Annotated in this window: 42 protein-coding genes, 2 tRNA genes, 1 other RNA gene and 4 pseudogenes; 14 read left to right on the plus strand and 35 right to left on the minus strand. The window is 64.0% G+C overall.

Annotation, left to right across the window (positions count from 1 at the left end):
- From JC607_RS21040 to JC607_RS21085, 10 genes and pseudogenes are all read right to left on the minus strand, one after another.
- Positions 1 to 932: pseudogene (locus JC607_RS21040) on the minus strand (tyrosine-type recombinase/integrase); the annotation flags it as partial.
- A gap of 319 nt (positions 933 to 1,251) precedes the next feature.
- Positions 1,252 to 2,808: a glutamine-hydrolyzing GMP synthase gene (guaA, locus tag JC607_RS21045; protein WP_198838788.1), complete on the minus strand. Its 1,557-nt coding sequence runs from the start codon at positions 2,806 to 2,808 to the stop codon at positions 1,252 to 1,254.
- 62 nt (positions 2,809 to 2,870) lie between these two features.
- Positions 2,871 to 3,947, minus strand: a complete 1,077-nt coding sequence (locus tag JC607_RS21050; protein WP_198838789.1) for a 2'-deoxycytidine 5'-triphosphate deaminase — start codon at positions 3,945 to 3,947, stop codon at positions 2,871 to 2,873.
- A gap of 115 nt (positions 3,948 to 4,062) precedes the next feature.
- Positions 4,063 to 4,141 (minus strand) — tRNA-Pro (locus JC607_RS21055).
- Between the two features lie 113 nt (positions 4,142 to 4,254).
- A complete protein-coding gene (locus JC607_RS21060) occupies positions 4,255 to 5,367 on the minus strand; it encodes a MerR family transcriptional regulator (protein WP_198838790.1) in 1,113 nt (370 codons plus the stop codon).
- A gap of 136 nt (positions 5,368 to 5,503) precedes the next feature.
- Positions 5,504 to 5,806, minus strand: coding sequence for an integration host factor subunit alpha (ihfA, locus tag JC607_RS21065; RefSeq protein ID WP_092896980.1), 303 nt, complete (start codon positions 5,804 to 5,806; stop codon positions 5,504 to 5,506).
- A 119-nt stretch (positions 5,807 to 5,925) separates the two neighbouring features.
- Entirely contained in the window at positions 5,926 to 6,897 is a 972-nt protein-coding gene (locus JC607_RS21070) for a beta-ketoacyl-ACP synthase III (protein WP_198838791.1), read from the minus strand.
- Complete coding sequence (gene plsX / locus JC607_RS21075; RefSeq protein ID WP_198838792.1) at positions 6,894 to 8,060, minus strand: phosphate acyltransferase PlsX; 1,167 nt, start codon at positions 8,058 to 8,060, stop codon at positions 6,894 to 6,896. Before plsX ends, JC607_RS21070 begins: the two co-directional genes overlap by 4 nt.
- 27 nt (positions 8,061 to 8,087) lie before the next feature.
- On the minus strand, positions 8,088 to 8,294 hold the full coding sequence (rpmF, locus tag JC607_RS21080) for a 50S ribosomal protein L32 (protein ID WP_092896987.1): 207 nt from the start codon (positions 8,292 to 8,294) through the stop codon (positions 8,088 to 8,090).
- 286 nt (positions 8,295 to 8,580) lie between these two features.
- Positions 8,581 to 9,183 carry a DUF177 domain-containing protein gene (locus tag JC607_RS21085; RefSeq protein ID WP_198838793.1) on the minus strand — a complete coding sequence of 201 codons (603 nt, stop codon included), beginning with the start codon at positions 9,181 to 9,183 and terminating at the stop codon, positions 8,581 to 8,583.
- 271 nt (positions 9,184 to 9,454) lie between these two features.
- Here JC607_RS21085 and JC607_RS21090 point away from each other — a divergent pair, with 271 nt between their 5' ends.
- A complete protein-coding gene (locus tag JC607_RS21090) occupies positions 9,455 to 9,913 on the plus strand; it encodes an outer membrane protein assembly factor BamE (RefSeq protein WP_233093067.1) in 459 nt (152 codons plus the stop codon).
- Between the two features lie 82 nt (positions 9,914 to 9,995).
- Here the strand turns inward: JC607_RS21090 and msrB are convergent, their stop codons facing one another.
- A complete protein-coding gene (gene msrB / locus JC607_RS21095; RefSeq protein ID WP_198838794.1) occupies positions 9,996 to 10,394 on the minus strand; it encodes a peptide-methionine (R)-S-oxide reductase MsrB in 399 nt (132 codons plus the stop codon).
- A gap of 56 nt (positions 10,395 to 10,450) precedes the next feature.
- Between msrB and JC607_RS21100 the strand changes: the two genes are divergently transcribed.
- On the plus strand, positions 10,451 to 11,203 hold the full coding sequence (locus tag JC607_RS21100; protein ID WP_198838795.1) for an ornithine-acyl-ACP acyltransferase: 753 nt from the start codon (positions 10,451 to 10,453) through the stop codon (positions 11,201 to 11,203).
- A gap of 15 nt (positions 11,204 to 11,218) precedes the next feature.
- Here the strand turns inward: JC607_RS21100 and JC607_RS21105 are convergent, their stop codons facing one another.
- Genes JC607_RS21105 through JC607_RS21115 form a run of 3 tightly spaced genes read right to left on the minus strand, consistent with a single transcriptional unit; the run spans position 11,219 to position 13,491 of the window.
- The gene (locus JC607_RS21105) at positions 11,219 to 12,202 is read right to left on the minus strand and encodes a methyltetrahydrofolate cobalamin methyltransferase (RefSeq protein WP_092896998.1); all 984 of its coding nucleotides are present in this window, start codon (positions 12,200 to 12,202) and stop codon (positions 11,219 to 11,221) included.
- A 25-nt stretch (positions 12,203 to 12,227) separates the two neighbouring features.
- Positions 12,228 to 13,142 carry a methylenetetrahydrofolate reductase gene (locus JC607_RS21110; protein ID WP_198838796.1) on the minus strand — a complete coding sequence of 305 codons (915 nt, stop codon included), beginning with the start codon at positions 13,140 to 13,142 and terminating at the stop codon, positions 12,228 to 12,230.
- A gap of 34 nt (positions 13,143 to 13,176) precedes the next feature.
- Positions 13,177 to 13,491 carry a virulence factor gene (locus JC607_RS21115; protein ID WP_092897005.1) on the minus strand — a complete coding sequence of 105 codons (315 nt, stop codon included), beginning with the start codon at positions 13,489 to 13,491 and terminating at the stop codon, positions 13,177 to 13,179.
- Positions 13,492 to 13,741: 250 nt separating this feature from the next.
- Between JC607_RS21115 and JC607_RS21120 the strand changes: the two genes are divergently transcribed.
- From JC607_RS21120 to JC607_RS21140, 5 genes and pseudogenes are all read left to right on the plus strand, one after another.
- Complete coding sequence (locus tag JC607_RS21120; protein WP_198838797.1) at positions 13,742 to 14,875, plus strand: Ppx/GppA phosphatase family protein; 1,134 nt, start codon at positions 13,742 to 13,744, stop codon at positions 14,873 to 14,875.
- 26 nt (positions 14,876 to 14,901) lie between these two features.
- Positions 14,902 to 15,648, plus strand: a complete 747-nt coding sequence (locus JC607_RS21125; protein ID WP_198838798.1) for an RlmE family RNA methyltransferase — start codon at positions 14,902 to 14,904, stop codon at positions 15,646 to 15,648.
- Positions 15,649 to 16,057: 409 nt separating this feature from the next.
- Positions 16,058 to 16,141: transfer RNA gene (locus JC607_RS21130), tRNA-Leu, on the plus strand.
- 558 nt (positions 16,142 to 16,699) lie between these two features.
- A pseudogene (locus JC607_RS26190) lies at positions 16,700 to 16,993 on the plus strand (tyrosine-type recombinase/integrase); the annotation flags it as partial.
- Between the two features lie 189 nt (positions 16,994 to 17,182).
- Positions 17,183 to 18,165, plus strand: a pseudogene (locus JC607_RS21140) (IS5 family transposase).
- A 431-nt stretch (positions 18,166 to 18,596) separates the two neighbouring features.
- Here the strand turns inward: JC607_RS21140 and lexA are convergent.
- The 19 genes from lexA to JC607_RS21235 all read right to left on the minus strand — a co-directional run bounded on the left by lexA (position 18,597) and on the right by JC607_RS21235 (position 38,394).
- Positions 18,597 to 19,328 (minus strand): transcriptional repressor LexA, encoded by a 732-nt coding sequence (gene lexA, locus JC607_RS21145; RefSeq protein WP_198838799.1) that lies wholly within the window; start codon positions 19,326 to 19,328, stop codon positions 18,597 to 18,599.
- A 171-nt stretch (positions 19,329 to 19,499) separates the two neighbouring features.
- Positions 19,500 to 20,663: a molybdopterin molybdotransferase MoeA gene (locus JC607_RS21150; protein ID WP_198838823.1), complete on the minus strand. Its 1,164-nt coding sequence runs from the start codon at positions 20,661 to 20,663 to the stop codon at positions 19,500 to 19,502.
- 74 nt (positions 20,664 to 20,737) lie between these two features.
- On the minus strand, positions 20,738 to 21,256 hold the full coding sequence (gene moaC / locus JC607_RS21155; RefSeq protein WP_198838800.1) for a cyclic pyranopterin monophosphate synthase MoaC: 519 nt from the start codon (positions 21,254 to 21,256) through the stop codon (positions 20,738 to 20,740).
- A gap of 8 nt (positions 21,257 to 21,264) precedes the next feature.
- Positions 21,265 to 22,086 carry an indole-3-glycerol phosphate synthase TrpC gene (trpC, locus tag JC607_RS21160; protein ID WP_198838801.1) on the minus strand — a complete coding sequence of 274 codons (822 nt, stop codon included), beginning with the start codon at positions 22,084 to 22,086 and terminating at the stop codon, positions 21,265 to 21,267.
- 147 nt (positions 22,087 to 22,233) lie between these two features.
- Positions 22,234 to 22,917, minus strand: coding sequence for a uracil-DNA glycosylase (locus JC607_RS21165; protein WP_198838802.1), 684 nt, complete (start codon positions 22,915 to 22,917; stop codon positions 22,234 to 22,236).
- Between the two features lie 822 nt (positions 22,918 to 23,739).
- Positions 23,740 to 24,753: an anthranilate phosphoribosyltransferase gene (gene trpD / locus JC607_RS21170; RefSeq protein ID WP_198838803.1), complete on the minus strand. Its 1,014-nt coding sequence runs from the start codon at positions 24,751 to 24,753 to the stop codon at positions 23,740 to 23,742.
- Entirely contained in the window at positions 24,750 to 25,337 is a 588-nt protein-coding gene (locus tag JC607_RS21175) for an aminodeoxychorismate/anthranilate synthase component II (protein ID WP_198838804.1), read from the minus strand. The genes trpD and JC607_RS21175 overlap by 4 nt, the downstream gene beginning before the upstream one ends.
- 192 nt (positions 25,338 to 25,529) lie before the next feature.
- Positions 25,530 to 25,901, minus strand: a complete 372-nt coding sequence (locus JC607_RS21180; RefSeq protein ID WP_198838805.1) for a hypothetical protein — start codon at positions 25,899 to 25,901, stop codon at positions 25,530 to 25,532.
- Positions 25,902 to 26,073: 172 nt separating this feature from the next.
- Positions 26,074 to 27,363, minus strand: coding sequence for a calcium-binding protein (locus tag JC607_RS21185; protein ID WP_198838806.1), 1,290 nt, complete (start codon positions 27,361 to 27,363; stop codon positions 26,074 to 26,076).
- 251 nt (positions 27,364 to 27,614) lie between these two features.
- A complete protein-coding gene (dtd, locus tag JC607_RS21190) occupies positions 27,615 to 28,058 on the minus strand; it encodes a D-aminoacyl-tRNA deacylase (protein ID WP_198838807.1) in 444 nt (147 codons plus the stop codon).
- On the minus strand, positions 28,055 to 28,990 hold the full coding sequence (locus JC607_RS21195) for a carbohydrate kinase (RefSeq protein WP_198838808.1): 936 nt from the start codon (positions 28,988 to 28,990) through the stop codon (positions 28,055 to 28,057). Before JC607_RS21195 ends, dtd begins: the two co-directional genes overlap by 4 nt.
- A 65-nt stretch (positions 28,991 to 29,055) precedes the next feature.
- The gene (locus JC607_RS21200) at positions 29,056 to 30,036 is read right to left on the minus strand and encodes a phosphoribosylaminoimidazolesuccinocarboxamide synthase (protein ID WP_198838809.1); all 981 of its coding nucleotides are present in this window, start codon (positions 30,034 to 30,036) and stop codon (positions 29,056 to 29,058) included.
- 188 nt (positions 30,037 to 30,224) lie between these two features.
- A complete protein-coding gene (locus JC607_RS21205) occupies positions 30,225 to 31,358 on the minus strand; it encodes a primosomal protein N' (replication factor Y) - superfamily II helicase (protein ID WP_198838810.1) in 1,134 nt (377 codons plus the stop codon).
- Between the two features lie 3 nt (positions 31,359 to 31,361).
- Positions 31,362 to 32,459: an SPFH domain-containing protein gene (locus JC607_RS21210; protein ID WP_198838811.1), complete on the minus strand. Its 1,098-nt coding sequence runs from the start codon at positions 32,457 to 32,459 to the stop codon at positions 31,362 to 31,364.
- A 156-nt stretch (positions 32,460 to 32,615) separates the two neighbouring features.
- Entirely contained in the window at positions 32,616 to 33,341 is a 726-nt protein-coding gene (locus tag JC607_RS21215) for a DUF4241 domain-containing protein (protein ID WP_198838812.1), read from the minus strand.
- Positions 33,338 to 34,297, minus strand: a complete 960-nt coding sequence (locus JC607_RS21220; protein ID WP_198838813.1) for a DUF2927 domain-containing protein — start codon at positions 34,295 to 34,297, stop codon at positions 33,338 to 33,340. Before JC607_RS21220 ends, JC607_RS21215 begins: the two co-directional genes overlap by 4 nt.
- Positions 34,294 to 35,475 (minus strand): toxic anion resistance protein, encoded by a 1,182-nt coding sequence (locus tag JC607_RS21225; protein WP_198838814.1) that lies wholly within the window; start codon positions 35,473 to 35,475, stop codon positions 34,294 to 34,296. The genes JC607_RS21220 and JC607_RS21225 overlap by 4 nt, the downstream gene beginning before the upstream one ends.
- Before the next feature lie 15 nt (positions 35,476 to 35,490).
- On the minus strand, positions 35,491 to 36,405 hold the full coding sequence (locus JC607_RS21230; RefSeq protein ID WP_198838815.1) for a 5-bromo-4-chloroindolyl phosphate hydrolysis family protein: 915 nt from the start codon (positions 36,403 to 36,405) through the stop codon (positions 35,491 to 35,493).
- Between the two features lie 543 nt (positions 36,406 to 36,948).
- The gene (locus tag JC607_RS21235; RefSeq protein WP_198838816.1) at positions 36,949 to 38,394 is read right to left on the minus strand and encodes a pseudouridine synthase; all 1,446 of its coding nucleotides are present in this window, start codon (positions 38,392 to 38,394) and stop codon (positions 36,949 to 36,951) included.
- 106 nt (positions 38,395 to 38,500) lie between these two features.
- Here JC607_RS21235 and JC607_RS21240 point away from each other — a divergent pair, with 106 nt between their 5' ends.
- Positions 38,501 to 38,962 carry a nucleoside deaminase gene (locus tag JC607_RS21240; RefSeq protein ID WP_198838824.1) on the plus strand — a complete coding sequence of 154 codons (462 nt, stop codon included), beginning with the start codon at positions 38,501 to 38,503 and terminating at the stop codon, positions 38,960 to 38,962.
- Positions 38,963 to 39,022: 60 nt separating this feature from the next.
- On the opposite strand, the gene JC607_RS21245 is transcribed toward JC607_RS21240, so the two are convergent.
- Positions 39,023 to 39,439 (minus strand): CBS domain-containing protein, encoded by a 417-nt coding sequence (locus tag JC607_RS21245; RefSeq protein ID WP_198838817.1) that lies wholly within the window; start codon positions 39,437 to 39,439, stop codon positions 39,023 to 39,025.
- A 25-nt stretch (positions 39,440 to 39,464) separates the two neighbouring features.
- Positions 39,465 to 40,160, minus strand: a complete 696-nt coding sequence (locus tag JC607_RS21250) for a metal-dependent hydrolase (RefSeq protein ID WP_198838818.1) — start codon at positions 40,158 to 40,160, stop codon at positions 39,465 to 39,467.
- A gap of 263 nt (positions 40,161 to 40,423) precedes the next feature.
- Here JC607_RS21250 and gatC point away from each other — a divergent pair, with 263 nt between their 5' ends.
- The 6 genes and pseudogenes from gatC to JC607_RS25570 all read left to right on the plus strand — a co-directional run.
- Positions 40,424 to 40,711: an Asp-tRNA(Asn)/Glu-tRNA(Gln) amidotransferase subunit GatC gene (gene gatC / locus JC607_RS21255; protein ID WP_198838819.1), complete on the plus strand. Its 288-nt coding sequence runs from the start codon at positions 40,424 to 40,426 to the stop codon at positions 40,709 to 40,711.
- A 2-nt stretch (positions 40,712 to 40,713) separates the two neighbouring features.
- A complete protein-coding gene (gene gatA / locus JC607_RS21260) occupies positions 40,714 to 42,198 on the plus strand; it encodes an Asp-tRNA(Asn)/Glu-tRNA(Gln) amidotransferase subunit GatA (protein ID WP_198838825.1) in 1,485 nt (494 codons plus the stop codon).
- A gap of 90 nt (positions 42,199 to 42,288) precedes the next feature.
- Positions 42,289 to 43,077: a hypothetical protein gene (locus tag JC607_RS21265; protein WP_198838820.1), complete on the plus strand. Its 789-nt coding sequence runs from the start codon at positions 42,289 to 42,291 to the stop codon at positions 43,075 to 43,077.
- Positions 43,074 to 43,736, plus strand: coding sequence for an N-acetylmuramoyl-L-alanine amidase (locus JC607_RS21270; RefSeq protein ID WP_370584912.1), 663 nt, complete (start codon positions 43,074 to 43,076; stop codon positions 43,734 to 43,736). Before JC607_RS21265 ends, JC607_RS21270 begins: the two co-directional genes overlap by 4 nt.
- A 34-nt stretch (positions 43,737 to 43,770) precedes the next feature.
- Positions 43,771 to 44,191, plus strand: an RNA gene (gene rnpB / locus JC607_RS21275) — RNase P RNA component class A.
- A 586-nt stretch (positions 44,192 to 44,777) separates the two neighbouring features.
- Positions 44,778 to 45,398: pseudogene (locus JC607_RS25570) on the plus strand (transposase); the annotation flags it as partial.

Genomic DNA, 45,398 nt, shown 5'->3' on the forward strand with positions numbered 1-45,398 from the left:
AGAGGGCCGCCTAACATGAGCACCTGACCGGAACAGAACCGGGACAGGTCCAATCTGGAGTTGCCGGCACAGGTCTTGAGCGCGACGAGGATGTCGATCGCCTGCTCAGGCAAATAAACGTTGTGCGCCTTGGATCGCTTCATCCGCTCTTTCGGAATCGACCACACCGCATTCTCGAAATCGACTTCATCCCAGGTCGCATCCTGCAATTCGCTCTTGCGGACCATGGTGAGCAGGAACAGCCTCATTCCGAGCCGGATGGTCGGCAACGTGGCCACATGCTCAAGCTGGCCCAGCATGACCCTGATTTCAGCAGGCGATAGCGAACGGTCCTTGGGAACGAAGGTTGCGATCGAGGCAGGCCCGACCTCATCGGCCGGGTTCGCCACCTTCTCCCCGTGCAGGATCGCGAAGGAATAAACGAGCTTCACGATGTCCCGAACGTGGACCGCCGTGGCCGGGGCTCCACGCCCCTTCACCTTCGCGCACATCGCCCGGAGATCCTCGGGGCTGATTTCAGTCAGCAGCCGATTCCGAAATGTTGGAAGAATGTTCCGCTCGTAGATCGTGCGACGCATCGCGCGAGTGCTGTCGGCCATCCGGTGCTCTTGCAACCAGCGCTCGCCAAACTCGCCGAAGCTCTTTGCTTCTTTAATGCGGCGCTTTTCGCGCTGCTTCTCCTGGGCGGGCGACCGCCCTTCCAGAATGGCGCGCTGCGCGTCGATCAACTGCTCCCGCGCACGCGCCAGAGACAGGTGGGCAGCTCCATATCGGCCGAGGGTCAAGGTCTCGCGCCGGCCATTCATGCGGTAGTCGTACCGGAACACGATCGCTCCCGATGGCTGCACTACGACGTACATACCGTCACGGTCAGCGACCTTTTACAATTTATCTTTTGGTTTCAGGGCCTTGATACCCGCGTCAGTCAGCATTGGACCCTCCGAAATCGTTCAAAAAACGCGAGAGAGCCATCAAATATACCGTCAACCCAAAACGGGCCTATCTGAGCGGGAAATTTCCTTTTATTCCCAATGGAATAAGGTCAAAAAAAATACCGTCACAAGCTCTCTAGGCCGTGACGGTATATTCGTTTTGCCGATGCGACAAGAGTCGCCATACCGTCAGCTATACCGTCGATCCCGAGGCTTACCCCGCGATAGACGGCGATAGACGATGACAGATTTATTGTGTTATTTCAGAGAGTTATGGAGGGTTCTGGCGTGTTATCGACGGCGTTCCGATGGGTCAAAATCATTCCAGCTCGATGGTGCCCGGCGGTTTCGAGGTCAGGTCGTAGAACACCCGATTGACGCCTTTCACCTCATTGATGATCCGCGTCATGGTTTCGCCGAGGAATTCATGGGTGAAGGGGTAAGTGTCGGCGGTCATGCCGTCTACGCTCGTCACCGCGCGGATCGAGACCGCGAAATCATAGGTGCGCCCGTCGCCCATCACGCCGACGGTTTTCATCGGCAGGATCGCCGCGAAAGCCTGCCAGATTTCGTCATAGAGCCCGTGTTTGCGGATCTGGTCGATATAGACCGCATCGGCCTCGCGCAGGATGGCGAGTTTCTCACGGGTGATCTCGCCGGGGCAGCGGATTGCGAGGCCCGGGCCGGGGAAGGGGTGACGCCCGATGAAGGATGCTGGCAGGCCAAGTTCACGGCCAAGGGCACGGACCTCGTCCTTGAACAGCTCGCGCAGCGGCTCCACCAGTTTCAGGCCCATCTTTTCCGGCAGGCCGCCGACATTATGGTGCGATTTGATCGTGACCGAAGGTCCGCCGCTGAAGGAGACGGATTCGATCACATCGGGATAAAGCGTTCCCTGGGCGAGGAATTCGGCGCCTTCGATCTGGTTCGCGTATTTCTGGAAGACATCGATGAACAGCCTGCCGATGGTCTTGCGTTTGACTTCCGGGTCCGAGACGCCTTCGAGGGCACCGAGGAAGAGATCCGATTCATCGGCCGCGATCAGTTTGATCTTGTAATTGTCGCGGAACATTTTGACGACTTCCGCCGCCTCGTTCTTCCGGAGAAGCCCGTGATCGACAAAGACGCAGGTCAGCTGGTCGCCAATGGCCTCATGGATCAGGATGGCGGCGACAGAGCTGTCAACGCCGCCCGACAACCCGCAGATCACCTGTTTGTCGCCGACCTGTTCGCGGATTTTCGCGATGGCTTCCTCGCGGTAGCCGGCCATGGTCCAGTCGCCGCTAAAGCCCGCCAGCCGCACGAAATTCTCGTAAAGCTTGGCGCCCTTCGGGGTGTGATGCACTTCGGGATGGAACTGCACGGCAAAGAAGCGGCGCGAGGGGTCGGCGGTGATCGCAAAAGGCGCATTTGGCGAGGTGCCATAGACCTCAAAGCCCGGAGCGATCTGTGAAACATGGTCGCCATGGCTCATCCAGACCTGCTCGTCACCGGCCTGGAACCAGCCGTCGAGGATCTCGAGATCGGCGCCTTTGCGGGTCACAAAGGCACGGCCGAATTCGGCGGTGCCATGACCCGATTCCACCAGCCCGCCCAGCTGCTGCATCATGGTTTGCTGGCCGTAGCAGATGCCAAGAACCGGCACGCCGGCGGTCCACAGGCTTTCCGGCGCGCGGGGGCTGCCCTCACGGGTGACCGAATCCGGCCCGCCCGACAGGATCACGGCCTGGGGCGCGAATTCTGCCAGAAAAGCGTCTGAGACGCGCTGATAGGGGTGGATTTCGCAATAGACATTCAGCTCGCGCAGGCGCCGCGCGATCAGCTGGGTGACTTGCGAACCGAAATCGATGATGAGGAGGCGTTGGGGCTGGGTCATGGTTTTGCCATAGGTCCGGGGCTGGAGAATCGCAAGCGGGGAATGGGGGCAGGGTGGTCTTGCTACCGGAACTGTTTCGCCAGTTTCAGGCCCTGGCCCTGGTAGTTCGATTTCAGATCGGCACCGTAGATCCGACCGGGCGGCGACGACATCCGTTCATAGACCAGCCGCCCCACCACCTGGCCATGTTCCAGAACAAAGGGGGCCTCGTGGCAACGTACCTCCAGCACCCCCCGCGAGCCATGGCCCCCGGCGGCGTCATGGCCGAAGCCGGGGTCGAAAAAGCCCGCATAATGCACGCGGAATTCGCCCACCATCGCCAGGTAGGGCGCCATTTCGGCGGCATGATCGGGCGGGATCGTCACGGCCTCGCGCGAGACGAGGATATAAAACGCGCCAGGGTCAAGGATGATACTGCCGTCTTCGCTATGGACCTCTTCCCAGAAATCGCGTGCCGGGTAATGGGCGATGCGGTCAAGGTCGATCACCCCGGTATGGGGCTTGGCGCGGTAACCGGCCAGGGTGCCCTCGGTCGGGCGCAGATCGACGGAAAAGCCGAGGCCTTCGGAAATAACCGGGGTGCCATCGACCAGCGGCACCTCCCGGTGCAGCTTTGCAAGATCGGCATCCGAGAGCCGCGCTTCGCCCGCACGAAAGCGGATCTGGTTCAGGCGCTGGCCCTCGCGCACAAGGACCGAGAAAGAGCGCGGGCAGACCTCGGCATAAAGCGGGCCGCTGTAAGCTTCGGGGATCCGGTCAAATTCGGAGCCGCCATCGGTGATGGTGCGGGTCAGCAGATCCAGCCGCCCGGTCGAGCTTTTGGCATTGGCGACCGCGGTGATTCCTTTGGGCAAAGCGAGGCTTTCGGCCAGTTCGATCAGATAGACGCAGCCTTTCTCCAGCACGGCGCCTTCGCTCAGATCGATGCGATGCATCGCAAATTCTTCAAGCCGCGCGCTGACGCGGCGGTCGCGGCCGGCGAGGAACGAGGCCCGCACCCGCCAGGCATACCGCCCGAGCCGCAGGTCAAGGCTCGCGGGTTGCACCTGGGCATCAAGGATCGGGCTGGTGGCCAGGATGGCGCGCGATTCTATCAGGCTGCGAATTGCGTGATCGGGCAGGACGCCGCTCTTTGCCATGCTGTGCTTCCTTTCGTCCGATCCGTTGCCGTCCGGTTTTTGTCCGAAACTCTCGCTCCGGGATGCCGCAAATGAAAACCGCCCGCGCTGCGAAAGCAGGCGGGCGGTTTTTCGATGGTCGGGCCGGTGAGATTCGAACTCACGACCTCCCGCCCCCCAGACGGACGCGCTAAACCAGGCTGCGCTACGGCCCGACACTGGCGCCTGAATAACGATTTCCCACGCAGGTTCAAGCACAAAGCAGCGCCGTCCTCGTCGATTTTCATCCCGGCTCTTTCGCGGGCTTTGATCCCGTGCAGGGCAGGGCTCAGCCGCTGTGCTTTTGCGCTTCGGAAAGCCTCTGGCGGAGCGCGGCGATCCGCCGTGAAAGGGCGCGAAGGGAATCATTGCGCGCAGACAGGCTGCCCGGCGGCAGCGCCCGAAGCCTTGCGGCGAGTGTCTGCGGACGGAAGGCGGGTGTTTCGTTGGCTGCCGCGGGCTCTGGCTCGGCTGCGCCGGGGCTATCCGTGTCATCGGCTGCATCCGCGCTCTGTTCTGCCACATGATCCGGCTCCGCAACGGTCACGCGGTCCGTTTCGGGAAGCGGGAAGGCAGTGATGCTTGCCGTTTCTGCGGCGAGGTCATCTTCGGGGCCGATATCAAAGGCGAAAGGCGCCTCTTCATGATCGGCCAGATCCGCATCCGCCGCGGCCACGGCAGGGAAATGATCGCCGGGCTGCGCAGACAGACTATCGGAATTGTGATCCTGCGCCTCGTCCTCTTCTGCCTCTTCCACAACGGTCATCACCAGGGTTTCGCCCGGATCATGGGCCGGTTCAAAGCCCGGGAACATCGACTGACGCGGATCGAAGGCAGACAAGGGAGGCTCTTTCTCGGGCGGTTCTGTGGCTTGCGGTATGGTTTCCGGGGCGGATTCCCGGGACGGCTCGCCGGGGAAGGCGATGACGGTTCCGGTGGTCTCGCCTGCGGAGAAATCACCTGCGTCAGAATCAGGCCTGTCATTGCGCGCCTGTGCGTCATGCACTTCGCTCTCGAGCGCTTCGATACTGGCCTCATTGGCCTCGCGCGGCGTCAGCCTGGTCACCTCGGCGCCGCGCCGGGTCGTTTTGACCGACATCGCCGAGATCAGCGCCTCTTCCTCGGCGCTGGTGTCATCGGTCAGACCGGCGACATGGCGTACCCCCTGTTCGCGCAGGATCTTCTGCACGCCGCGGATCGTCATTCCCTCTTCATGCAAAAGCCGCCGGATCCCGGCCAGAAGCGCCAGATCCGAAGGGCGGTAATAGCGCCGCCCGCCCGCCCGTTTCACCGGGCGAATCTGCGGGAACCGCGTTTCCCAGAAGCGCAGCACATGGGCCGGGGTCTCCAGCACCTCGGCGACTTCCGAGATGGTCCGGAAGGCGTCGGGAGATTTGTCCATCGGACGCTCCTGCCTCATCATGGCCGCAGCGTCTGAACCGCTCCGGCCGCTTTGCATATTCTCTGACTTTGCCGGCCGGGACTGCGGCGGGCGTCAGCCGGTCTGCGGGTCACATTGCAGCACCGGCCATCGGGCTTCAGCTGCCGGAGCCAGCCGCCACGCGGTCCTTCATCAGATGCGAGGGACGGAAGGTCAGCACCCGGCGGGGCGAGATCGGAACCTCGTCGCCGGTCTTCGGGTTGCGGCCGACCCGCGCCGTTTTCGCCCGCACCGAGAAGGTGCCGAAAGACGAAATCTTGACGGTCTCGCCGGCAACCAGCGCGTCAGAGACATGCTGCAGCACGGTTTCAACCAGGTCGGCAGATTCGTTGCGGCTCAGCCCGACTTCGCGGAACACCGCTTCGGTCAGATCCATCCGCGTAAGCGTTTTCTCACTCATGTCTCAAGGTCCCCCCCGGGATTGACCTCGCAAGGATGGCGAGTCCGGAATTGCTTTGTCAATATCAAAGACTTGTGCCGCAGGCTTCAGGCCGCGTTTCCGGCGAAAACCGGCTGGAATTACCAGCGCAGAACGACCGAACCCCAGGCGAGACCGCCACCGATTGCCTCGGCGACCAGCAGGTCGCCCTGTTTGATCTGGCCACGCGCATGGCCGACCGACATGGCGAGGGGAATCGATGCGGCCGAGGTATTGCCGTGATCCTGCACGGTGACGACCACCCGCTCCATCGGAACCTTCATCCGTTTCGCGGTCGATTCGATGATGCGGATATTGGCCTGATGCGGCACGATCCAGTCGACATCGTCGCCCGTCAGCCCCAGCTTGTCGAGCGAGGCATGCGCGGTCTCGGCCAGTTTCTCGACAGCATGGCGGAAGACTTCCTTGCCTTCCATCCGCAGATGCCCGGTGGTGCCGGTCGAGGTGCCGCCATCGACGTAGAGCAGATCGCGGAAGCGCCCGTCGGAATTCAGATCGGTGGCGAGGATGCCGCGATCTGCGTTGTCACCCTGGCCCTCGACCGCCTCAAGAACCAGCGCGCCGGCGCCGTCGCCGAACAGCACACAGGTGCCGCGATCGGTCCAGTCCATCAGCCGCGAGAAGGTCTCGGCCCCGATCACCAGCGCGCGTTTCGCCTGGCCCGACACGATCAGCGCATTGGCATTTGAGAGCGCGAAGACGAAACCAGCGCAGACCGCCTGCACGTCAAAGGCGAATCCCTTTGTCATGCCAAGCCGGCCTTGCACCATGGTCGCAACCGACGGGAAGGTCAGGTCAGGGGTCGAGGTGGCGACGATAATCGCGTCAATATCATCGGCGGTCAGTCCGGCCTGGGCCAAAGCGGCCTCGGCCGCCTTGCAGGCCAGATCCGAGGTCATCTGACCTTCGGCTGCGAAATGGCGGCGCTCGATCCCCGAGCGCGAGCGAATCCATTCGTCAGAGGTCTCGACCAGTTTTTCGAATTCGGAATTCGGAACAACCCGCTCGGGCAGGTAATGCCCTACGCCCCTGACGACTGCACGCAAAGTCATACGGATGAACCGCCCTCTTTCGCGGGACCGGTTCCGGGTGTACCGGCAGGTCCCTCCATGGACCCCTCTGGCCCCGTTTCCTCAGACGCGCCATCCTGACGCGCCGTTTCGATAGATGCAAGCCGGGCCGCGATCCGTTCGGTCAGCCCGCTGAGCGCGAGACGCCGCGCCAGCCCGATGGCCGCCGAAATGCCGGTCGCATCGGATCCGCCATGCGATTTGACCACGGTGCCTTTCAGCCCGAGGAAGACCCCGCCATTTACGCGGCGCGGGTCGATATTCTTCTGGAACCGCTTCAGCGAGCGCATCGCCAGCAGTGCCGCGATTTTGGCGAAGAACCCGGCGGTAAAGGCTTCGCGCAGGCGCTCGACCACCAGTTTCGCGGTGCCTTCGCCGGTTTTCAGCGCGACATTGCCGGTAAACCCATCGGTCACGATCACGTCAGCGCGTGCGCCGGGGATCTCATTGCCTTCGACAAAGCCGACATGGGTAAAGCCGCCCGAAGCCGCATGGGCGGCAAGGATCTCATTGGCTTCTTTCAGCTCGGCCCGGCCCTTGTGGTCCTCGGTGCCGACATTCAGCAAACCGACACGCGGGCGCTGGATCGAGAGACCAAGCGAGGCATAGGCCGACCCCATCACCGCATATTGCAAAAGATCCGAGGGCTCTGCCTTCACATCGGCGCCGACATCCAGCATCACGTTAAAGCCGCCGGGATTGCGCGAGGGCCAGAGGCAGGCAATCGCGGGGCGGTTGATCCCCGGCAGCTTGCGCAGCCGGATCATCGACACCGCCATCAGTGCGCCGGTATTGCCGCAAGAGACCGCAGCGCCCGCCTCGCCATTTCTGACACAGTCAATCGCCGCCCACATCGAGGTGTTCTGGCCATGGCGCATCACCTGGGCGGGCTTGTCCTCCATCGTAACCACGTCGGTCGCGTGACGCAGTTCGACCCGGCCTGCGAGGACCGGGGTCTTTGCAACCAGGGCAGAGAGCTGCGCCTCGTCGCCATGAAGGATGACGAAGAGATCAGGATGCCGGGCGATGGAATCAGCAAGGCCGGCGACAAAAACCGCCGGGCCCTGGTCACCACCCATAGCATCCGCAGATATGATGACGCGGGCAGCAGTGCCGGCAGGCGAGGTGTCTTTCACGCTCTTCATGCTGGAGTGCCGCTGCCCTGGGCAGGCTTATGCTGCGTCTTCGTCGATATCGACTTCGCGCGCCACAGCCACGACTTCTTTCGAATCGTAATGGCCGCAGGACGGGCAGACATGGTGCGGGCGCTTCAGTTCGCCGCAGTTGTTGCATTCGTTCGGATTCGCGGCAACCAGCGCGTCATGAGCGCGGCGCATGTTGCGGCGGGATTTGGTAACTCGGTTCTGAGGGACGGCCATGTCACAACCTCGGGGCTTGGCTAGCGGGGACAAGCCCCTGATTTCTATAGGGCCTTCTGTTGCCAGCGGGCCTGCTTTTCCTTGTGATACAACGCTGGCCGGACCATGCCCTCAGGGTCACAAGGACCATTTGGACAATAGAAAACCATTGCTGTTTCACAGCTTGAATGAGGCGCGGAAAATACTCGCTTTCGGCGGAGGTTCAACCCCTATTCCGCTGCGATCCTGACCTTAGCCCGATATGTGCGCCCTGGAGCCGGTCACGATGGTCTGTATCGACCTGCGATCACGATTCCGGTGCACCATCGGGCTTGTCGCCTTTTTTCAGGAGACCCGCAAGCCCGGCAAAAGGTTTCAGGGCCTCCTGCGTCAGCGGCGTCTCTCCGGGGGGCGCAATGACCGTCTCGCCGAGCTCTGCGCCTTCGGCGCGCGGCCAGGGCGGCAGCGCCAGCGCCAGCGCCTCGCGGGCGACATCGGCAATGTCGAGCATTTCGGGAAGCGGCTCTTCGCTGTCGCCTTCGGGGATCTCGAATTCCTCGGCCTCAGGCGGCGTCCAGTCCGACAGGAAGCTGCGCCTGACCTCTTCGTCGATCCGGGCGGGGACGGGGGCAAGGGTGACGACACAGGACTGGGTCACATCGGCTTCCATTCTGGCGACCAGACGGAAATCAGCGCGGCCTTCCGGCAGAATCTCGCCGACAAAGGTAAAGCGGTCGATTCGCGGCAGATCGAGGCTCCGGGCGAGTTCGGCCCGCCCCGCCGCATCCGGGCGCCAGCGAAAGCGCGTGGGCTTGCGATGCGAAAGCGTGGCCGCGCGCAGAATCGGCGCGGCGCTGTCGCGGCCTTCGGCGGCTGCGGGGGCGGGCGGATTGGGGGTCTTGGCTGCCATGAGTGTCACTTTGCCTGAATTTGCTGCGGTCTTATGCCCTTCCTCAGGGCGCGGTCTTCGGATCAGATCTTCCCGGGCCTTGTCGCGGCACGGATCGCGGGCCGGTACCCCGAACCGGCATGCCCGGGCCCGGTCCTGCTGAGGTCGGAGAGTGCTGCCTTGAACAAAGGGCGATCCTTCTGCTATCTCAGGGCGCAAGAGGGTATTGCCGGCCGGGACGGGCGGTTATCGACCTTATCGCAGAGAATTCGGGCAGAGCAACGGGGCAGGAATGGCAGGCAGGACTGGAATGGCGCTGCGTATGGCGGCCCTGGGGCTTCTGCTCATGGTCGCGGCCTGTGCGAAAGTCTATCGCAATCACGGCTATGTTCCCGATGATACCGAACTGGCAAAGGTCGAGGTCGGCGTCGATACCCGCGACACGGTGGCGACAAAAATCGGCCGGCCCTCGGCCCAGGGTCTGCTGAACGACCTGGGCTGGTTCTATGTGCAGAGCCGGTTCGAACATTACGGCCCGAAAGAGCCGACAGAGATCGAACGCCAGGTCGTCGCGATCAATTTCTCGGAAAACGGCACGGTGCAGAATATCGGTCGCTACGGGCTTGAAGATGGCCGCGTGATCGAACTGTCGCGCCGTGTGACGGAAACGAATATCAAGGGCGTGAGCCTGATCGGCCAGCTTCTGGGCAATGTGGGCCGTATTCAGGCCGGCGACCTCGTCCGGAACTGATCTGATGCATTAAAGAAAAACGGCGCCGGTCTGCCCGGCGCCGTTTTTTATTTGCCTGTCAGTCGTCCTGGCCGTTGTCCTGTCAGTCGTCCTGGCGGTCGAATTCAAGCGCCACACCGTTGATGCAATAGCGCAATCCGCCCCGCTCCGGCGGACCATCGGGGAAGACATGCCCCAGATGCGCATCGCAGCGTGCGCAATGGACCTCGGTACGGACCATGCCATGTGTGGTGTCGCGCGAGCCCCCGATGCTTTCATCGGCAACCGGTGCGGTAAAGGCGGGCCAGCCGCAGCCCGAATCGTAGCGCTCCTCTGAGGTGAACAGCGGCGCGCCGCAACAGATGCAGGTATAGACGCCGTCGCCTTCCGGTGTCTCGTCATGGGTAAAGGCGCGCTCTGTTGCATGGCGGCGGGTGACCTCATATGCGAGATCCGAGAGCTGCGCGCGCCAGTCCTGATCTGATTTGACGATCTTGCTCATATCGCTCTCCCTGAGATGATGGGTGTCTGAGCACGAATCTAGGGCGCGGGATGGGAATGTCGAGGGGTGAGGCTACGATCATTGCGCCACAAATGGCCCGCATCACGCGCGGCGGGATGCGGGCGCGGCTGGCAGACGGTGCCGGTGATACCGACGCGGTGATGGCGCTGAGGCACCAGGCCTGGCCTTCGGATGGTGCCGATCCTCTGGATGCGGTCGCGGGGCAGCTGATGATCGAGGGCAGGGACGGGCGGCTTCTTGCGACATTGCGGGTGGGGCTGGTGCCGGCTGTGGCGCTGGCGGGCAGCTATTCGGCGCGGTACTATGATCTTGCACCCCTGGCGGCGGGGAGCGGCCTCTGGCTGGAGCCGGGCCGCTTTGCCGCAGCCCCTGGCGCGGGCTGGGAGGCGCTGCGGATGTGCTGGGCGGCGCTGGCGCGGATCGCGCTGGAGGCGGGGGTGCGGGGTCTCTTTGGCTGCGCCTCGTTTCCGGGCGCTGACTGGCAGCCTCATCGCGAGGCGCTGGCGCTGCTGGCCGCGCAGCCTGTGCCGCCCGGCGCCCTGCGCCCGGGGCCGCGCGCGCCAGAGCGGGTGACCTATCCGGCCCTGGCCGGTGTGGTCAGCGACCACAAAGCGGCGCTGGCGGGGATGCCGCCCTTGCTGCGCTTTTATCTCTCGCTTGGCGGCCAGGTGTCGGATCATGCGGTGGTGGACCGCCAGCTCGACACGCTGCATGTCTTCACCTGCGTCGAGACCGACAGAATACCAAAGGCGCGCAGAGAGTCCCTGCGCGCCCTGGCGATGGATTGACGGGGTTTGACCTGATCAGCCGCGCGCGCGGCGCCCGCCACGACGGCCACCGGCCGCACTTGTCGCAGCCGCAGCCGAGGCCTCCGAAAAGGTCTGGCCGCCTTCAACCGCCTCGATCACCTTCGAGAAGCGGATCCATTCGCCGCCATTCGCATCATGGTTCATCAGGAAATTGGCGGCGCGGATTGCCTCCATTTCCTGCTGGCGGACCGGGTTCATGATCGCGCTGGTCATGCCGGCGCAGATCGCCATCGGCAGGAAGGCGCCGTTGATGCCATGACGATGCGGCAGGCCGAAGGAGATATTCGAGGCGCCGCAGGTGGTGTTGACGCCCAGCTCGTCGCGCAACCGGCGCACCAGCGTGAAGACCTGCTGCCCGGCAGAGCCCATGGCGCCAACCGGCATCACCAGCGGGTCAACCACGATATCATGCGCCGGAATGCCGAAATCGGCGGCACGTTCCACGATCTTCTTCGCGACGGCAAAACGCACATCGGGATCGGGCGAGATGCCGGTATCATCGTTGGAAATCGCCACAACCGGCACATTGTATTTCTTGACCAGCGGCAGCACGAGTTCCAGCCGCTCCTCTTCCCCGGTGACCGAGTTCAGGAGCGGGCGGCCCTCGCAGGCCATAAGCCCGGCCTCAAGCGCGCCCGGGACCGAGCTGTCGATGCAAAGCGGCACATCGACCGTCTGCTGCACGATCTCGATCAGCTGTTTCATCAAGGGCGGCTCGACGAAGTTATTGTCGGCATAGCGCGGGTCTTTCGCCATCATATTGGTGAAGACAGCGCCTGAATTGATATCGAGCACGGTTGCGCCACAGGCGACCTGTTCCAGAGCATCCCGGATGACGGTGTCGAAATTCCCCGCCTCAAGCTCGGCTGCGAGCTTTTTACGCCCCGTCGGGTTGATCCGCTCGCCAATGACGCAAAAGGGCTCATCGAAACCGATGATCACGGTTTTCGTTTTAGATTCAATGACGGTACGGGTCATTCCTGATCCTGTTGATTAAGCATGTTCAGGCAGCGCGAGCGGGTTTTCCGGCGAGGCCGCCATTGGCGGTGACCCATTCCGCATTGGTCTTGATGCCGCCGAGCGGGAAGAAATGCACCTGCTCGATCGCGAAACCGGGATTGGCGGCCTTATGGGCGGCAAGCGCGGCAAGCACATCGGTCGGCTCATAGGGCAGCAGCAGCTTGGTCACATCCAGCGCGCGTTTTTGCAGCACTTTCAAAGACGGGCCAACGCCGCAGGCAATGGCGAATTTGATCAGGGTCTGCAGCTTTGCCGGCCCCGCGATGCCGATATGGACGGGCAGGGACACGCCTTCCTGTTGCAGCCGGTTGACCCAGGCAATCACCGGTTCCGCGTCGAAACAGAACTGCGTGGCCATCGCCATTTTCGCATCCGTCCGCTCGGCAAAGGCTGATTTCCAGCGCGCCGCCTCCATCACCGCACGATCCGAGCCATCGGCGTCGATATCCTTGTTGCCCTCGGGATGGCCCGCGACATGGAGGCGCTCGAACCCGTCAAAGGCACCCGATTCCAGCATCTGCATCGAGGAGTGGAAATCGCCATACGGTTTTGCGACCCCACCCGCGAGCATCAGCCCCTGGCGAACGCCGACATCTTTGTAGCGCGAGATCCAGTCGACCAGCACCGCCTTATCCCTGATGATGCGGGCCGGGAAATGCGGCATCACCGTATAGCCTTCTTCGCCGATCCGCTTTGCGGTGGCGACCATTTCCTCTATCGGCGTGCCTTCGATATGGGCGATATAGACGCGGGTTCCTTCGGGCAGCAGCGCGCGGAAATCCGGGATCTTCTCGGCGGTGCGCGGCATGACCTCGATGGAATAGCCTTTCAGAAAGGTTTCCAGAGCGCCGCCCGATGTCGCGGGAGCGGCGGGTTTGCGGAAGGAAAACAGGGCCATCAGTCGCTCCTTTAACGTCAGTTGCATTCAGGGATCAGCCCGCGGTCGGGGGCGTGGCCCAGCCATCATTGGCAATCAGCGCTTTGATCCGGTCGGTGTCGTATTCGGCCTCAAGACGGGCGGCGGCATCGCGGGCAATGTCATCGGGATCGCCTTCGGCCTCGCCTTCGACGGCCTTGCGCCACTCTGCGAGATAGGCGTCAGAGTCCCGCGCGCCGATCTTCATCGCGCAGCGGTCGATTGCCTGTTCAAACCGCTCGGGCAGCTGCACTTTTGATCCGCGCCTGCCCTTGCCGACGATGACCTGGGCGGGAATGTCTCGCCAGCGAACGATGGTGATTTCCGGCATTGCTGCGATTCCCCCCTCAAGCCTCTCCGTCTTTGTGTAGACGTCGCAAACCAGCCACCATAGTCGGTTTTCGACATGGCGACGCCTTGCAGCGACAGCGGGCACAAGCCTGTCCGGCGCGCCGAATCTCTGCGCGCCGCCGGCGCCACACTCTCCTGGCCGCCACCCTGCCATGCCGCGCCCCGTGATGAAACCTTGTCATACCAGGGCCGCGCTATTACATTCGTCTCAACCACATATGGAGGGCGGTATGACGCCCGAGCGTCCCCAAGGGGCGGACGCGGCACCAGTCAGGGTCGAGCCAGAGCAATCCGGCTCCCTCCCGGGTGTTTCGTCACCCCGCGAAGGCCGGGGGTCAGCGCTTTATGCTGCGCTGGATCTTGGCACGAATTCGTGCCGCATGCTGATCGCCCAGCCATCGGGCGCGCAGTTTGCGGTGACGGACAGTTTTTCCAAAACCGTGCAGCTTGGCGCGGGGTTGGAAGCATCGGGGCGGCTCAGCCGGACCTCGATGGCGCGCACCATCCAGGCGCTGCGCATCTGTCAGAAAAAGATCGAGAAGCATGGCGTGACCAGAATGCGTCTGGTCGCGACCGAAGCCTGCAGGCGGGCGAGGAATGCCCGCGAATTCATCCGCCAGGTGCGGCGCGAAACCGGCATGAGCCTCGAGATCATCTCGGCCGAGGAAGAGGCGCGGCTGGCCGTCGTCTCCTGCGCGCCCTTGGTCAGTGCAAAGACCGAACAGCTGCTGGTGGTCGATATCGGCGGCGGATCGACGGAACTCGTCTGGATCGACCTCTCCGCCGTTCCGCCCGAGGATCGCGCCAAATCGATCATGCGCCTCAGGACCGGGTTCAACCAGACCTCCGATCTGCCCCAGGCGCGGGTGGTGGACTGGATTTCGGTCAAGCTCGGTGTGGCGACGCTGAAGGAACAATTCCAGGATGTCGAGGATGACGCCGCGCGTTTCGCGCTGATGTCCTGGTTTTTCGAGGAGAACCTCGCCTCCTTCAGCCCCTATCACGCGCAGTCGAAACGTGACGGTTTTCAGATCATCGGCACCTCGGGCACGGTGACCACGGTTGCGGCCTCCTGGCTGGGGCTCAAACGCTATGACCGCGCCAAGGTTGACGGGCTCGAGATGACCACGACCCAGATCGACAGGGTGATCCGCGATTATCTGGCGCTTGGCCCCGAGGGGCGCCGCTCAGATCCGCGGATCGGGCGCGACCGCCATACGCTGATCATGTCGGGGGCTGCGATTTTGCAGGCCCTGATGCGGATCTGGCCCACTGAGCGGCTGTCGGTTGCGGATCGCGGTCTGCGCGAGGGCCTGCTATATGCCCAGATGAGCGCCGATGGCGTACTGGACGAGGCGCCGTGAGGGCGCCGTAAGAGAAGGGCCACAGGATGTCGAAACCGCCAGAGGGCAAGAACACGTCGGGCCGTGGTGCGCGCGATCTGCGCGTCAAGGTCAAGACCGCCAAGGGGCGCAAGCTTTCCTCGACGCTCTGGCTGGAGCGGCAGCTGAACGACCCCTATGTCGTCCGCGCCAAACGCGACGGCTTTCGCGGGCGGGCGGCCTATAAAATCATGGAGCTTGATGACCGCTACGGCTTTCTGAAGCCCGGCGCCCGGGTGGTCGATCTGGGCTGCGCGCCGGGCGGCTGGTGCCAGGTGGCGGTGCCGCGCGTCAATTCGCTGGGCGAGAACCTGAAAAAGCCGCAAGGTTATGTGCTGGGCGTCGATCTTCAGGAAGTGGAGCCGATCCCGGGGGCCGAGATCCACCAGCTCGATTTCCTCGAAGACGGCGCCGATGACCAGGTCAAGGCCTGGCTGGGCGGGCGTGCCGATGTGGTGATGTCGGATATGGCGGCGGCGGCCTCGGGCCATAAGGGCACCGACCACCTGCGGATCATCGCGCTGATCGAGGCGGCGCTGGCCTTCGCCTATGACGTGCTGGATGATGGCGGCACATTCGTTGCCAAAGTGCTGGCCGGCGGCGCCGAGAATCAGATGCAGGCCGAGCTGAAGCGCAACTTCACCAAAGTCGCCAATGTGAAACCGCCTTCAAGCCGCAAGGATTCCTCGGAAAAATTCGTGATCGCCATGGGCTTTCGCGGACGGAACCGCGAGGAGAACCCGGACGGGGAATGACCTGTCCGGTCGACGGGACATAGCAAGGACCAGAAACCGGTCCGGAACTGCTGATACCGTGAGGGCAGGTGTCAGTCGACGCGCGCGCGGGGCAGGGGCGGTCTGCCGGAACCTGCCCCCGGCTCTCACGGCTGTTTGCTCCTTGTGATGCCGCCTTTGGCGCGGTCGCTCCGGTAAAGCCGCGACCCGCTGAACGCCGTCCCGTCGCTTTTCATCCACGCCCGAGGGGCGAACATAGCCCGGATCCCAGGGTTGCGCCTCCAGGACCCTTGACGCCCGCCCCGCATTGACGCCATAAGCGCGGCAGCGGGCGAAGCGCCCCGGGTGTAACGGCCCGGAGCTCAGTCCGCGAAACGGTGCCCTCCGGCCGGATCCTGATCCTGCCGCTGCCATGCGGGTTCCGTGCGTTGCGGGTGTGGCGGAATGGTAGACGCGACAGACTCAAACTCTGTTTCCGCAAGGAGTGTCGGTTCGAGTCCGACCATCCGTACCAGCAATTTCCCGGGATTTCCGGATATGCAGTAAAATAAGGGAAATTTGCGCTCTCAGTGGGTAAGATTTCCGCTGTGGGGTTGCCAATCTGACCAGTTTTGCCCTTCATATTGCGCACGAATTACGCACGTGCGTAGAAGGTGGTCATGGCAACATTCCGAAAGCTCCCCTCGGGTGCCGTCAGGGCAGAGGTTCATTGCAAAGGCAAGCGGTCATCAAAGACATTGCCGACTAAGCAGGCTGCCAAGGAATGGGCAGCGCGGCAGGAGTGCTCTATCGCCGAATCTACTGCGGCGCCGGTCGATCATGGCACCTTTGGTGATATCCCCAAACGATATGCGAATGAGGTTTCTCCACCCAGGCGCGGCGAGCGTTGGGAGATACTCAAGATCAGAAATTTCCGGAGCGATCCGGTTTCCGCACATCATATGCCGGATCTTACGCCTGAGAGTTTTGCCAGCTGGCGCGATAAGCGACTGTACGAGGTTCAGCCCGCCACGGTCAGCCATGAGATGCAGCTCATGTCCGCCATCCTGAATTTGCCCGGAAGGAATGGGGCATGTTTTCGGACAATCCGCTTTCCGATCTGCGTAAGCCAAAGAAGCCCCGGCCGAGGAATAGGTTGCCGTCGGCTGATGAGCCGGAACGGCTGGCTTACGCCGCGGGTGGTGATCTCTCCACCGCTACCTCCCGCGCGTTCCATGCCTTTAGATTTGCGATCCAGACTGCGATGCGCGCGGGCGGGATTGTTGGATTGACATGGGACAGGGGCGATCTGCGGCGGCGCGTTGCCAGGCTCGATCAGACGAAGAATGGCCGATCCCGCGAGCTACCTCTCTCCTCGGAGGCGGTACGGCTGCCGGAGGCGTTGCCAAAATCAGACCCCGTGTTCAATCTGACAAGCGCCCAGGTCGGCGCATTGTGGCGTAAGATGCGCGACAAGGCGCAGGCTGTGGGGCTGAATTTTCACGCCAGCCGGACGTTATTGCATTTATCGGTGCGATGGATTCACGTTGTGAAACCCGAGTGTCAGCATTGCTGCATGCGGCAACCTCGCCCTCCCCGCTGCCGCACGACGAACTGGCCTGCCTGTAACGCCGCCCTGCGCCGCCGCGGTTCGCTCTCGATCTGGGTCGACCCGACGATGGCCTGGCATGCATCGAAGACCGGGAAGCGCGGTCATCCGGAAACGTTCTCCGAAAGCGCAATTCAGACCTGCCTGACGTTGAAATTTCTGTTCGGCCCGCCACTGCGGCAAACGGTCGGGCTGGTCGCCAGCCTGATCGGGATAGCTGGACTGGCGGGTTCCGGACCATTCCACGCTCTGTCGGCGTCAGGCCAGACTTGCGGTGCAGATCCCCTGCCGCCGCCCGGACGGGCCGGTGATACTTCTCATCGACCGCACCGGCATCAGGTTCCCTGGCGTGAGGAGGAACCGTGGCTGCAGTGCAGCCGCGTAAGTCAGACGCAAAGCGGTGCCTGGCGCGCAAGCATGGTGCATCCCGCCGCAGGCAATGGCGCAAGGTCCATATCGACATGGACGCGCAGACCGGTGATGCTCGGGCCGTCGAATTCACGCCGAGCCGGCAGGGCGACAGCCCGGTGTTGCCAGATCTGCTGGCGCAGCTTCCCGAAGATGAAGAGATCGGCGCGGTCACGGCGGATGGGGCCTGTGAACCAGACGCTGCCATGGCGCGACTGGCGAGCGCGGGGCCGAAGCGCGTATACCCATCCGGCGGAACGGTCGCGCCTGGAGCGAGGATTGCCCGGCTGCCCGCGTCCGCAACGACATCCTGCATGGGACGCGGCGCCTGGGACGGGCCAACTGGAAGCGTTCAGCCGGCTACCACGTCTGAAATCGGGTCGAAGCACGCATGAATTGCCTCAGGGCCTTCGGCGAGCCCATCGCCTCACGCGACCCCGATCGGCAGATCGCAGAAATCCAAAGCAGAAATCCAGATCCGCATCGCCATCATGAACAGATACAACGCCCCCGGCACCGCCGAGATCATAGTCGTCGGCTGAACGAAAAGCGGAAAAGGGGCATATCGGTCCGCAGCCGACTGGCCCAACAACGCCCTTTGCCTCTATCATCGCCATTGCCGGGCGCGGCGGAGAACCTTCAGGGTTTCCGGCAGCGGCCATACCGCCCGTCGCACCATATACGGAACGGGGAGGAACCCGGCCATATGCGGGCGAATTCCTGCAGGAAAATGATCCGCGAACGCACGATGTAAGGCCCGTCATTTCGCAGTTGTGATCCCCTCATCCGCCGGATCACAACAAAACGCCAGCCCGCACCTTTCCGGATTGCCCGATCCCCAGGCAGGATCACATCCGCTCAGAAAGCCCGGGCATATTTCGCCCGATGCCTCGCTCATCATGCGATCCTGCGCCTCACCCCGATGCCCATAACGGTAATTTCGGGAACATGGCGCGTATCGCGGAGGCAGCTCTCAGTAGCTGCGGATCAGCCCGACCAGCCGCCCCTGAACCCGGACCAGGTGATCCGGGATTACCCGGGTTTCATAGGCCGGATTGGCAGCCTCCAGCGCGATCATATTGCCGCGGCGGCGATAACGTTTCAGGGTCGCTTCCTGGTCCTCGACCAGCGCCACCACGATATCGCCATTCTCGGCGGTTCCCTGTTCGCGGATCACCACGATATCGCCATCGTTGATCCCGGCCTCGACCATGGAATCGCCTTTGACCTCAAGCGCATAGTGATTGCCACGCCCCGAAAGCATCGACCCCGGAACCGCGATGTGATGCGAGACTTCGGCGATGGCCTCGATCGGCACACCGGCAGCGATCCGGCCCATGACCGGCAGTTCCAGCGCATGAACCGCTGAAACCGGCAGCGCATTTGCGGGCTGCGCGACGCGGTCGCCGTCGATCACGCGGGGCGAGAAGCCGGGCGCTGTGGCGGTGACATCCCCTGCAGGCGCGGATGCGACAGAACGTTTCTCAAGCGCTTCGGGGAGGCGGATGATTTCCAGGGCACGTGCGCGATGCGCGAGCCGGCGGATGAAGCCGCGTTCCTCAAGCGCTGTGATCAGCCGGTGGATTCCCGATTTCGAGCGCAGATCCAGCGCCTCCTTCATCTCGTCAAAGGAGGGCGGGACGCCATCGCGGTCCAGCCGGTCCCGGATGAAATTCAGAAGCTCGAGCTGTTTGCGCGTCAGCATATCTTTCTCCGCCAGAGATCCGGGTTGCCCTGAATGACTGCGGCGTATGCCACGACACATATCACAAGGCGTTGATGTAATGTTCTGACGATGTTCTCTGTTTGTGTCAAGCCCCGTGCCGGTTTGAGCCGGTACCGCAATCGTGGATTGTGGCGGCTTTATCGCAGCCGCTCAGATCGGGATATAGCGGACGGGGTAGCCTGCATGACGCGCGCCGTCGCCGACCGGGCGCAGTAAAAGCGCGTTCGAGGCGCTGAGCACGGTCAGCAGCGCGCTGTCCTGGCGGTCAAAGGCGGTGATCCTGCCGTCCTCGACACGGGCGCGCATGTAATGGGCGCGCGGGCCATTTGCGGGCAGGTCCTGGGCGAGTTCGGCCGTCCGGAAATGCGGCCCCGGCGTGGGGTCGCCCTGCATATGGCGCAAAAGCGGGCGCAGGAAGAGCTCGGCACAGATCAGCGCCGAGACCGGATTGCCCGGCAGCCCCAGCATCGCCGCGCTGAACAGCCGCCCCGCCATCAGCGGTTTGCCGGGGCGCAGCGCGATCTTCCAGAACCCCGCCTCCATCCCGAGGCTTTTGGCCACCGGGGCCACCAGGTCGTGATCGCCCACTGACGCACCGCCCGAAGTCACGATCACATCTGCATCCTGCGCGAGGGTGAAGACCGCGCTCAGATCGGCCTCGGTGTCGCGGGCAATGGGAAGGAAACGGGCAATCGCGCCTTCCTCTTCGGCTATCGCTTTGATCGCAAAGGAATTCGAGGCGATGATCTGATCGGGGCGGGGGGTGTCTCCGGGCATGACCAGCTCGTCTCCGGTCGAGATCACCGCGACGACCGGGCGGCGGCGCATCGTGACGCTGGCGACATTCATCGAGGCGATCAGTGCCAGGTCGGCGGCGCGCAGCCGGCGCGGCCCGATCTCGGATCCGATGCGGAAATCCTGGCCGCGCGGGCGGATATTGGCGCCGGAATCGCGATCGGTGATGGTGATGCGGTCGCCCTCGCGGCGTATATTCTCCTGGATCACCACGCGCGAGGCGCCATCCGGGACCGGGGCGCCGGTGAAGATCCGCACCGCCTGGCCCTCGCCGATCACGTCGGTAAAGGCATGACCTGCGCCTGCCTCGCCGATCACGCGAAAGCTCTCGCCCGGGGCGGGGGTTCCGGAAAGCGCATAGCCATCCATTGCCGAGGCATCAAAGGGCGGCTGGTCGCGACTTGCGATCACCGGCGCGGCAAGCCAGCGGCCGGCGGCGTCGCGGAGCGGCACCTCTTCGGTCTCCAGTTCTGGTGCAAGGGCAAAGAGCCGCGCCATAGCCTCTTCGACGGGCATCAGCGGGCCGGGGTTTTTCGGGCCGGGCCCAGTATCGGTGGGCCCGGTATCCGTGGCGCCAGTATCGGTGGGGCTGTTCATAACCCGGCCTCGAAACTGCCGGATTTGCCGCCTTCTTTGCGCAAAAGCCGGATGCCTTCGATCCGCATTCCCTTTTCCGCCGCCTTGAGCATGTCATAGACCGTCAGCGCCGCCACAGAAACGGCGGTCAGTGCCTCCATCTCGACGCCGGTCTGGCCGGTGGTGCGGACGGTCGCGGTGATATGGACGCCGCCCTGGCCTGCATCCGGGGTCAGCTCCAGCGCGACCTTGGTCACCGGCAGAGGGTGGCAGAGCGGGATCAGATCGGCGGTGCGTTTCGCCCCCATGATCCCGGCAAGCCGCGCCGTTCCAAGCACATCCCCCTTGGCCGCGCGGCCTTCGGTCACAAGCGCCAGCGTCGCGGGCGCCATCATCACCCAGCCCTCGGCCAGAGCAAGGCGCGAGGTCACGGGCTTGTCGGAGACATCGACCATATGGGCATGGCCCTGATCGTCAAAATGGCTGAGCGGCGAGGGGGGGGCGGTGGGCGTTTCAGCGGGCGTTCGGTTGGTCATGGCGCCTCTCAGAGCGGCATTCCGCCCTGGGCGGTCAGCGGGCGGGAAAGGATTTCGCGGGTGGCGGCGGCAACATCGTCCTGGCGCATCAGGCTTTCGCCGATCAGGAAGCAGCGCGCACCGTAACGGGCGAGATCGGCGAGATCTTCGGGCGTGTGGAGCCCGGATTCCGCGACGATCAGCCGATCCTCCGGCACCCGGCGCGCGAGGCGGCGAGTGGTGTCGAGGGTGACCTCGAACGTGTGGAGATTGCGGTTGTTGATGCCGATCAGCGGTGATTTCAGATGCTGGGCGCGGTCGAGTTCTTCCTCGTCATGCACCTCGATCAGCACATCCATTTTCCACTCAAACGCGGCCGCTTCCAGCTCCATCGCCTGTTCATTCGACAAGGACGCCATGATCAAGAGGATGCAATCGGCCTTGAGTGCGCGGGATTCAGCGATCTGCCAGGGGTCATAGATGAACTCCTTGCGCAGGCAGGGCAGTTTCACCGCATCATGCGCCTGCGTGAGGAAGTCGTCATCGCCCTGGAAAGACGGCGTGTCGGTCAGCACGGACAGGCAGGTGGCGCCGCCCTCTTCATAGGCGCGGGCAAGGGCGGGCGGATCGAAATCGGCGCGGATCAGGCCCTTTGACGGGCTGGCCTTCTTGATTTCGGCAATCAGCCCGTAGCCGCCACTGGCCGCCGATTGCAGCGCCGCCGCAAAGCCACGCGGGGCCGGAGCCTGGCGGGCGCTGTCCTCGACCTCGCTCTGGGAGCGCAGCGCTTTGCGGGCCGCGATCTCTTCGAGCTTATAGGCCCGGATGCGGTCGAGAACGGTCTTGGACATGGGGCAGCCTCCGTCTGGGACAGTGCGGGATGCCCCGGCGGAGCGCGCCGGGGGTTTCACACCCCCGGACCCCCGTGGAGTATTTCCATCAAGAGGAAGAGGCGCTCGTTGCCTGTTCTAACCGGCTGACCGGCTGAAGGAAAGGCTTCAGGCGGACCAGTCGATGCTGGTCTCGCCCCGGGCGGCCAGCCAGGCGTTGGTCTGGCTGAAGGGGCGGGAGCCGAAGAAGCCGCGATAGGCCGAGAGGGGGGAGGGATGTGCGGATTCGAGGAAGAGGTGGTTTTCCCGGGGGAGGCGGGCGCAGAGTTTTTGCGCGGGGCCGCCCCAGAGGAGGAAGGCGCGGGGGCCGTCCTGGGCGGTGGCACTGAGGATCTGGGCCGTGAGCGTGTTCCAGCCCCAGCTCTTATGGCCAAAAGCCTGGCCCACCGGCACGGTGAGGGTGGTGTTGAGGAGGAGGACGCCCTGTTCGGCCCAGGCGCTGAGGTCTCCGTCGGCTTTGCTCTGACCCGTGTCGGAAGCGAGTTCGGTCAGGATGTTTTTCAGCGAGTCGCGCGGGGGCGCGCCGGGGGGGAAAGAGAAGGCGAGACCCCGGGCGCGGCCTGGCGTGTGATAGGGGTCCTGGCCGAGGATGATGACGCGCACTTTCTCGCGCGGGGTCAGGGCGAGCGCGCGGAAGATGTTCTGTGCTTCGGGTTGCCAGCCGGGAGAGGCCGCGAGGCGGGTCCAGAGCGCGGGCCAGTCGGTCCGGAAGAAGGGAAGCGAGGCCCAGGATTCCGGGATTTCGGGGGAGGCGGGGATTTCGGGGCAGGCGGCGATTTCGGGCGGGATCATCTCGGGTTACCTCGGGGCCTGGGCGGTGCCCGGCCGGTCGGTCGGCGCGGGCTGACGCTGTTCCAGGACTTGCGTTGCATGTGGTGCAGCGGCGGGCGCCGGGAAACCTGCATGGGCCGGTTTGTCTGGCGGAAAAGTGCATGTACCCAGGTCAGAAACTCCACTCAGGCGTGATGCATTTCGGGCGGCCATGATGTGGAGGTGAGCTTTCGCATCCTCCCCGGCAGGCCCGGCGGCAGGGGCAGGCGCTGCCTGCGGCATTTTTCGCGGCGACAGCTTTATCAGGATCTCACCGGGCAGGTGCCGCCAGTCCGGGCCATTTTCGAAAGACGTCAGACGCAGGCCGGGTCGGCCGGGCTCGCCTGTCAGCCGAGGGTTCAGCAGCGGGCGCCGCCGGGGCGCCGGATCTGTCGGATTGCCGTTGCGCGGCGCGCTGCCAGGAATGTTGCGAAGCCCCTCCCGGAAGGGGGCGATGGTGGGGAGGGTCGGGATATTCCCACCAGTCGCAGGGGGCCGGGCCGGGCCGGAGGAGTGGTGATCCCTGGGATTTTGGTCCCGCCCGACGGCGCGCAGCCCGTCGGGCGGGGGGCGGTCTGATGCGCGAAAAATCAGTCTGGGAACGGGGGGCGGGTGGCGGCCCGATCCGGTTTTTGCAAGGATGGAAGGGTGGCTATAGTGCCGGGCCTGCTCATGATATGCGACGGGCTGCCGCAAAAAGCGCTGGTCCGGCCAATCGCTTTCGCCTTGCGGGCGTGCAAGAGGGGGAAGGAGGCGCTCCGCCACCTTCCTGCGCACTGTGGTCAGCGGCACGCCGGAACGCCCTCAGGCATTCGACACCCTCACCAGGGCCTCCAGCTTTGCCTTTGCCGCGCCGCTGTCGATGGCGGTGCGGGCAAGCTCTGCGCCCTCTTTCAGGGTCGCGGCCTTGTCGGCCACCACGAGGGCCGCCGCAGCGTTCAGGAGGACCGCGTCACGATAGGCCCCCGCCTCGCCTTCGAGCAAGGCCCGCAAGGCTGCGGCGTTTTCCGCAGGATTGCCGCCCATGATCTTCTCGAACGGATGGTAGGGCAGGCCGGCATCTTCCGGATGCAGGGTGAATTCGCGGATCTCGCCCCCCTCCAGCGCCGCCACTTTGGTCGGCGCGGCAATCGAGATCTCATCGGTGCCGTCGCCGCCATGCACCAGCCAGGCCTTGACGCTGCCAAGCGCGCGGAGCGTTTCGGCCATCGGGCGGATCAGCGCTTCGGAAAAAGCGCCGGTCAGCTGGCGGGTCACCCCGGCCGGATTGGTCAGCGGCCCGAGGATGTTGAAGATGGTGCGGGTGCCAAGCTCGGTCCGCACCGGGCCGACATGACGCATCGCCGGGTGATGCATCGGGGCCATCATAAAGCCGATGCCGGTCTCCCTCAGGCAGGTCTCGACCTGTTCCGGTGCGAGCATCACATTGAGGCCAAGCTCCGTCAGCGCATCCGCCGCGCCCGATTTCGAACTGAGATTGCGGTTGCCGTGTTTGGCGACGGCGACGCCGGCGCCCGCGACGACGAAAGCAGTCGCGGTCGAGATGTTCAGCGTGCCCTTGCCATCGCCGCCGGTGCCGACGATGTCCATCGCGCCTTCGGGCGCGCGGACGCGGTGGCTTTTCGCGCGCATCACGGCGCTGGCGGCGGCATATTCATCGACCGTCTCGCCACGGGTGCGCAGCGCCATCAGGAAGCCGCCCATCTGGGCCGGTGTCGCGGCGCCCTCGAACAGCGCGTTGAAGGCGGCTTCGGCCTCAGTGCGTGTCAGCGGGCGGCTGGCGGCAAGGCCGATCAGCGGTTTGAGAATATCGCTCATGCGGTGACCTTAACGCCTGCTTCTTCGAGGAAATTCGCGAGCAGCCGGTGGCCGTGTTCCGAGGCGATGGATTCCGGGTGGAACTGCACGCCCTCGATCAGCTTTTCGCGATGCCGGAGCCCCATGATGGTGCCGTCCTCCAGCCAGGCGGTGACCTCGAGGCACTCGGGCAGGCTCTCGCGCTCGACGATCAGGGAATGGTAGCGGGTGGCCTCGAACGGCGAGGGCAGGTCCCGGAACATGCCCTGGCCCGCGTGATGCATGGAGCCCATCTTGCCATGCACGATCTCATGGCAGCGCACGACCTTGCCGCCAAAGGCCTCGCCAATGGTCTGATGGCCAAGGCAAACCCCCAGAAGCGGCACATCGGCCTCATAAGCGGCGCGGGTCAGGGGCAGGCAGATCCCGGCCTGGGCCGGATCGCAGGGACCGGGCGAAAGCACGATGGCCTCGGGGCGCAGCGCCAGCGCTTCCTGCACCTCAAGCGCATCATTGCGCTTCACCACCACATCGGCGCCAAGCTCGCCGAAATAATGCACCAGATTCCAGGTGAAACTGTCGTAATTGTCGATCAAGAGCAGCATATGTCTTCACCCTCCAGGCCCTGGCGGTTCCGTCGCGGTGGTCGGCGGGATGCGGCCGGGAGGTGCCCGTGGGCCCAGGTTTGGGCTCCGGTCTCCTGTCCGGGCGGGTATCGGCCCCGGGGAACATGAGACGCTTATCGCGCATCTGCCGGGGGGGAGCAACTGCCCCCGCACCCGGCTTAGCCGGTCTGATCAGTCTCTGGAATTGACGAAGCCGCCGCCGAGGCCGAAGTCGATATTGCGGGTGCCGATATTGTAGCCGAAATTCGCATCGACATAGCCGCCATCGCCGACATAGGAGATGCCGAGATTGGGGCGCAAAGACTCGGAAGCGAAATGGTAATCCAGCCCAAGTGAACCGGCCGAGTGATCTTTGTCGCGGTCGGTGAAGATTTTTGCGCCAGCGGCGAGGCCACTGTTGGAACCGCTGCCAAACACCCAGCTCAGGCCGATGCCAAGCCCGGCATCACCGGCTTGCGCGGGGGTGGAGGTGCCGGGAACGACGCCGGCGATAAGGGCGCTCAGCGCAAGGCCGAGCCCGAAAGCTTTGCTGATTTTGGTCATGGCGTGTCTCCTGCCCGATCGCAGATCCTGTCTGAGGGAAGCATGTATCCCCCTGGATCTGGCATTGATTATGGCCGGAGCTTAGACCATTTTGCCCGGGTTGGAAACCCTCACGGCGGGGACAGGCGGGGGCTTTGCCCCGGATCAGCGAGGCGAAGCCGGGGGGGCAGGTTCAGAAGATCAGGAAGTCAGTGGCGGAAACCGCGAGGCCCGCGACCGGTGCCGCGAGGGTGGCGATCAGCACAGCGGCGCCGGCGCCATTGCCGTCGGCATCATACCAGATGGTATTGTCTGAGGTGCGATGCAGGAACCGCACATTGGCATTGGCCGCGACATTGGTGGTGCCGGCCTGGAAGGCTGAAGCAGCCAGGGCACCTGCCACCAACCCGCCGCCAAAACCCGCCGCCGAGACCTGGAAGAAGTCATTATTGCCACCGGCATTGGCAAAATCCATGATCAGATCGCCACCATCATCAGGGCTGAGATACTGGAACACATCATTCCCGGTGCCGCCCGCCAGCGTATCGGCCCCCGGACCGCCGCGCAGAATGTCACTGCCATCGCGCCCGTGCAGCCAGTCAGCGCCATCTTCGCCGGTCAGCACGTTATTGCCGTTGCTGCCGGTGAGGATGTCATTCGACTGCGAGCCGAAGACATTCTCAAAGCCGAAATAGGCATCCCCAAGCGCCTGGCCCGAATTCGGCCGGCTCAGATCCAGCGCCACGATCACCGATCCGCCATTGCGGAAATCCAGGACATCGACGCCGTCACCCCCGTTGAAGGTTTCGGCGCGGTTCGGATTGCCGATGAAGACATCATTGCCGGCCCCGCCGGAGACGGTGCCATTCATAATCCCACTGCACGTGTCGACAAGATCGGCGCCACTGCCGAGAATCACATCGCCGGTGATGGTGCCGCTGTTGATGATCCGTATCGTCGAGGTGCTGCTCTGGGCCGTTATCGCGGCTTGCAGCCCGCTGATGGTTCCGGAGTTGAGCAGAACGCCAAGCCCTGCGGGGCCGGAGAGATTGAGATCCAGGCCGACCCTGCCTTCGATCAGACCGCGATTGGTGATTGAGTTGATGTCGCCGCCGGATATGAGCCGCAATGCGCTGTGGCTGGCAGAGACGATCGAGCCGTCATTGACGACGCGATTGCCGGTTCCCACCATGAATACGGTCGAAAATCCGGAATTTGACGAGGTGAGCGTGCCGGTGCTGCCCACAAAGAGATAATGGCCGCTCAGGGTCGCATCTATGCCATTTGCAAAACGGATTGCAGAGTTATGGGCGGCAAGCTCACCATAGACAAAGGCGCTCAGATTGCTGCCCACATCACTGGAAATCGCGCTGCCGCTTGTTGAAATCACGGTGGCGAAGCGGGAGACAAAGATGCTGTCTCCATCCGCAAGGCTGTATTGTACGCCTGTGCCGATACTGGTTGGGGCATTGATCAGGGGCATTGCAGGGCTCCGGATGAGGGAAGGACCGACTCGGGGATAAAGCTGATCGGGCAGGGGTCAGAGCAGGGAGGCGCAAAGGCATTGGCAAGCTGCTATGCGGGGAGGCGCGCGGCGGCGCCGGTTTTCCCGCAGGACAGAAATCACCAGGCCGCAGGCAGACCTGCGGTAGTCCGGCGCCATCTGGCGCGGCGAAAATCTGAAAATCAAGCGTTTTATGCAGGGCAGGGCGATCGGTGCAGGGCGGGCAGGGCTCAGCCCGCGGCGCTGTCGATCCAGATGGTGACCGGCCCGTTATTCGTCAGGCTCACCGCCATATCGGCGCCAAAGATGCCCGTCTCATTTGGCACCCCTTCGCGGGCGAGACTGGCCGCGAAATGCTCATAGAGAAGCTTGCCCTCTTCGGGCGGCGAGGCGGTCGAAAAGCCCGGCCGGTTGCCACGCAGATCGGCGGCCAGGGTGAACTGGCTGACAACCAGCGCCGAGCCGCCGATATCCCTGACCGAGAGATTCATCTTGTCCTGGTCGTCTTTGAAGATCCGCATCTTCGCGATTTTCGCCGCCAGTTTTGCCGCCACCGCCTCGTCATCGCCCTGCATGGCGCAGATCAGGATCATCAGCCCGGGACCGGAGCGCCCGACCACCTCGCCCGCCACCGCCACTTCGGCGCGGGTGATGCGTTGCAAAACCGCTCTCATCCGCACAGTCCGATCTCATGCGCCCAGGGCGGATTGGCGCCGGCGCGCGAAACGGTGACGCCGGCGGCCCGGATCCCGAGGTCGAGACAGGCATCTGTCTGCGCTGCCGTCAGCCCGGCCAGCCGCGCGCGGCTCAGCGCGCCTTCACGGGCAAGGCCTGCGAGGAAGCCGGCATTGAATGTATCGCCCGCGCCGACCGTATCGACCACCGTGACCTTCCCCGCCGGGCGGCGACGGCTGCCGCCTGCGGAAAACGCCCGCGCGCCCTCGGCGCCTTCGGTGATCAGCACCAGCGCCGGCCCCTGCGCGAGCAGGCGGGCAGCAAGCGCCTCAGTCTCGCCCGCACCTTCCAGCCAGTGGAGGTCTTCATCCGAGAGTTTGACGATATCGCTTTGCGCAATCATCCGGCTGATGCGGGCGCGATAGGTCGCTTCCTGACCCGCGATGAACCCAGGACGGATATTCGGGTCGATCATGATCAGCCGGCGCCCGGCCTCGCGCGCCAGCAGCGCCTCATAGCTTGCGGCCGCCGGGTCATTGACCAGCGAGATGCCACCGAAAAACAGCGCCTGGACCCGGTCGGGCAGGGCCGGAAGATCCGTTGTCGCGAGCATCCGCCCGGCGGTGGCCTCGTCGTAAAAAGCATAGCTCGCCTGGCCATCGGTCAGTTTGACGAAAGCCACGGTGGTCGGCCGGTCTGAACGCGCAAGCAGGCTGGTATCGACCTTTGATGCCGTCAGCGTATCCGCCAGGATCTCGCCGAGCATATCGGTCGAGACCCCGGAAAAGAAGCCCGCCGGCGTGCCGAGCCGTCCAAGCGCGATGGCAGTGTTGAACACCGCCCCCCCGGCATAGGGCGCGAAACAGGCCTCTCCCGCGGTCGAGACCCGCGGCAACATGTCAATCAACGCCTCACCACAGCAGAGAATCATCGCAGCCTCCCGGTTTCCCTGTGCATTGTTAGCGCAAACATGATGCCGGTGTCAGGATGTCACTGTCAGGCGGTGAAATACGGCGCCAGATTGGCACGCACCCGCGCCAGCGGCGTTTCACCCGAGCTGTCGGGGCGGAAGGTCTCGCCGGTGATCCGCTCAAAGGCGGCGATATAGACCTCAGCGGTCTGCGCGATCATTTCCGAAGGGATGTCCGGCACCGGATCCTTATAGGGATCACAGCGCGCCGCGACCCAGGACCGGATCACATCCTTGTCGAAAGACGGCGGGCGGGCGCCGGTGGTCAGCGCTTCCTGATAGCCTCCGGCGATCCAGTAGCGGCTGGAATCCGGGGTATGGATCTCATCGGCAAGCAGGATCCGGCCCCGGTCATCCAGGCCGAATTCATATTTCGTATCGACAAGGATCAGCCTGCGCTCTGCTGCGACCTTCTGGCCAAAGGCAAAGAGGGCCAGCGCCTTGTCCGAAACCTCATCCCATTGTGCCTGAGTGAGGAGCCCCTGGGCGACGATCTCCGCTGCCGTCAGCGGCTCGTCATGGCCGCCGTCAAAGGCCTTCGAGGTGGGGGTGATGATGGCCTCGGGCAGGGCCTCATTATCGCGCAGGCCATCGGGAAGGCGGTGGCCATACATCTCGCGCGCGCCGGCCTTGTACCGGGTCAGAACCGAGGTGGAGGTGGTGCCGGCGAGATAGCCGCGCACGACGACCTCGACGGGCAGAATGCTGACATGGCGCCCGATCACGACATTCGGATCGGGATAGGCCACGACATGATTGGGACAGATATCGGCGGTGCGGTCGAACCACCAGCGCGCGGTCTGGGTCAGGACCTGGCCCTTCCACGGGATCGCCGCCAGAATGCGATCAAAGGCCGAAATCCGGTCCGAGGAAATCAGGATCCGCCGGCCGTTCGGGAAAACTGCATCTGCAGGCAGGTCGTAGCAGTCGCGCACCTTGCCAAAATAGGGCGAGGGCAGTTCCGGAATGCGCGCCTCGCTCAGCACGCGGGAGAGATCAATCGACATATGCGCCTGCCTTCCTCTGGTGACGCGGCTGCTATGAGCGCCGGGCGCGCCCATGTCAACGCCCGGAAGGGGGCGCTGCCCCCAGGCCCTTGCAGGGCCTCCCCCGGAGTATTTTGATCAAGAGGAAAAAGCCGGCTTCCTCTTGACCTAAATACTCCCGCCGGAGGCGAAGGCTGGCAAAGCCCGGCTCAGTCCAGCCAGTCGAGCGCATTGCTGCCAATGCTGATATCGCCGTCCTTCATCAGATAGAGCACGGCGCCCGCAACCAGGGCCGCCGCCACAGCCGCGAGTGCGATTTTCCAGACCGACCACGGGCGCTGGCCCTGGACTTCGCCGGTCTGGCCATTGACGAGGAACTGATAGCTTTTGCCGTTGTATTTATAGGCCGCCATCCAGATCGGCAGCATTATATGTTTGAAGGTTTCGCCACTGTAGTCGGTGTCGATGCCGGAGATCCGCTGTTCATCACCGCCGATGTCGCGGCGCACATCGGTTTCGATCACGCGGGCCATTTTCTGCTTTGATTGCAGGCTCGCGGGTTCCAGCGGCACTGTATAGCCCTCGGCCGAGAACCCGGCCAGATAATCCGGCGCATAGGGGACAAGCCTGGTCAGATCCCAGGGATCGAGCTCATTCGCATAGCGCGCCGGAACGCTCAGCGAGGCCAGCACTCCGACATCATCGAAGTCGCGGGCGACGTGGCCTGAGACCGGGGTCCAGCGGATTTTGCGCTCCTGGCGGGTCTCGCGTTTGCCGTTCACCGTGACCGTGCGCGAGACGTAATAGGCGTCACCCCTGCTGCCGGAATAGCGTGAGCGGGTTTCGGCATCAAAGGTCCACCAGGGCACATAGACGCCGTTCATCGCCCGTCCGCGCCTCGTATATTCCAGCAACCGGTTCGGCGCGAACCAGAGCGAGCCGAGCCATTTCACCAGGGCTTCACGCGCCTCGCGTTCGGAAAGCACGAAGGGGATCAGTGCCTGGGGTTTGATCTGCCTTGTCTCGCCGGTCGAGGTCACCACAGGTGTCGCACAGAAGGGGCATTCGGTGGCATGGCTGGCACCGATCATCTCGATCAGCGCGCCGCAGGAGGTGCAGCGCGTGGTCCGCACCACTTCCATCGCCGAAGAGGACAGATCGTCGGCGAGCCCTTTGGCGAGGTCATGTTCGACCAGCGCCCGGTCCTGATCGGCGAGGGCGATATCGGGCAGGCGCTGGTGATTGCCGCAATGTTCACAGACCAGATCGCGCTGGCCCGGGGCATAGCGCAGCTGCGCGCCGCACTGGCTGCAGGGCCAGCGGTGTTCTCCGAGGGCAGGCATGGGTCAGCCTGCGGGCGGGGGCGGCGGCGGCAGATGCGAGAAGAGGCGGGCGAGTTCGGTCTCGACGGCGGGTTTCCAGCCCTCCATCCCCTGCGCCCAGACCATAGTGCCGCGTGCAAGCTGGCCCGATGCCGCGAGGCCGGAAAGCTGCGCTTCGGTATAAGGACCTTTGGTGGCGCCGTTTTCGGCAAGATGCCATTCCTTGCCAACCGGCGGCGGGGGCGGCGGTGCATGCGCGGCGGCTGCGGGCTGCGCCCCCCAGGGGCCCATATTCTGGGCCATGCCCATACCCATCGCCATGCCCGCCCCGGTCGCCATCGCCGAGCCGGCCCCCGAGGCAGGGTTGCCCATCGCCTCGGCCGCGTTGAACTGCATATATTTGTTCAGATCGCCCACCACACCCATCGAGGTGCGCTTGTCGAGCGCTTTCTCGACTTCTTCCGGCAGGCTGATGTTCTCGATATAGAATTCCGGAATGCTCAACCCGTATTCCGCGACTTTGGGGGTGATGGCACCGGCAATCAGCTTGCCAAGGTCTTCGGTATTCGCAGCCATATCCAGCACCGGGATCTGTGATCCCGCCAGCACCTGGCTTGCCGCCTGGACGATGATATTGCGGATCTGCACCGAGATCTCGTCGGCAGTGAATTCGCCATCGGTGCCGACGATTTCCGTCATGAATTTTCCGGGATCCGCGACCCGCATCGAATAGGTCCCGAAGGCCCGCAGCCGGACCGGGCCGAATTCGGGATCGCGCGCCATGATCGGGTTTTTCGTGCCCCATTTCTGGTCGTTGAACCGCGTGGTCGAGACGAAATAGATCTCGGATTTGAACGGCGACTGAAAGCCGTGATCCCAATGCTGCAGCGTCGTCAGGATCGGCATATTGTTGGTCTCAAGCTGATAGAGACCGGGGCCGAAGACATCCGCCAGCTGACCCTCATGGATGAAGACCGCCGCCTGGCCTTCGCGCACCGTGAGTTTCGCGCCGTATTTGATCGCCTGGCCGCGGCGCTCAAAGCGCCAGACCATGGTGTCGCGGGTGTCATCGAGCCAGGAGATGACGTCGATAAACTCGCCCCTGAGGAAGTCGAAGACCATGGGTTCAGCCTTTCTGTCACGCGCGGGCCGGCGGCGCCGCATCTGCCTTTGTCAAAATAGCGCGCATGCGCCCGGATTGAAGGGGAAATTTCGCCCGGCGGGGCCTGATGTCGCTTTGTTCATCGCTGATCCAGCCTGCATCTTCCCGCGCGCCGGTCATGACGTGCCGCAGTCCGGAGGGAGGAGCCAGTCGCCCTCTGCGTTTTTGCCCATGAAATCGGCAAAAAGGGCGACGGTCTCACCAGTGGCCGACCGCAGCCGCGCGACCGGATAGCCGCCATCGCCCCAGCCGGAGGATGCGATGGGAATCAAGGTTTTGTCGGGCAGAGGCAGGATATGGCCGACCACCCAGACTTCACCGATCATCCTGTCGAACCAGCCATTATAGAGATCTTTTTCCGGGCCGAGGATCCCGGCCGAGCGGGTCACGGCCGCTGCCATGGATCTGTCGAAAAAGCCCGCAAGCCCGGTATCGACAGGGATTGTAGCAACATCATCGCCACAGGTCGGGGCGGCATCGGAAAAGACCAGCAGCGCCTTCGAGACGCGCCCTTCGTCCTGGTCAAGCGCCAGTAAAAACCGTGCCTCGCCGGCGGGCACCTCGATCCAGGGCAGATCCCAGGCGTCCGACCAGGTCAGCGGATCAACCGCAATCACCCCGCCCGGGGCGAGGGTGATCCGGCCCGCATCACGGAACTCAAGCGCGAAATCCGATTGCGCCTGCAACCAGCCAAGGCTGCCGGTCTGTGCGACCTCTGCCGGTGACATTTCAGCGCCTGGCGGCTGTTGTTCGGCCAGGAGCGCGTCTGGCACTGCTTCCTGCGCTTCGCCCGCGCCGGCCAGCAGCGCGGTCACGGTCAGAAGGCAGGAAAACCGGATCAAGCGCCACTCCCGAGCAGTCGTTGTGCGATGCGCCTCACCACCGGGACCGCTTCTGCCTCGGACATGCCCGGCCACAGTTCCGGATCATAAAGGATCTTCAGCATCAGCTCGTCCAGTTTGGTCAGGAGCGCGAATTCCTCGTCATCATTGAAGATCGAGGGCCGCGCGCGCGGGCTGTCATTGGCGAGCCCGAGGCCCTGCGCGATTTCCTCATGATAGCAGGATTGCCGCAGAAGATCGGGATGTTCGGCCCGGACCACGGCCACCGCGCGGCGGTAATTGCCGCTGTCCCCGTCCGAGAGCGCATAGACGAGGCAATAGGTGGTCTGGGCCATGCCGGTCACATCGGCCACATCCTGGGGGCTGAGGCCGGGAAGCTCGCGGCGCAGGATGGGGCCAAGCTGTTCGCGCTCGTCTTCCGAGACGACATGCAGGGTGAAATTGCCGCCCTGATCGACAAGTGTGATCGGGTGGCCGGTCAGGCTGGCAAGGCGTTTGATATAAGAGGCGATCCGCGCGCGGTCGGTGGCGCGGCGCTCCTGGGGGACAGAGGCGCCGAACTGGATCTGAAACCGGATCGGCACGTCCCAGCGGCGCAGGATCGACGCGGTTTCACCGCGCGCAAACGCCCCGCCGGCGCGACTGTATTCATCGTAAAGCGCTATGCGGATGAAATTTTCAGCGAGAATGCGGGCGTCGAAAGGCGTATCCACACCGCCGCCATCGGTACGCAGCAATCCCTGCGAGAGCAGCGCGTTCTGCACCTGGGCGTAATAGGCGCGGGCCGCAGCACTTTTCGGTGTCTCGGGCGTCACCGCGACCGGAACAGCGGGTCTGGGCGGCGGCGGGCCGATCCGTTGCGGCGCCTGGCCGCCCGAGGACACACAGGCGGAAAGGCCCGCCACCAGCAAGGTGGCAGGCCAGAGGGGCAGTCGCTGGCGCCGGGCTGGCGTCATGATTGCGGCTGTGCGGCGGGCGCGGTGCTCCGCGCCCGGGCCGAAGCCAGCGTTTCGTGCAGATCGGTTTCCATCTTCTGCAGCTCGACCTCGGCAGCCGCGCGCCTTGCCTTGCCCTCATCGGCGATCTGCAGGCTTTCATTGATGGTGGCGATCAGCGTCTCATTCGCGTGTTTCACCGTTTCAATGTCGAAGACGCCGCGCTCCATTTCCTCGCGCACGGTGCGGTTGGCCTGCTGAAGGTTCTCGGCATTCGATTTCAACAGCTCATTCGTGAGATCATTGGCGTCGCGGATCGACTCGGCTGCCTCTTTCGACCGCTGGATCGTCACGGCCTGGGCGAGCTGCGTCTCCCAGAGCGGCACGGTGTTGACGAGGGTCGAGTTGATCTTCGTCACCAGCGATTTGTCGTTTTCCTGCACCAGCCGGATCGAGGGCAGAGACTGCATCGTGACCTGGCGGGTCAGTTTCAGATCATGCACCCGGCGTTCCAGATCATCCCGCGCCGCGCGCAGATCGCGCAGCTCCTGCGATTTGATCATCTTGTCATTCTCGGGTGCAGCCGCGACCTCGGCCTCTTTCGCGGGGATAGAGGTGGTATCGGTCTCTTTCAGCTTGGCCTCGCCTGCGGCGATGTAAAGCCCCAGTTCGTCATAGAAATTCAGGGTTTTTGCATAAAGCAGGTCCAGCGATTTGATGTCTTTCAGAAGCTTCGTCTCATGGCCGAGCAATTCGCCCGTGACCTTGTCGATCTGGCTCTGGACATCTTCATATTTCGCAACGAAATCCGCGAAAGGCGCAGCGCGGCCCAGCAGACGCTCCCACCACGAGCTTTCGCGGCGCAGGTCCAGCTCATCGGTCGAGAAACCGCGAATGGTGGTGACGATTTTGCGCAGGCTGTCGCCGGCCGGGCCGACATCCTTGTTTTTCACGTCCTGCAACATCTCCTGAGAGATCACCTGCAATTCAGCCTGGGCCGAAGAGCCGAACGAGATGATCGACTGGGTGTTGGTCAGATCCAGCTCGCCCATGCGCTTTTCAATCGCCGCGGCCTTGTCGGGCGAGGCGGATTCCAGGGGCACGATTTCGCCCGTCGGTTCCGGCAGGATGACAGCGGTGACCTTCTCGACCTCGGCCAGGGTGGCCTCGGCGGCGGCGCGGGTGGTGTTCTCGGTCATGGCAAAATCTCACACTTAGGAAGGGTTGGAGCCGGAAGGCGTCTCGAATTTCAGCCGGTCCCGCAGCACGGAAATCTCGATATCGAGAGTGTCGCGGTCATTGCCAAGCAGGCGTTCCGAGCGGCTGGCAAAGGTGGTTTCCAGATCGGTCAGCAGCTGTTCATAGTCTTCGCGCGCCTTCGGATCGGGGCGGATGGCCCAGAGATCGGCGAATTTCACCGTCGCGTCGCGGGCGCCTTCCAGGTAAACGGTCAGATAACGGCGCGCGGCGGTCAGATCGCCGGGATCTTCCTCGACCCTTTGCATGAGCCCTCTTGTCTGGCCGATGAAACGATCAACCCGGGCCTCAAGCTGGCGGTCGCGGGCGCGCAGGATCGCGTCTTTCATCTGCGCGAGCGTCTTCTCGGCCCCGGCCAGGGCACGGGCGACGCGGTCGGTCTGAAAACGGTCGACGCCCTCCATCCCCTTGTCGGTCCAGGGGTCAAATCCGAAGGCGCCAATATGCAGCCCGGCCCCGGCGAGACCGAAGAGGATCGGGTAAAGCGAGACGCCATGCCCGATCAGCCCGCCGGTGAACAGCGCGGCCCCGGTGGCGATGGCGCCGAACAGGATGCGCGGGATCGCGGGGCGGCGCGCGACCCGGCGGGCGTCATAGGCCGCACGGGCGCGCATGCCCTCGCGGGTGAGCCAGGCGCTCAGGATCAGACAGCCGCCTGCGATCAGGCTTAAAAGCATCGCGCCAGGCTCTTCGCCGAAAGCGGGGAAGAGGAAGACAAAGGCCGAGAGGAAGAGGAATGTGGCGCGCCAGCCACCTGCCGGCTTTTCCATCCCCGGGGCCGCGCGCGGAACTGGCGGTTGCGGGCCAGAGCCCGATCCGGTCGGTCGGGTGCCGTCAGGGCTGAATTTCCCGCCAAAGCGCTGAGCGGCCATCACATTCCTCCCGAACCGGCGACATAGAAAACAAGGGCGATCAGAATCGCCAGCGAGAGGGTGCGCAGGCCGGATTCGGACATTCTGGGTTCCGGAAATAACGGTCGGTTGCCGCAATCCTAGCGAATGGATCTGCCGCTTGCCAGTCTGAGACAGGGCATATGCGCGGGAATCTTCCGCCCGAATTCCCGGTTGTGTCTGGCCCGCGCCCTTCTGTGCGCGGTCAACCGGATCCCTGATGCCGCGATGCGGCATGGAGGGCAGGGCATTCTGGCATCCCCGCCTGGGAAGTCAGGCCACCCCGCCGCGGCAATCCCTTGATGTCGCGTGCTTATTGGTCAGGTCTCGCATCGCATCGCGGCGCCAGATGCCCGGGGCCGCGCACAAATGTACAGGCAGGCCGCATCCTGGCTGCCCGGTCGCAGGGCAGGAACCCTCCAGGCTGCGCGGTGCCTCCCATAGCGAGCGGGGTGCGAGGCTCAGAGCACGGGAAACTGCGCACGGGAAACTGCGCGCGCGAAACACGCGCACATCCTTTATGTTCTATCCTTTGCGACCCGGGCCGCCGCGGCCGGAAGGACCGCCGGGCCTGGTGGGGCCGCCGGGCCTGGTGGGGCCGCCGGGCCTGGTGGGGCTGCGCGAGGTGTGCGCGCCGGTGGTCGCCGGTGCATTGCGGGTGCTGACGAGTTTCGGGGCGCGCGGTTTGCGCGGCGCTGACCGTTCAGAGACCGGGTCAGCACCGGCAGATGCCGTCCAGCGCTTTGCCGCGCCCGGAGCCCGGTCGGGGCGCGCGGCGTCGCCCGGGCCGCGTGCGGGTGGTTTCGGCTGATAGGAACTCCCGCCAGAGCCCTCGCTGTCTTTGCGCCCGGCAGCTTCCGCCCGGTGGGTAAAGTATTCGCGTGCGGTAAGGCCAGATTTCCGCCTGGCGCTGGCCGGTTTTCCGGCCGCCTCGGTGGATGCAGCGCCGGTTGCGCGCGACGCAGGGGAGGCCGTGCGTGGGCCCCTGTCCGTGGCCGGAGGCCCCGATCTGCTCGCATTCGCCGGTCTGTCAGAGCTGGCGGCTCTGGTCGCACTTGCGGATCTGACGGGACGCGCAGCGGGAGAGGCCCGTTCGGCCCCGGCGCGATCGGTTTTGCCCGCTGCTGGTGTTCCCGGTACTGGTTTTCCGGCCCGCACCCGCGTCATCGCAGGGCGCTTGCGGGGGGCTTCTGCTGCCGCCTCGTCCGCCGCGATCTCGCCGAGCTGGTCGCGCAGCACGCGGGCCTTGACCTCTTCGACCTGACCCGGTTCCAGACTTCCCAGCCGGAAGGGGCCGTAAGAGACCCGGATCAGCCGGTTCACATAAAGGTCGATGGCATTCATCGCGCGGCGGATCTCGCGGTTTTTGCCCTCGCGCAGACCCACGGTCAGCCAGGCATTGGCACCCTGCTGACGGTCGATGGTGACCTGCATCGGCTTGAACCGCTCGCCCTCAATGGTGATGCCATCGCGCAGGATCTGCAGTTTCAGATCATCGGCCTGACCATTGACGCGAACCCGGTATTTCCGCAGCCAGCCGGTCGAAGGCAGTTCCAGCCGCCGTTTCAGCCCGCCATCATTCGTCAGCAGCAAAAGCCCCTCAGAATTAAGATCGAGCCGCCCGACCGACATCACCCGCGGCATATCCTCGGGGAGGTGGTCGAAAACGGTGTCGCGGCCTTTTTCGTCGGATGCGCTCGTCACAAGCCCCTCGGGTTTGTAGTAAAGCCAGAGCCGCGCTTCTTCCTCTTCGGGCAGCAGCCTGCCGGAAATGGTGATGCGCTCGGTTCCGGTCACGTTCAGCGCCGGGCTGGTGATGATTTTGCCATTGACGGTGACTTCGCCCGCCTCAATCAGCCGCTCGGCCTCGCGCCGCGAGGCGACGCCCCGGCGCGACAGCAGCTTGGCAATGCGCTCGCCATCGGGCGTTCCATTCGGGTCCCGGGCGGGAGGACTTGTGTTTTCCGGCATGGGAGGCGACCTTTTGAAGGAGAGCAGAAGCCGGGGGCTGGCGCCCCAGGATTTTTGGCTCGTGGCCCCCAAGGATATTTCAGGACAGATGAAAGGACAATGCGGCGTGGTCTTTCGATCCCATATGGACCTCGCGCTGGAAGAGGCGCGGGCGGCGGCCTTGCGCGGCGAGGTGCCGGTGGGGGCGGTGCTTGTCTCTGGCGCGGGCGAGGTTCTGGCCCGGGCCGGGAACCGGACGCGCGAGCTGAAGGACCCGACCGCACATGCCGAGATGCTGGTGATCCGCGAGGCGTGCCGGCGCCTTGGGCAGGAGCGGCTGGAAGGCTGTCTTCTCTACGTCACGCTGGAGCCCTGTCCGATGTGTGCTGCCGCGATTTCGGCGGCGCGGATCGCGCGGCTGGTTTACGGCGCGGCGGATCCCAAATCCGGCGGCGTGACGGTGGGCGCGCGGGTTTTCAGCCATCCGCAATGCCATCACGTGCCCGAGGTGCTGGATGGAATCGGTGAGGCCGAGGCCGGGCGGCTACTGCGCGATTTCTTTGCTGCCCGGCGCAAAAGCCAGAGCTGACCTCACGACATATTTAAAATCATGACCTCTGGTGGGGGGCTCCTCCTCCCGCCGGCCGGCTCAGGCGGTCAGCGCGCGGAAGTGCTCATACATGATGCGATATTCCGCCGGGATATCGCGCACCGACAGAAGTCCGAGGCAGGTGCCCCTGCCATCCATCACCGGCAGATGCCGGAACTGCCCGCTTTCCATCTTCGCAATCGCCTCGGCGAGCGGGTCGCTCTCGCAAACGGTAACCGGATCGGGGGTCATGGCGCTGGCAACGGTGACGGTTGCCGGCGCAAGCCCCTGGCCTACCACCCTGCGCAGCACGTCACGCTCGGAGAGGAGGCCGAGGACGCGACCTTCCGCCATCACCACCACAGCGCCGATCTCATAATGCTCAAGAACCGCAGCCGCCTCGATGATGGTGGCCGCAGGGCTGATCTGTGGCAGATCGCGGCCCCTGATGGCATCTCCGACAGAACGGATCAGCATGGCAGTCCTCCTTCTTCCGGTTGGGTCAGAACAAAATCGGCTCCAGCACCCCTGGCTCAATCACTTCGACGCCGGGCGGCAGACCGGCGCGCAACGGATCTGCAGTCTGCGCCAGCAGCGGGAAGGTCTTGTAATGGCAGGGAATTACACAGCGAAAGTTGAAGTATTTCCGCGCAGCCCAGGCGGCTCGCTCCATATCCATCGTGTAATGCCCGCCGCAGGAGAGAATGCCGATCTCCGGCTGATGCAGTTCTCCCATCCAGGCCATATCGGCCATGATATCGGTATCGCCCGAAACATAGATCGTGCGGCCTTCGCCTTTGATCATGAAACCGGCGGCGGATCCGGCAGGCAAAAGCGCGCCACCCCCGAAATCGACCGAGGCCGAATGGCTGGCATTCACCATCGTCACTTTCGCGCCGCAGCAATCGATGGTGCCGCCCTTGCCAAACCCGATGGTCGAGGCGCCCTGGCCGTTCAGCCAGACCGAGGCCTCATGGATACAGGCCACCGGAACCTGCAATTCCTGCGACAGGCTGGCGGCATCGGCGGCATGATCGCCATGGGCATGGGTCAAAAGAATATGCGTGGCGCCCGCCACCGCCTCGGCGCGCGCGTCAGCGGGGAAGACCGGGTTGCCGGTCAGCCAGGGATCCACCAGCAGAACCGCCTGTTCGATTTCGATACGGAAACCGGAATGTCCGAGCCAGGTGATTTTCACAGCATCTTCTCCTGTTCTGATTGTGCGGAAGAGACTTTACCCGCCCATTGTGACAGGTTTCCAGTCTCTTTCGAACCGGGTGGTTCGAAATGACGAGGCTGCCGTCATTTCCCCTGACAAAAATACTCCCGCCGGAGGCGCAGGCTGGCCAGAGGCGCCAGATCCGGCCTTTGTCCAACCCAGCCTTGGCCTTACCCAGCCTTTGCCTTGCGCAGCCGCCAAGCGCTCGCTAAACGGGGCCGGAGCTTAAAAGGGTCTGATCCATGTCCATCGACATTGATACCGCGCGGAAAGTGGCGAAGCTTGCCCGCATCCGGGTTGAGGAAGCAGCGCTTCCCGATCTTGCACGCGATCTCTCCGGCATTCTCACCTTCATGGAACAGCTGAACGAGGTCGATGTGACCGGCGTAGAGCCGATGGTCTCGGTCACGCCGATGCGGCTGCGCCGGCGCGAGGATGTCGTGACCGATGGCAATATCCAGGCCCAGGTTCTGAAAAATGCCCCCGAAGCCCGTGAAGGCTTCTTTGCCGTGCCGAAGGTGGTGGAATGAGCATGACCTCCGAGTCGAACAGCTGGACGATCGAAAAGGCGCGCGATGCGCTCAGGAAAGGCGAGATTTCCGCCGTTGACCTGACCATGGCCTGCCTGACCGCGATTGACGCGGGCGATGCGCTTGGCGCTTTCGTGCATAAAACTCCCGAGATCGCGCTGGACCAGGCGCGGGCGGCGGATGCGCGGCTCAAAGCCGGGGACGCGCCGTCCTTGTGCGGCATCCCGCTGGGGATCAAGGATCTTTTCTGCACCAAAGGGGTGAATTCCCAGGCGGCGTCTGGCATCCTCGAAGGCTTTAAGCCGGAATATGAGTCGACCGTCACCACGAAGCTTTTTGCCGATGGCGCGGTGATGCTTGGCAAGCTGAACATGGACGAGTTTGCCATGGGCTCGTCGAATGAGAGCTCGGTTTACGGGCCCGCCGTGAACCCCTGGAAGATTGATGATCGCAAGCTGACGCCGGGCGGCTCTTCGGGCGGGTCAGCCTCGGCTGTCGCGGCGGATCTCTGTCTGGCGGCGACCGGCACCGATACCGGCGGCTCGATCCGTCAGCCGGCGGCGTTTACCGGGATTGTGGGCATCAAGCCGACCTATGGCCGCGTCTCCCGCTGGGGGGTGATCGCCTTTGCCTCTTCGCTCGACCAGGCCGGACCTATGACGAAATCGGTGCGGGACGCGGCGATCTTTCTGCAATCCATGTCGGGCTATGACCCGAAGGATTCGACCAGTTCCGAGATTGCCGTCCCCGATTTCGAGGCCGCCCTGACCGGCGATATTCGCGGCAAAGTCATCGGCATTCCGAAGGAATACCGTCTCGACGGTATCCCGGCCGAGATCGACGCGCTGTGGGAGCAGGGCATTGCCATGCTCAGAGATGCCGGCGCCGAAGTGCGCGAGATCACCTTGCCGCATGCGAAATATGCGCTGCCGGCCTATTACGTGATCGCGCCCGCCGAGGCCTCGTCGAACCTCGCCCGATATGACGGGGTGCGCTATGGCCACCGCGCCAAACTGGGCCCGGGCGATGGCATCACCGAGATGTATGAAAAGACCCGCGCCGAGGGCTTCGGCTCCGAGGTGCAGCGCCGGATCATGATCGGCACCTATGTGCTGTCGGCGGGCTTTTATGACGCCTATTACAACCGTGCCCGCCGCGTCCGCGCCCTGATCAAACAGGATTTCGAAAAGGTCTTCGAGGCCGGCGTCGATGCGATCCTGACGCCCGCGACGCCCTCTTCGGCCTTCGGGCTGGGCGAGATGGCCTCGGCGGATCCGGTCGAGATGTATCTCAACGATGTCTTCACGGTGACGGTGAATCTTGCCGGCCTGCCGGGGATCTCGGTTCCGGTCGGGCTGGATGCCAAAGGCCTGCCGCTTGGGCTGCAACTGATCGGGCGCCCCTGGGATGAGGCCGGGCTTCTCAATCACGCCTATGTGCTGGAACGTGCAGCAGGATTTGTAGCCAAGCCGCAAAAATGGTGGTAATTGCCGCCGGATATGCGCCCGCGCCGTCCGGATTTCCGGTTGGATAACACGCCCGTGGCGCGCCGTTTTGCCGTTTGACATGAGGACGCGATGACCACCCGCAGGCAGATCATTTCGGGTTTTTCAGGTAAAGGCGCTGCCGTTCTGGGCGTTCTGGTGCTGGCGGCCTGCACGCCTTCGGTTCCCGATTCCGGCAGCGGCGTCGGCTTTCAGGATTACAACTCCTATATCCGCAACACCAATAGCGGTGCGGGGCAAACTGCGGCACCTGCCGCGGCCGCACCGGCCGCGATGGCCCCGGCCGGCACCGGTTTCGATCCCACCGCGGCGGCAGCGGCGATTGACCGCGCCGATGGCAGCACCCCGACCGCACCGGTCAGCGCAATCACGCCGAATACCAATTACGTGGCTCCCGCCAGCACCGGTGCCGCGCGTCCGCGGGGCAATGCGCCGGCCGGGATCAAAGAGGAATCGGGGGAACTGATCCATTCCAATCCGACCATCTCGGACGAGAATGATTTCACCGCCGTGGCCGCCCGCGAATCCATCGCGTCGGATGCCGAGCGGATCGCCCGAAACCGCGCTGAATATGTCGTGGTCCAGCCCGGCGCGCTGCCGGTGCGCCCTGGTGAGAGCGGGCCGAATATCGTTGAATTCGCGCTTGCGACCACCCATGCGCCGGGGGTGCAGATGTATAATCGTAGTCGCAGCTCGAAAGATCCGATGGTTGCCTGCGCGAAATACACGTCTCCGGATCTGGCGCAGCAGGATTTCCTGGCGCGTGGCGGCCCGGACAAGGATCGCCAGGGGCTTGACCCCGATGGTGACGGTTTCGCCTGTGGCTGGGATCCGCGCCCGTTCCGCACCGCATTGCAGTGACCGCCTTCCCGTCGCCGAATTTCGGCGCGCGGCGGGGCGGGGTGCGGCCCTCGCTGATCATCCTGCATTACACCGCGATGGAGAGCGCTCAGGCTGCCCGCGCGCGGCTATGTGACCCGGATTACGAGGTCTCGGCCCATTGGCTGATCGGCGAGGATGGCCGCAGCGAGGCGCTGGTCTCCGAGGCCGAGCGGGCCTGGCATGCCGGGCGCAGCTCCTGGCGCGGCATTGAGGATGTGAACAGCCATTCCATCGGCATCGAGCTCGCCAATCGTGGCACGCATCCTTTTCCCGAGCCGCAGATGGCGGCGCTGGAGGATCTTTTGCGCGGGATCATGGCGCGCTGGAACATCACCCCGGCCGGAGTGCTGGCCCATTCCGACATCGCGCCGGATCGCAAAATCGACCCCGGCCCCCATTTCGACTGGCAGCGTCTTGCGCGCCAGGGCCTCGCGCTGCGGCCTCAGAGGGGGGCAGGGGGCGAGGCTGATTTCAGCCATCTGCTGACGGCAATCGGCTATGATCGGTCACAGGAGCCGGAGCTGCTTTTGCGCGCCTTCCGCCTGCGGTTCCGCCCCTGGGGCCATGGGCCGGTTGAGATAGAGGATATCCGCCTTGCCGAAGGGGTTCTGGCCGCGATTTCCGCCGATGGCGCTTGACGACAACCAGGCAGGAGCCTAAGCCCCGCTTCGCACGGATGGCCGGATGACCGCGGGGGGCGCGCAAGCGTCGTGCCGAGGAAAGTCCGGACTCCATGAAGCAAGGGCGCCGGGTAACTCCCGGCCGGGGTAACCCGAGGGAAAGCGCAACAGAGAAGAGACAGCCGCGCCGCCGGCCTCGGTCGGAGATCGGTGCGGTGATGGTGAAACGGTGGGGTAAGAGCCCACCGCGGTCCTGGCAACAGGAATGGCATGGCAAGCCCCGCCCGGAGCAATGCCGAATAGGGGCCTCGCGCGGGGCAGGTCGGGTCCGCCCGATACCGCCGCAGGGATGCTTCAGCCCGAGAGGCCCGGGTTGGCAGCTGGATCCCGTCCGTAAGGGCGGGGGCAGAGGAATGGTCATCCAGGGCAGGCAACTGCCTGGACAGAATCCGGCTTACAGGCCATCCGTGCAAACCAGCCACTTCAGATGCCGCCAGGTCTTTGCAGGCGTGGGCAGGCTTTGATCCTGTGTCCGCCGCCCGGGCGGAATCCCGATGCCAGGAAAAACCGGAACTGCCCGGGGCGATCGGCCCCCCCGAAGAGGCAAGCCCCTGATGGGCGTTGTCGCAGAAATCCCTGCCAGGCTCAGGCTCTGTCATGAGCCGGCCAGATCCTGCCCGCGCCTGCACAGCGAACCGCAAATCCTGTAACGATGCGTCGCAGCGGCAAGCGGCTCTGCTGATCTGGCTGGACAGGGACATCTTATGCCCGAGGGCATGCGCACAGGCAATGGCGTGGATCAGCCATGCAGCGGGTTCAGGCCTCGCCGCGTGATCACTGCGATGCCTGTGGAGGTATGCCTCCTGCACCAAAGCCGCCGCCTCGTGGCGCGCGCGGGTCAAGCGGGGATTGCCCCAGTCGCCGCCAGCATACCTCATGGCTCCCAGCAGATTGAGGGGCAGGAGTTCGAACCGGATCGGGTGCATGGTTTGCAGAAGGCTGAATAGCCCCATGTTTCGTGGACGCCTTCTTTGCTAATTTTGAGGCAAGGAGGCCATGATGGGCACAGCCACTTTCAGCGACGACTTCAAGCGCGATGCGGTCGCTCAGATCACGGAACGGGGCTGCCCGGTCAGCGAGGTTTCTGAACGGCTCGGGGTGAGCAAGCACTCGCTCTATGCCTGGAAGCGCAAGTTCGCGAAGACGGTATCAGGCGAGACCGGGAAGGATGCCGAGATCCGCCTGTTGAAGCGGGAGCTGGCACGGGTTTCCGATGAGCGCGACATCCTAAATCGAGGAGGATGAGAAAACAGTCCAGTGGACTGTTTTCCCGACGAAGGGCCACCGCGTATTTCGCCAGGGATGCAAAGTGAGTGGAGCCATTGGAGCGCCATTGGTTCGAGCCCAATGGCGCCGGCGTTTGTGGCCGCGCATCGAGGGCATTTCTCCGTCCGTGCCATGTGTCGGTGCCTGCGCATCCAGCCGAGCGGATTCTATGCCTGGCTACAGGCTCCGATGAGTGCGCGAGCCCAGGAAGACAGGCGCCAGACTGAACTGCTGCGGAGCGCCTGGGCGGAGAGTGGGAAGGTCCACGGATACCGCAAGCTGCATGACGATCTGGTTGAACTGGACCTGTCCCGGTTCTGTTCCGGTCAGGTGCTCATGTTAGGCGGCCCTCTG

This window comes from Paracoccus sp. IB05, assembly GCF_016405985.1.
GTDB lineage: Bacteria > Pseudomonadota > Alphaproteobacteria > Rhodobacterales > Rhodobacteraceae > Pseudogemmobacter.

What these genes read in the sequence shown, in the direction of transcription:
- guaA (WP_198838788.1), bottom strand. Translation starts at nt 2,808, where the DNA reads ATGACCCAGCCCCAACGCCTCCTCATCATCGATTTCGGTTCGCAAGTC.
- JC607_RS21050 (WP_198838789.1), bottom strand. Translation starts at nt 3,947, where the DNA reads ATGGCAAAGAGCGGCGTCCTGCCCGATCACGCAATTCGCAGCCTGATA.
- JC607_RS21060 (WP_198838790.1), bottom strand. Translation starts at nt 5,367, where the DNA reads ATGGACAAATCTCCCGACGCCTTCCGGACCATCTCGGAAGTCGCCGAG.
- ihfA (WP_092896980.1), bottom strand. Translation starts at nt 5,806, where the DNA reads ATGAGTGAGAAAACGCTTACGCGGATGGATCTGACCGAAGCGGTGTTC.
- JC607_RS21070 (WP_198838791.1), bottom strand. Translation starts at nt 6,897, where the DNA reads ATGACTTTGCGTGCAGTCGTCAGGGGCGTAGGGCATTACCTGCCCGAG.
- plsX (WP_198838792.1), bottom strand. Translation starts at nt 8,060, where the DNA reads ATGAAGAGCGTGAAAGACACCTCGCCTGCCGGCACTGCTGCCCGCGTC.
- rpmF (WP_092896987.1), bottom strand. Translation starts at nt 8,294, where the DNA reads ATGGCCGTCCCTCAGAACCGAGTTACCAAATCCCGCCGCAACATGCGC.
- JC607_RS21085 (WP_198838793.1), bottom strand. Translation starts at nt 9,183, where the DNA reads ATGGCAGCCAAGACCCCCAATCCGCCCGCCCCCGCAGCCGCCGAAGGC.
- JC607_RS21090 (WP_233093067.1), top strand. Translation starts at nt 9,455, where the DNA reads ATGGCAGGCAGGACTGGAATGGCGCTGCGTATGGCGGCCCTGGGGCTT.
- msrB (WP_198838794.1), bottom strand. Translation starts at nt 10,394, where the DNA reads ATGAGCAAGATCGTCAAATCAGATCAGGACTGGCGCGCGCAGCTCTCG.
- JC607_RS21100 (WP_198838795.1), top strand. Translation starts at nt 10,451, where the DNA reads ATGTCGAGGGGTGAGGCTACGATCATTGCGCCACAAATGGCCCGCATC.
- JC607_RS21105 (WP_092896998.1), bottom strand. Translation starts at nt 12,202, where the DNA reads ATGACCCGTACCGTCATTGAATCTAAAACGAAAACCGTGATCATCGGT.
- JC607_RS21110 (WP_198838796.1), bottom strand. Translation starts at nt 13,142, where the DNA reads ATGGCCCTGTTTTCCTTCCGCAAACCCGCCGCTCCCGCGACATCGGGC.
- JC607_RS21115 (WP_092897005.1), bottom strand. Translation starts at nt 13,491, where the DNA reads ATGCCGGAAATCACCATCGTTCGCTGGCGAGACATTCCCGCCCAGGTC.
- JC607_RS21120 (WP_198838797.1), top strand. Translation starts at nt 13,742, where the DNA reads ATGACGCCCGAGCGTCCCCAAGGGGCGGACGCGGCACCAGTCAGGGTC.
- JC607_RS21125 (WP_198838798.1), top strand. Translation starts at nt 14,902, where the DNA reads ATGTCGAAACCGCCAGAGGGCAAGAACACGTCGGGCCGTGGTGCGCGC.
- lexA (WP_198838799.1), bottom strand. Translation starts at nt 19,328, where the DNA reads ATGCTGACGCGCAAACAGCTCGAGCTTCTGAATTTCATCCGGGACCGG.
- moaC (WP_198838800.1), bottom strand. Translation starts at nt 21,256, where the DNA reads ATGACCAACCGAACGCCCGCTGAAACGCCCACCGCCCCCCCCTCGCCG.
- trpC (WP_198838801.1), bottom strand. Translation starts at nt 22,086, where the DNA reads ATGTCCAAGACCGTTCTCGACCGCATCCGGGCCTATAAGCTCGAAGAG.
- JC607_RS21165 (WP_198838802.1), bottom strand. Translation starts at nt 22,917, where the DNA reads ATGATCCCGCCCGAAATCGCCGCCTGCCCCGAAATCCCCGCCTCCCCC.
- trpD (WP_198838803.1), bottom strand. Translation starts at nt 24,753, where the DNA reads ATGAGCGATATTCTCAAACCGCTGATCGGCCTTGCCGCCAGCCGCCCG.
- JC607_RS21175 (WP_198838804.1), bottom strand. Translation starts at nt 25,337, where the DNA reads ATGCTGCTCTTGATCGACAATTACGACAGTTTCACCTGGAATCTGGTG.
- JC607_RS21180 (WP_198838805.1), bottom strand. Translation starts at nt 25,901, where the DNA reads ATGACCAAAATCAGCAAAGCTTTCGGGCTCGGCCTTGCGCTGAGCGCC.
- JC607_RS21185 (WP_198838806.1), bottom strand. Translation starts at nt 27,363, where the DNA reads ATGCCCCTGATCAATGCCCCAACCAGTATCGGCACAGGCGTACAATAC.
- dtd (WP_198838807.1), bottom strand. Translation starts at nt 28,058, where the DNA reads ATGAGAGCGGTTTTGCAACGCATCACCCGCGCCGAAGTGGCGGTGGCG.
- JC607_RS21195 (WP_198838808.1), bottom strand. Translation starts at nt 28,990, where the DNA reads ATGATTCTCTGCTGTGGTGAGGCGTTGATTGACATGTTGCCGCGGGTC.
- JC607_RS21200 (WP_198838809.1), bottom strand. Translation starts at nt 30,036, where the DNA reads ATGTCGATTGATCTCTCCCGCGTGCTGAGCGAGGCGCGCATTCCGGAA.
- JC607_RS21205 (WP_198838810.1), bottom strand. Translation starts at nt 31,358, where the DNA reads ATGCCTGCCCTCGGAGAACACCGCTGGCCCTGCAGCCAGTGCGGCGCG.
- JC607_RS21210 (WP_198838811.1), bottom strand. Translation starts at nt 32,459, where the DNA reads ATGGTCTTCGACTTCCTCAGGGGCGAGTTTATCGACGTCATCTCCTGG.
- JC607_RS21220 (WP_198838813.1), bottom strand. Translation starts at nt 34,297, where the DNA reads ATGACGCCAGCCCGGCGCCAGCGACTGCCCCTCTGGCCTGCCACCTTG.
- JC607_RS21225 (WP_198838814.1), bottom strand. Translation starts at nt 35,475, where the DNA reads ATGACCGAGAACACCACCCGCGCCGCCGCCGAGGCCACCCTGGCCGAG.
- JC607_RS21230 (WP_198838815.1), bottom strand. Translation starts at nt 36,405, where the DNA reads ATGGCCGCTCAGCGCTTTGGCGGGAAATTCAGCCCTGACGGCACCCGA.
- JC607_RS21235 (WP_198838816.1), bottom strand. Translation starts at nt 38,394, where the DNA reads ATGCCGGAAAACACAAGTCCTCCCGCCCGGGACCCGAATGGAACGCCC.
- JC607_RS21245 (WP_198838817.1), bottom strand. Translation starts at nt 39,439, where the DNA reads ATGCTGATCCGTTCTGTCGGAGATGCCATCAGGGGCCGCGATCTGCCA.
- gatC (WP_198838819.1), top strand. Translation starts at nt 40,424, where the DNA reads ATGTCCATCGACATTGATACCGCGCGGAAAGTGGCGAAGCTTGCCCGC.
- gatA (WP_198838825.1), top strand. Translation starts at nt 40,714, where the DNA reads ATGACCTCCGAGTCGAACAGCTGGACGATCGAAAAGGCGCGCGATGCG.
- JC607_RS21265 (WP_198838820.1), top strand. Translation starts at nt 42,289, where the DNA reads ATGACCACCCGCAGGCAGATCATTTCGGGTTTTTCAGGTAAAGGCGCT.